This is a genomic window from bacterium, from assembly GCA_026708015.1.
Classification (GTDB): Bacteria; Actinomycetota; Acidimicrobiia; order Acidimicrobiales; family Bin134; genus Poriferisocius.
In genome coordinates this window covers 1-57671 of record JAPOVT010000018.1, presented here as the reverse complement: position 1 = coordinate 57671, position 57671 = coordinate 1, and the positions used below count along the sequence as shown (strand labels likewise).

General features: G+C 64.5%; 53 protein-coding genes, 1 tRNA gene and 3 pseudogenes (1 of these 57 running past the window's edge). 41 read left to right on the top strand and 16 right to left on the bottom strand.

Going from position 1 to position 57671, the window contains the following annotated elements; translation table 11 throughout:
* Nucleotides 1-328: the 3' portion of an endonuclease III gene (nth, locus tag OXG30_03850; GenBank protein MCY4134030.1), read on the top strand. The gene continues 314 nt to the left of window position 1, outside the view; only the last 328 of its 642 coding nucleotides appear in the window; its start codon lies off the left edge, out of view; its stop codon occupies nt 326-328.
* A 40-nt stretch (nt 329-368) separates the two neighbouring features.
* Here the strand turns inward: nth and OXG30_03845 are convergent, their stop codons facing one another.
* The gene (locus tag OXG30_03845) at nt 369-2402 is read right to left on the bottom strand and encodes a hypothetical protein (GenBank protein MCY4134029.1); all 2034 of its coding nucleotides are present in this window, start codon (nt 2400-2402) and stop codon (nt 369-371) included.
* A gap of 136 nt (nt 2403-2538) precedes the next feature.
* Between OXG30_03845 and OXG30_03840 the strand changes: the two genes are divergently transcribed.
* Entirely contained in the window at nt 2539-3567 is a 1029-nt protein-coding gene (locus OXG30_03840; GenBank protein MCY4134028.1) for a zinc-binding dehydrogenase, read from the top strand.
* Nucleotides 3568-3589: 22 nt separating this feature from the next.
* Here the strand turns inward: OXG30_03840 and OXG30_03835 are convergent, their stop codons facing one another.
* Together OXG30_03835 and OXG30_03830 are read right to left on the bottom strand one after the other, a co-directional pair.
* On the bottom strand, nt 3590-4567 hold the full coding sequence (locus OXG30_03835; protein MCY4134027.1) for an LLM class flavin-dependent oxidoreductase: 978 nt from the start codon (nt 4565-4567) through the stop codon (nt 3590-3592).
* 44 nt (nt 4568-4611) lie between these two features.
* Nucleotides 4612-4815, bottom strand: coding sequence for a hypothetical protein (locus OXG30_03830; GenBank protein ID MCY4134026.1), 204 nt, complete (start codon nt 4813-4815; stop codon nt 4612-4614).
* Nucleotides 4816-4909: 94 nt separating this feature from the next.
* On the opposite strand from OXG30_03830, the gene hisD reads away from it, so the two are divergent.
* Genes hisD through hisF form a run of 6 tightly spaced genes read left to right on the top strand, consistent with a single transcriptional unit; the run spans nt 4910 to nt 10029 of the window.
* Nucleotides 4910-6220 (top strand): histidinol dehydrogenase, encoded by a 1311-nt coding sequence (gene hisD, locus OXG30_03825; GenBank protein ID MCY4134025.1) that lies wholly within the window; start codon nt 4910-4912, stop codon nt 6218-6220.
* Nucleotides 6213-7292 (top strand): histidinol-phosphate transaminase, encoded by a 1080-nt coding sequence (hisC, locus tag OXG30_03820; protein MCY4134024.1) that lies wholly within the window; start codon nt 6213-6215, stop codon nt 7290-7292. The genes hisD and hisC overlap by 8 nt, the downstream gene beginning before the upstream one ends.
* The gene (gene hisB / locus OXG30_03815; protein MCY4134023.1) at nt 7289-7888 is read left to right on the top strand and encodes an imidazoleglycerol-phosphate dehydratase HisB; all 600 of its coding nucleotides are present in this window, start codon (nt 7289-7291) and stop codon (nt 7886-7888) included. The genes hisC and hisB overlap by 4 nt, the downstream gene beginning before the upstream one ends.
* Entirely contained in the window at nt 7885-8511 is a 627-nt protein-coding gene (gene hisH, locus OXG30_03810; protein ID MCY4134022.1) for an imidazole glycerol phosphate synthase subunit HisH, read from the top strand. The genes hisB and hisH overlap by 4 nt, the downstream gene beginning before the upstream one ends.
* A 1-nt stretch (nt 8512) precedes the next feature.
* A complete protein-coding gene (gene hisA, locus OXG30_03805) occupies nt 8513-9238 on the top strand; it encodes a 1-(5-phosphoribosyl)-5-[(5-phosphoribosylamino)methylideneamino]imidazole-4-carboxamide isomerase (GenBank protein MCY4134021.1) in 726 nt (241 codons plus the stop codon).
* Nucleotides 9235-10029 (top strand): imidazole glycerol phosphate synthase subunit HisF, encoded by a 795-nt coding sequence (hisF, locus tag OXG30_03800; protein ID MCY4134020.1) that lies wholly within the window; start codon nt 9235-9237, stop codon nt 10027-10029. The genes hisA and hisF overlap by 4 nt, the downstream gene beginning before the upstream one ends.
* An 11-nt stretch (nt 10030-10040) precedes the next feature.
* Here the strand turns inward: hisF and OXG30_03795 are convergent, their stop codons facing one another.
* Nucleotides 10041-10682: an alpha/beta fold hydrolase gene (locus OXG30_03795; GenBank protein ID MCY4134019.1), complete on the bottom strand. Its 642-nt coding sequence runs from the start codon at nt 10680-10682 to the stop codon at nt 10041-10043.
* A gap of 28 nt (nt 10683-10710) precedes the next feature.
* On the opposite strand from OXG30_03795, the gene OXG30_03790 reads away from it, so the two are divergent.
* The 10 genes and pseudogenes from OXG30_03790 to fabZ all read left to right on the top strand — a co-directional run bounded on the left by OXG30_03790 (nt 10711) and on the right by fabZ (nt 18025).
* Nucleotides 10711-11067 carry a co-chaperone GroES gene (locus OXG30_03790; protein MCY4134018.1) on the top strand — a complete coding sequence of 119 codons (357 nt, stop codon included), beginning with the start codon at nt 10711-10713 and terminating at the stop codon, nt 11065-11067.
* Between the two features lie 70 nt (nt 11068-11137).
* Nucleotides 11138-11476 (top strand): annotated as a pseudogene (hisI, locus tag OXG30_03785) (phosphoribosyl-AMP cyclohydrolase).
* 46 nt (nt 11477-11522) lie between these two features.
* Nucleotides 11523-13034: an anthranilate synthase component I gene (gene trpE / locus OXG30_03780; GenBank protein MCY4134017.1), complete on the top strand. Its 1512-nt coding sequence runs from the start codon at nt 11523-11525 to the stop codon at nt 13032-13034.
* Between the two features lie 24 nt (nt 13035-13058).
* Nucleotides 13059-13910, top strand: a complete 852-nt coding sequence (locus tag OXG30_03775) for a hypothetical protein (protein MCY4134016.1) — start codon at nt 13059-13061, stop codon at nt 13908-13910.
* Nucleotides 13911-13952: 42 nt separating this feature from the next.
* The gene (locus tag OXG30_03770; GenBank protein ID MCY4134015.1) at nt 13953-14630 is read left to right on the top strand and encodes a phosphoribosylanthranilate isomerase; all 678 of its coding nucleotides are present in this window, start codon (nt 13953-13955) and stop codon (nt 14628-14630) included.
* Between the two features lie 116 nt (nt 14631-14746).
* Nucleotides 14747-15931 carry a tryptophan synthase subunit beta gene (gene trpB / locus OXG30_03765; GenBank protein MCY4134014.1) on the top strand — a complete coding sequence of 395 codons (1185 nt, stop codon included), beginning with the start codon at nt 14747-14749 and terminating at the stop codon, nt 15929-15931.
* Nucleotides 15928-16704, top strand: coding sequence for a tryptophan synthase subunit alpha (gene trpA, locus OXG30_03760; protein ID MCY4134013.1), 777 nt, complete (start codon nt 15928-15930; stop codon nt 16702-16704). The genes trpB and trpA overlap by 4 nt, the downstream gene beginning before the upstream one ends.
* A 117-nt stretch (nt 16705-16821) precedes the next feature.
* A complete protein-coding gene (locus tag OXG30_03755; protein ID MCY4134012.1) occupies nt 16822-17100 on the top strand; it encodes an HU family DNA-binding protein in 279 nt (92 codons plus the stop codon).
* 18 nt (nt 17101-17118) lie between these two features.
* Complete coding sequence (gene bcp, locus OXG30_03750) at nt 17119-17583, top strand: thioredoxin-dependent thiol peroxidase (protein ID MCY4134011.1); 465 nt, start codon at nt 17119-17121, stop codon at nt 17581-17583.
* 19 nt (nt 17584-17602) lie between these two features.
* Complete coding sequence (gene fabZ / locus OXG30_03745; GenBank protein MCY4134010.1) at nt 17603-18025, top strand: 3-hydroxyacyl-ACP dehydratase FabZ; 423 nt, start codon at nt 17603-17605, stop codon at nt 18023-18025.
* A 34-nt stretch (nt 18026-18059) separates the two neighbouring features.
* Here fabZ and OXG30_03740 read toward each other — a convergent pair whose 3' ends face one another.
* From OXG30_03740 to fabD, 5 genes are all read right to left on the bottom strand, one after another.
* Entirely contained in the window at nt 18060-19244 is a 1185-nt protein-coding gene (locus tag OXG30_03740) for a beta-ketoacyl-[acyl-carrier-protein] synthase family protein (GenBank protein ID MCY4134009.1), read from the bottom strand.
* Between the two features lie 55 nt (nt 19245-19299).
* Nucleotides 19300-19539 carry an acyl carrier protein gene (gene acpP / locus OXG30_03735; GenBank protein ID MCY4134008.1) on the bottom strand — a complete coding sequence of 80 codons (240 nt, stop codon included), beginning with the start codon at nt 19537-19539 and terminating at the stop codon, nt 19300-19302.
* A gap of 65 nt (nt 19540-19604) precedes the next feature.
* Nucleotides 19605-20336, bottom strand: a complete 732-nt coding sequence (gene fabG, locus OXG30_03730) for a 3-oxoacyl-ACP reductase FabG (protein MCY4134007.1) — start codon at nt 20334-20336, stop codon at nt 19605-19607.
* The gene (locus OXG30_03725) at nt 20324-21253 is read right to left on the bottom strand and encodes a ketoacyl-ACP synthase III (GenBank protein MCY4134006.1); all 930 of its coding nucleotides are present in this window, start codon (nt 21251-21253) and stop codon (nt 20324-20326) included. Before OXG30_03725 ends, fabG begins: the two co-directional genes overlap by 13 nt.
* A 14-nt stretch (nt 21254-21267) precedes the next feature.
* On the bottom strand, nt 21268-22443 hold the full coding sequence (gene fabD, locus OXG30_03720; GenBank protein MCY4134005.1) for an ACP S-malonyltransferase: 1176 nt from the start codon (nt 22441-22443) through the stop codon (nt 21268-21270).
* A 159-nt stretch (nt 22444-22602) separates the two neighbouring features.
* Here fabD and OXG30_03715 point away from each other — a divergent pair.
* From OXG30_03715 to OXG30_03705, 3 genes are all read left to right on the top strand, one after another.
* Nucleotides 22603-22686, top strand: a tRNA-Leu gene (locus tag OXG30_03715).
* A gap of 10 nt (nt 22687-22696) precedes the next feature.
* Nucleotides 22697-24457: a hypothetical protein gene (locus tag OXG30_03710; GenBank protein ID MCY4134004.1), complete on the top strand. Its 1761-nt coding sequence runs from the start codon at nt 22697-22699 to the stop codon at nt 24455-24457.
* A 17-nt stretch (nt 24458-24474) separates the two neighbouring features.
* Nucleotides 24475-26016 (top strand): carboxylesterase family protein, encoded by a 1542-nt coding sequence (locus OXG30_03705; GenBank protein ID MCY4134003.1) that lies wholly within the window; start codon nt 24475-24477, stop codon nt 26014-26016.
* Here the strand turns inward: OXG30_03705 and ppk2 are convergent.
* Together ppk2 and OXG30_03695 are read right to left on the bottom strand one after the other, a co-directional pair.
* Complete coding sequence (gene ppk2, locus OXG30_03700) at nt 26013-26858, bottom strand: polyphosphate kinase 2 (protein MCY4134002.1); 846 nt, start codon at nt 26856-26858, stop codon at nt 26013-26015. The genes OXG30_03705 and ppk2 overlap by 4 nt on opposite strands.
* A gap of 266 nt (nt 26859-27124) precedes the next feature.
* Nucleotides 27125-28231, bottom strand: a complete 1107-nt coding sequence (locus tag OXG30_03695; GenBank protein ID MCY4134001.1) for a hypothetical protein — start codon at nt 28229-28231, stop codon at nt 27125-27127.
* Nucleotides 28232-28339: 108 nt separating this feature from the next.
* Between OXG30_03695 and OXG30_03690 the strand changes: the two genes are divergently transcribed.
* The 4 genes from OXG30_03690 (at nt 28340) to rpsA (ending at nt 33609) form a co-directional block, all read left to right on the top strand.
* On the top strand, nt 28340-28630 hold the full coding sequence (locus tag OXG30_03690; GenBank protein ID MCY4134000.1) for a hypothetical protein: 291 nt from the start codon (nt 28340-28342) through the stop codon (nt 28628-28630).
* On the top strand, nt 28623-29273 hold the full coding sequence (locus OXG30_03685) for a response regulator (protein ID MCY4133999.1): 651 nt from the start codon (nt 28623-28625) through the stop codon (nt 29271-29273). The genes OXG30_03690 and OXG30_03685 overlap by 8 nt, the downstream gene beginning before the upstream one ends.
* Complete coding sequence (gene polA, locus OXG30_03680; GenBank protein MCY4133998.1) at nt 29266-31980, top strand: DNA polymerase I; 2715 nt, start codon at nt 29266-29268, stop codon at nt 31978-31980. Before OXG30_03685 ends, polA begins: the two co-directional genes overlap by 8 nt.
* A 252-nt stretch (nt 31981-32232) precedes the next feature.
* Nucleotides 32233-33609, top strand: coding sequence for a 30S ribosomal protein S1 (gene rpsA, locus OXG30_03675; protein ID MCY4133997.1), 1377 nt, complete (start codon nt 32233-32235; stop codon nt 33607-33609).
* Between the two features lie 45 nt (nt 33610-33654).
* Here the strand turns inward: rpsA and uvrB are convergent, their stop codons facing one another.
* Nucleotides 33655-35664 carry an excinuclease ABC subunit UvrB gene (uvrB, locus tag OXG30_03670; protein ID MCY4133996.1) on the bottom strand — a complete coding sequence of 670 codons (2010 nt, stop codon included), beginning with the start codon at nt 35662-35664 and terminating at the stop codon, nt 33655-33657.
* Between the two features lie 79 nt (nt 35665-35743).
* Nucleotides 35744-37723: an FAD-dependent oxidoreductase gene (locus tag OXG30_03665; protein ID MCY4133995.1), complete on the bottom strand. Its 1980-nt coding sequence runs from the start codon at nt 37721-37723 to the stop codon at nt 35744-35746.
* Between the two features lie 80 nt (nt 37724-37803).
* Between OXG30_03665 and uvrA the strand changes: the two genes are divergently transcribed.
* The 9 genes and pseudogenes from uvrA to OXG30_03620 all read left to right on the top strand — a co-directional run bounded on the left by uvrA (nt 37804) and on the right by OXG30_03620 (nt 47143).
* Complete coding sequence (uvrA, locus tag OXG30_03660; protein MCY4133994.1) at nt 37804-40662, top strand: excinuclease ABC subunit UvrA; 2859 nt, start codon at nt 37804-37806, stop codon at nt 40660-40662.
* A gap of 68 nt (nt 40663-40730) precedes the next feature.
* Nucleotides 40731-41864, top strand: a pseudogene (locus OXG30_03655) (DUF839 domain-containing protein).
* A gap of 952 nt (nt 41865-42816) precedes the next feature.
* Entirely contained in the window at nt 42817-43437 is a 621-nt protein-coding gene (locus OXG30_03650) for a type I restriction endonuclease (GenBank protein ID MCY4133993.1), read from the top strand.
* A 369-nt stretch (nt 43438-43806) separates the two neighbouring features.
* Nucleotides 43807-44670 (top strand): serine dehydrogenasease, encoded by an 864-nt coding sequence (locus OXG30_03645; protein MCY4133992.1) that lies wholly within the window; start codon nt 43807-43809, stop codon nt 44668-44670.
* 15 nt (nt 44671-44685) lie between these two features.
* Nucleotides 44686-44877 carry a hypothetical protein gene (locus OXG30_03640; protein ID MCY4133991.1) on the top strand — a complete coding sequence of 64 codons (192 nt, stop codon included), beginning with the start codon at nt 44686-44688 and terminating at the stop codon, nt 44875-44877.
* Between the two features lie 279 nt (nt 44878-45156).
* Nucleotides 45157-45360: a type II toxin-antitoxin system VapB family antitoxin gene (locus OXG30_03635; protein ID MCY4133990.1), complete on the top strand. Its 204-nt coding sequence runs from the start codon at nt 45157-45159 to the stop codon at nt 45358-45360.
* Entirely contained in the window at nt 45357-45749 is a 393-nt protein-coding gene (locus OXG30_03630) for a PIN domain nuclease (GenBank protein ID MCY4133989.1), read from the top strand. The genes OXG30_03635 and OXG30_03630 overlap by 4 nt, the downstream gene beginning before the upstream one ends.
* Nucleotides 45750-45764: 15 nt before the next feature.
* Nucleotides 45765-46778, top strand: a pseudogene (locus OXG30_03625) (class I SAM-dependent DNA methyltransferase).
* Between the two features lie 146 nt (nt 46779-46924).
* Complete coding sequence (locus tag OXG30_03620; GenBank protein MCY4133988.1) at nt 46925-47143, top strand: hypothetical protein; 219 nt, start codon at nt 46925-46927, stop codon at nt 47141-47143.
* Nucleotide 47144: 1 nt separating this feature from the next.
* Here OXG30_03620 and OXG30_03615 read toward each other — a convergent pair whose 3' ends face one another.
* Together OXG30_03615 and OXG30_03610 are read right to left on the bottom strand one after the other, a co-directional pair.
* The gene (locus OXG30_03615) at nt 47145-47411 is read right to left on the bottom strand and encodes a type II toxin-antitoxin system RelE/ParE family toxin (GenBank protein MCY4133987.1); all 267 of its coding nucleotides are present in this window, start codon (nt 47409-47411) and stop codon (nt 47145-47147) included.
* Entirely contained in the window at nt 47408-47659 is a 252-nt protein-coding gene (locus tag OXG30_03610; protein ID MCY4133986.1) for a type II toxin-antitoxin system Phd/YefM family antitoxin, read from the bottom strand. The genes OXG30_03615 and OXG30_03610 overlap by 4 nt, the downstream gene beginning before the upstream one ends.
* A 201-nt stretch (nt 47660-47860) precedes the next feature.
* Here OXG30_03610 and OXG30_03605 point away from each other — a divergent pair, with 201 nt between their 5' ends.
* From OXG30_03605 to OXG30_03585, 5 genes are all read left to right on the top strand, one after another.
* Entirely contained in the window at nt 47861-48235 is a 375-nt protein-coding gene (locus tag OXG30_03605) for a hypothetical protein (protein ID MCY4133985.1), read from the top strand.
* A 111-nt stretch (nt 48236-48346) separates the two neighbouring features.
* Nucleotides 48347-48646 (top strand): type II toxin-antitoxin system prevent-host-death family antitoxin, encoded by a 300-nt coding sequence (locus tag OXG30_03600; GenBank protein MCY4133984.1) that lies wholly within the window; start codon nt 48347-48349, stop codon nt 48644-48646.
* Entirely contained in the window at nt 48637-49059 is a 423-nt protein-coding gene (locus OXG30_03595; protein ID MCY4133983.1) for a type II toxin-antitoxin system VapC family toxin, read from the top strand. The genes OXG30_03600 and OXG30_03595 overlap by 10 nt, the downstream gene beginning before the upstream one ends.
* Nucleotides 49060-49338: 279 nt before the next feature.
* A complete protein-coding gene (locus tag OXG30_03590) occupies nt 49339-50883 on the top strand; it encodes an acyl-CoA synthetase (protein ID MCY4133982.1) in 1545 nt (514 codons plus the stop codon).
* A 58-nt stretch (nt 50884-50941) separates the two neighbouring features.
* Nucleotides 50942-52108: an aromatic ring-hydroxylating dioxygenase subunit alpha gene (locus tag OXG30_03585; GenBank protein MCY4133981.1), complete on the top strand. Its 1167-nt coding sequence runs from the start codon at nt 50942-50944 to the stop codon at nt 52106-52108.
* Here OXG30_03585 and nadA read toward each other — a convergent pair.
* Nucleotides 52105-53199: a quinolinate synthase NadA gene (gene nadA / locus OXG30_03580; protein MCY4133980.1), complete on the bottom strand. Its 1095-nt coding sequence runs from the start codon at nt 53197-53199 to the stop codon at nt 52105-52107. The two genes, OXG30_03585 and nadA, sit on opposite strands and share 4 nt — an antisense overlap.
* Nucleotides 53200-53425: 226 nt before the next feature.
* Between nadA and uvrC the strand changes: the two genes are divergently transcribed.
* On the top strand, nt 53426-55285 hold the full coding sequence (uvrC, locus tag OXG30_03575; GenBank protein ID MCY4133979.1) for an excinuclease ABC subunit UvrC: 1860 nt from the start codon (nt 53426-53428) through the stop codon (nt 55283-55285).
* Between the two features lie 59 nt (nt 55286-55344).
* Nucleotides 55345-56217 carry an RNase adapter RapZ gene (gene rapZ / locus OXG30_03570; GenBank protein ID MCY4133978.1) on the top strand — a complete coding sequence of 291 codons (873 nt, stop codon included), beginning with the start codon at nt 55345-55347 and terminating at the stop codon, nt 56215-56217.
* The last annotated feature ends 1454 nt before the right edge of the window (nt 56218-57671 follow it).

The following is a 57671-nucleotide window of genomic DNA, read 5'->3' as shown; positions in this document are numbered from 1 at the left end:
CGACGGCCAAGTTCCGGGGAAGATGTCCGATTTGGTCAGCCTGCCGGGGGTGGGCCGCAAGACTGCCAACGTGGTGCGCAGCGTGGCCCTGGGACTGCCCGGCCTGCCGGTGGACACCCATGTGGCCCGCATCACCGGGCTGCTGGGGATTACCGAGCACAAAGATCCGGTGAAGATCGAATTGGAGCTGAACCCCATGGTGCCGGCCGCCGAGCGGGGCGAGTTCTCCTTGCGGCTCATCCTCCACGGCCGCCGGGTGTGCATCGCCCGACGCCCCCGATGCCACGAGTGCGTGCTGGCGTCGTTCTGCCCCTCAGCCGGGAGATGATCGGGCACAGCCTTATACTGCAAGCTTGGAGTCTGCTGGCCTAGGGCCTGAAGAACCCGGCCAGGCTGCCCCAACAGATGAGGGCTCGGTCGACGCGCACGCCGCAGGAGTGCCACATGCCTGCACTTATAGCTGTGAAGCGGCCATCGGGGGGAGCAGCTTGACCGTTGCTGTTGTCTCCCCAACATTGGATGGTTTGGTCGGTGCGCAACCCGCAGGTGTGGGATATTCCCGCCGACACGGAGGAGAATCGTGCTACCGGGGCGTCGGTCTGGCCGCGATCGTTGTTTCCCCAGCACACGACGAAGCTGTCAACCTGAAGTCCACAGGTATGGGCGTCACCCCCAGTTACTGCGGAGAACTCGCCGTCGGGGGCGTCGGTTTGGCCGTGGTCGTTGTTCCCCCAGCAGACGATGGAGTCGTTCTCCCGCACTCCGCACGCATGGAAGCTGCCGGCCGCGATGGATTCGAAGCGGCTCGCCCTCGCGTCGGTTTGGCCCTGGTCGTTGTTGCCCCAGCACTCCACGGTTCCCTTGGTGTTCAGCCCACAGCTAAACAGGTAGCCCGCCACAACCTGGGCGAATCGCGCCGCAGGGGCATCGGTCGCCCCGCTGATGCTGTGTCCCCAGCATTCGATGAGCTGGTTGGGCGTCAGTCCGCACGAGTGCCCACCCCCGTTGGAGACCGTGTTGAAGTACCAAGTGGGCGAGCTGGCCACCTCGCTGGCGTTCAAGCCCCAGCACTTGATGCGGTGGTTGTTTCTCAAACCACAGGTATGCCAGTGCCCGGCATCGACGGAAAGGAACCTGTCATCCGACACCTTGATCTGCTCCGAGCTGCTCTTGCCCCAGCACTGAAGGGTCTTGTCGGTGCGGATGGCGCAAGAATTGAGCCTTCCCGCGGCAACTGCCGTGAACTGCCCAGGGGGGGCTTCTGCTTGGCCGTCGCTGTTGGACCCCCAGCAGTCGATGGTCTGATCGGAGCGTAAGCCACACGAATGCTCGCCGCCAGCGGCCACGACAGCGAACGGGCCCGGCGGTGCATCGAGTCGCCCGAATGTGTTCCAGCCCCAGCAGTCGATGGTCTGGTCGCTGCGGAGCGCGCAGGTGTGTGATCCACCGGCATCGATTTGGGTATAGCGTCCGATAGGCGGATTTGCTTCGCCGTTGCCGTTCCAGCCCCAGCAGTCGATGGTCTGGTCGCTGCGGAGCGCGCAGGTGTGAAAGTTGCCGGTGGTGATCGCGGTGTGTTGGCCAATGGGGGCGTTGGCTTGTCCGTTGCTGTTGTCGCCCCAGCAGTCGATGGCTTGGTCGGTGTCGAGCGCGCAGGTGTGTGATCCTCCGGCGGCTATTGCGGTGTGTTGGCCAATGGGGGCGTTGGCTTGTCCGTTGCTGTTGTCGCCCCAGCAGTCGATGGCTTGGTCGGTGTCGAGCGCGCAGGTGTGTGATCCTCCGGCGGCTATTGCGGTGTGTAGGCCCTCGGGGGCGTTGGCTTGTCCGTTGCTGTTGTCGCCCCAGCAGTCGATGGCTTGGTTGATGCGGACTGCGCAGGTGTGGGCTCGACCTGCCGAGATGGCAGTGAAGGTGGGTATCGGGATGGCCGCGGCGGCACGGATTGTCTCGAGGGCCTGGTTGTCGAGGCTGAGGTAGCAGCCGATGGAGTCGTCCCATCTCCATTGCACTTGAGCCAGCACAGTGGTTCCTTCGACGGTTTTCGCTACAGGCACGGATTGCTGGCCGAAGTGGTGGTGTTCGAAGCACCGGGCCGCAGTCTCGTGGCTGGTGGCGGCAGGCGAGGTGAGTTCGGCCGCGTGGGCTCGCAGGATGCTGATGGCCTGGTTGTCGAGGCTGAGGTAGCAGCCGATGGATTCGTTCCACCGCCAGTGCACTTGGGCGAGTTCGGTCGATCCGTCGGCAGTTTTGGCGACCGGAATGGGTTCTAGGCCGAAATCGTGGTGGTCAGAGCACACTTCGGCCGCCGACACGGCCACTGCTGGACCGGTGGAGGCAAGCCCCAGCCCCGCAGTAGCGATCAAGATCGCCGCAACTGCCGTCAATGTCCTTGTTGCGGCCATCACTGATGATCAACCCCCGAGTTGGCGAGCCATGCTAGTGGTCCGTCTGGGAACAGGCTGGCCGAAGATGAAAGACCTGCGGGCCACTAGGGTGTCATCTGGCATTCGCATCTGGACAAGACGGGAGAAAACCGGCATGCAAGCAGCACGATTGGTGGACGGCAACCTGAGTATTCTGGACGTTACAGCGCCGGAGCCGGGCTTTGAGGAGGCGCTGATTCGCATCACCTCCTCGGGGGTATGCCACTCCGACCTCCACCTGGCCCGGGGTGATTGGGTCGGTGTCTCGGGCATCGAGGTGTTGGGCCACGAGGCCATCGGCGTGGTGGAGGCGCTGGGGCCGGGGGCGGAGCGCTACAGCCAGGTGGGCGACCGGGTGATCCTCGGGCTCGGGGGCACCGGCGGCGGATTCTGGTGCGGCGCCTGCGAGTTCTGCCTGCGGGGCGAGCCCCGGCACTGCCCGCAGACCCAGGGGATCATGGGCACCTTCGCCGAGCAGTTCTGCGTGTGGGCCAAGTCGCTGGTGGTGCTGCCCGAGTCGGTGGGCGACGACCAGGCCGCCCTGGCCTGCGGCGGGCTCACCGCCTACGGGGCGGTGAAGAAGCTGTTCCGCAACCAGGTGCCCCCGGGCCGCTGGGTGGCCATCATCGGTGCCGCTGGCGGGCTGGGCCACTATGCAGTGCAAATCGCCAAGGCGCTGGGCTACAAGGTGATCGGCGTCGACATCGGCGCGGCCAGGCTGGAGTTTGTCGAGTCGCTGGGCGCCGACATGGCGGTCAGCGCCGACGACGCCCTTGAACAGGTGACGAGTGAGATCGGCGGGGTGGACGCCAGCATCGTGTTCTCCGCGGCGATGGCCGGCTTCACCCTCGGGTTCCGGCTGCTGCGGCCAAAAGGGCTGTTTGTGGCCGTGGGGCTGCCCCCCACCAGCGAGGGCAATATCGAGTTGAACCCGTTCGAGTTCTTCATGAGGGACGCAACCCTCATCTACTCCGCAGTGGGCACGGTGCAGGACATGCGGGAGCTAGTGGACATGGCCGCCGCCGGACAGGTGACCACCCACGTCGGGCGCACCGGCCCCCTGTCGGAGCTGGACGCCATCTTCGACGAGCTCCAGTCCGGCAAGTACGTCGGCCGGGCCATCATCGACGACCTGGCAGGCTAGCGGGTTCCGGCCCGCGCCGGGGTTATGCGCCCTCGGCGAAGGCGGGCATGACCTTGTCGACCACCAATTCCAGCGTCTCCCAGCCGATGGCGGGGTCGATGCCGCCGCACAGCGGGTGGAGGGTGGCGGCGCCCTTGGTGCGGACCAGCTCGACGCACTCGTCGGGGGTGAGCACCTCGAATTGGCCGGAGGCCTTGAGGCCGGCGATGTCCTCGGCCTCCACGTGCCAGCCCGAGCGCTGGTCGGGGTACTGCCAGCTGGCGTAGGCCGCCGCGTCGTACAGCATGTTGGGGCCGATCTTGGCCCACAGTGCGTCGGGGTCCTCGGTAACCAGCACCAGTCCCGGACCGTCGGGGGCCATGGCGAATGCCCCTTCGAATCCGATCTCGGCGGCCTCGGCGTAGTAGAGGTCTACCAGTTCTTGGTCGCCGATGGGGGGCATGTAGGGCAGCCGCAGCCGGGCGGCCCGCTTGGCCGATGCCGGTACCGATCCGCCCACCATGACGATGGGGTGGGGCTGGGTCACCGGCTTGGGGGTTACCCACACGGTGCGGCCCTCGTACTCGAACGGCTCCCCGGTCCAGGCCTGCTGCATGACTTTGATGGCCTCTTCAGTGTCGCGGCCCCGACGAGTGCGGTCTTTGCCGAACATCTCGAATTCGAATTCCCGGTAGCCCAAACCGGCGATGGTTATGAACCGGCCCGGGGCTATCAAGTCGATGGTGGCGATGTCCTCGGCCAGCCGCAGGGGATCGTGATAGGGCACCAGGAGGGCCGACAGCGTACACATCAGGTTGTCGGTGGCCCCCAGGATGGCTGCCGAAATAGCCAGCGGTGCCGACATGAAGCCGTCCTCGGTGCCGTGGTGTTCGCTGGTGATGGCCCCGGCGAAGCCCCGGGTGTCGGCCCACTTCACCATCTCCAACATCGCCCGGTACTGATCCCCGTGGGTTGCATCGGTGAACGGAGGGGTCCGCAGATCAAAGCGCAGATTGAACATTTCTTCTCCCGGTCAGCTCGATGGGCCTTTGTAGGATTGCAGATTTACAGACTCCGGGTGAGCCGGTCGAGCCGGCGGGTGGCCCCCCGGAGGCTCCGTTCCACCTCGTAGAGCTCAAAGGCCACGTCCTCTCGGTCGGTGTCCTCGTAGCGCCGGGCCACCTCAGCCACTCGCACGGCGAGATCACCCATCACACTGCTCATCGAGCCGAGTTCCGCCCCGTCCGCCGCCGTTGTCCTGTCGTCCACGGCAAGGTTCTATCGCAGACGGGCCACTAGGAGGCCCGTTTCTCTGGACAATCCCTTCGTTGGCGGGTTGCTTGGGCCTGTAGTTTTGAGGGTCGTGCTAGACCGAGTGGACCTGCGGGGCGAGGCCGACATCAGTGGCCGTTTGCCTCGGCCTGAGCCCGTTTCTGAGGGGTCGGTGGCCGCGGTTCGCGAGATCATTGACGCGGTGCGCGCCGACGGGGATGCCGCCCTCGCCCGCTATTCCAAGCAGTTCGACGGTGTTGTCCCTTCAAGTTGGCGGGTTTCTCCAAGCGAGGTGGCCGCGACCAGAGATCGGGTCGCCCCCTCGCTGCGGGCCGGTCTGGAAGCAGCCGCCGATTCCATTGCCGAGTTTCACCGAAAGCAGGCTTCGAAAGAGCAGACCCACACCCGCCAGGGCATAACCATCCGCAGTTGGGACCAGCCAGTGGGCCGGTCCGGTTGTTATGTGCCGGGCGGCCGGGCCGCCTATCCCTCCACCGTGCTGATGACCGCGCTTCCCGCCCGGGCCGCCGGGGTGGACCAGGTAGTGCTGTGCGTTCCCCCCGGCTCCGATGGCCGAGTAGCCGACGTTACCTTGGCCGCGGCGGCCATCGCCGGGGTCGACGAGGTATATGCGGTGGGTGGTGCCCAGGCTGTTGCCGCCATGGCCTTTGGCACTGAGTCGGTTGGCGCAGTGGATGTGATCGTCGGGCCGGGCAATGTGTACGTGGCCATCGCCAAACAGCTGGTGGCCGGTTCTGTCGGCGTACCGGCGGCGTTCGCGGGACCTTCTGAGGTGGTAGTGGTGGCTGACGGCACTGTTCCGGCGGAATACGCCGCCATCGATCTCATTGTGCAGGCCGAGCACGGTCCTGATGGCCTTGCCTGGCTCATCACCTGGGATTCTGACGCTGCCGACGGAGTGGAGCAGGCGGTGGCCGGATTGCTGTCGGATGCCGTTCGCCGGGACGATATTGCGGCCACCTTCAGCCGCAGTGGCCACATTGTTTTGGTCGACGGTCCGCAGGTCGCTGCCGAAGTGGTCAACTTCATCGCCCCCGAGCACTTGCAGGTGATGACCGAGGCACCGGAGGCGGTCATCGACGGAATTCAGAACGCTGGGGCCATCTTTCGGGGTCCGCTGGCACCGGCGTCCATCGGCGACTACGTGGCCGGTCCCTCTCACGTGCTGCCCACCAACGGCACCGCTCGCTTTGCCGGTGCCTTGAGCGTGAGGGACTTCACCAAGCCCATGCACGAGATTTCTGTGGACGCTGAGGGTCTGGCCGCGGTCGGACCCCATGTGGCCGCCATCGCCGATGCCGAGGGATTGGATGCCCACGCCCAATCCATTCGCTTGCGCGGCTTCGGCGACGGAGTTCAGAGAGGAACCAACGATGAGTAGCCCTGACCGCCTGCCAGTGAGAGAGAACCTGGCCCTCATGTCTGGCTACCACTCGCCGCAGCTCGATGTGGCTGTGAGGCTCAACACCAACGAGTCGCCGGTGCCCCCGCCCGAAGGATGGGCTGAGGCTCTGCGGGCGGCACAGGCCGATATCGACTGGCACCGCTATCCCGACCGTGGGGCTCACGAGCTGCGAGCCGCGTTGGCCAAGCACGAACAGGTCGCGCCCGAGCAGGTGTTCGCGGCCAACGGCTCCAATGAGGTTCTCCAGTGCCTGATGCTGACGTTCGGCGGACCGGGACGCGCCGCGCTGACCTTCGAGCCCACCTACGCCCTTCACTCCCACATCTCCCGGCTGGCCGCTACCGAGGTGGTCACCGGCGAACGCAGTGAGGACTTCTCGCTGGACGCCGACTATGCCGCGGCCATGGTGGCCGAGCACCGCCCGGCTGTCACCTTCCTGTGCTCGCCCAACAACCCCACCGGCATGGTGGAGCCGCCGCAGTTGGTCGAGAGGTTGCTGGCCGACGTCTCGGCGCTGCCCGGCTTGCTGCTGATGGATGAGGCCTACGGCCAGTTCGACCCCCACACCTCGGTTGACCTGGTGGATGAGGGCCGGCCGCTGGCGGTGACCCGCACCTATTCCAAAACCTGGTCGATGGCCGCCGCCCGGCTCGGCTACCTGGTCGGACCATCATGGTTGGTAGCCGAACTGGAGAAATCGGCGCTGCCCTACCACCTCGACACCATGAAGCAGATCGCCGGCCGTCTGGCATTGGACTACGAGGATGAGATGAACGAGCGGGTGAGCATGCTGGTGTCCGAGCGGGAGCGGATCGCCGCGGCCCTCGACCAGCTCCCGGTCCGCCATTGGCCCTCGGGAGCCAACTTCATGTTGCTGCGGCCGGACTCCGGCGACGGCGACGCAGTTTGGCAGGGTCTCGTGGATCGGTCGGTGCTCGTGCGAAACTGTTCTTCTTGGCCCCGGCTCGCCGGTTGCCTTCGGGTCACCGTGGGATCGCCGGCCGAGAACGACGCGTTCTTGTCCGCATTGAGTGAGGTGCTGACATGACAGACACATCCCGAACCGCCACCGCATCTCGGAGTACGGCCGAGACCAGCATCGACATCGCCATCGACATCGACGGCAACGGCCAGGGCGCGGCTACTACCGGTTTGCCGTTCTTCGACCACATGTTGAGCCAGCTGGGCCGCCACGGCGGATTCGAGTTGAAGGTGGAAGCCTCCGGTGATCTGGAGATCGACGCCCACCACACCGTGGAAGACGTCGGCATCCTGCTGGGGACGTGCTTCGCTGAGGCCCTGGGCGACAAGGCCGGGGTGCGCCGGTTCGCGTCCATAGCGGTACCGCTGGACGAGGCCGTGGTGGAAGCGGTGGTCGACCTGTCGGGCCGCCCGTTCCTGCACTATGACGTGAGCCCTCCGGGCCAGAAGATCTTGGGCGACCCGCCGTTCGACCCCCAGCTTTGCGAGGAGTTCTGGCGGGCCTTCGCCACTTCAGCGGCGCTGACCCTGCACATCACCATGATTCGGGGCCGCAACACCCACCACATCATCGAGGCCAGCTTCAAGGCGGTGGCCCGGGCACTGCGCGACGCCGTGCGGGTGGAGGGCACCGACATCCCCTCCACTAAAGGGGTTTTGTGACCCGACCGCTGATAGCGGTGTTGGACTACGGCATCGGCAACCTCCGCTCGGCCCAGAAGAGCCTGGAGCGCATGGGGGCCGACGCCCGGCTGACCGCCGATGCCGGGCTGATTGCCGACGCCGCTGGGGTGGTTCTGCCCGGGGTGGGAGCGTTCGGGCCTTGCATGGCCGCGCTCTGCGACACCGGGCTAGACGAGCAGGCCCGGGCCGCGGCAGCCGACGGACGGCCGTTTCTGGGCATCTGCATCGGCTTGCAGCTTCTCTACGAAGGCTCCGAAGAAGCGCCGGGGGTAGCTGGCCTGGGCATATTGCCCGGCACGGTGCACTTGTTGCCCGGCAACGTGAAGCGGCCCCAGATGCAGTGGAACCGCCTGGAGGTGCGCAGTCCCAGCCCGCTGCTCGAAAGCCTCGACGGTGCTTGGGTGTATTTCGTCCACTCCTTCGCCGCGCCGATGGCCGACAACGTGGCCGCCACCTGCGACTACGGCGGCCCGGTGGCTGCGGCAATAGCCGACAAAAACGTGTGGGCCACGCAGTTCCACCCCGAGAAGTCGGCCCGCCCCGGCCTGCGGCTGCTGGAGAATTTCGTGAATCAGGCCCGAACCGCCGCAGTGGGGGCCTGACATGCAGATCTACCCGGCAATCGATCTCCGGGCCGGACGCTGCGTGCGGCTCTACCAGGGATCGTATGACGCCGAAACCGCTTACTCCGACGATCCGGTGGGCCAGGCCCGGCAGTTCGCCGACGCGGGGGCCTCATGGCTGCACGTTGTGGACCTGGATGCGGCCCGCACCGGCGACCCGGTCAACCTGGCGGTGATTGCCGCCATTGCCGATGCGGTGGATGTGCCGGTGCAGACCGGCGGTGGAGTCCGCAGCCTTGATGCGGCCGCCGCGCTGGCCGACGCCGGGGTGGCCCGGGTGGTGATCGGCACTGCCGCGGTGGAGACGCCGGAGTTGGTGGAGCAGGTGGCTGCTCGCCAACCGGTGGCAGTGGGGTTGGACGCCCGGGGCCGCGACGTGGCCACCCACGGATGGGAGCAGGGCGGCGGCGGAGACCTGCTAGAGCTGGCCGCCCGCTTCGAGTCTTCGGGGGCCGAGGCGGTGGTGGTCACCGAGATCAGCCGCGACGGCACCATGAGCGGGCCCGACACCGACGGCCTGAGCGCAGTGCTGGCTGCCACTGGCCTGGCGGTGATCGCCTCCGGCGGGGTGGCAAGGATTGAAGACCTCAGCGAGTTGGCGACCATCGGCGACCACAGCCGACGGCTGGCCGGGGTGATTGTGGGAAGGGCGCTCTACGAGGGGCGCTTCACCGTGGAGCAGGCTTTGGAGACACTGGCCTCATGAGCACACCGGCCGCCGTCCCCAGCAACGCCCGGATCATCCCGTGTTTGGACGTGGACGCTGGCCGGGTGGTCAAGGGAGTCAACTTCGTAGACCTCACCGATGCCGGCGACCCAGTGGAGTTGGCCGCCCTCTACGACCAGCAGGGCGCCGACGAAGTGGTGTTTCTGGACATCACCGCGTCGTCCGACCAGCGGGAGACCACCTTGGAATTGGTACATCGCACCGCGGAGGAGGTGTTCATCCCCTTCACCATCGGCGGGGGCATCCGCACGGTGGACGACGCCCGCCGCCTGCTGCGGGCCGGGGCCGACAAAGTGTCGGTGAACACCGCAGCGGTCAATCGCCCCGAGCTGGTGGCCGAGATCGCCGACGAGTTCGGCAGCCAGTGCGCGGTGGCCTCCATTGACGCCCGTCGCGCCAACGGAGGCGCATTCCCCTTCGAGGTGTTCACCCACGGGGGCCGCACCCCCACCGGAGTAGATGCCATCGAGTACGCCATCAAGGTGACTGAGCTCGGCGCGGGGGAAATCCTGCTCACCTCCATGGACCGCGATGGCACCCGCGATGGCTTCGACATAGAGCTGACCCGGGCAGTGGTGGAGGTGACCAACGTGCCAGTGATCGCCAGCGGGGGAGTGGGCACCCTCGACCACCTGGTAGAGGGAGTGCTAGAGGGCAAAGCCGATGCCGTGCTGGCCGCCTCCATCTTCCACTTCAGATTGCACACCGTGGCCGAGGCCAAGTCCCACATGGTTGCCGCCGGAATCCCCATCCGCCCCGCCGACGCCTGATTCGCTTCCCTTCAGGAAGCGAGCACGGCCAGATAGTCGTCGATCAGCTCGTTGAGCTTGTCGGTACGGCCGATAAGGAAGTGGTCGGCGCCGCCAACGGGGTGGATCTCGGTGTTGGTCCAGTCGACTGTGGCGGCTTGGGCCTGATCGGGAGGATTGAACTGGTCTCGCTCGGGCACGGCCAGCCACTTGGGCCGGGGATCGGCTGCGGCCCTGAAGCGGTCGGCGTTGACCACCCGCAGCGGCGGGGCTACCAGGAACCACCCGGCCAGCTCCGGGGCATCGCAGGTCAAGGCCAAGTCGGCCCCGAACGACCATCCGGCCAGCACCAGCGGGCACCCCTCATTGCCGACCGCGGCCATGGCCTCCACCGCGGCCCGCACATCGAGCTGCTCGCCCTCGCCGAAGTCGTGCTCGCCCTCCGAGCCCCCGACCCCTCGGAAGTTGAACCGCAGCACCGCGCAGCTCGAGCCCACCAGGTGGTTGAACAGGGTGGAAACCACCAGGGAGTGCATGTTTCCTCCGTGCTGGGGATGGGGGTGGGCGATCACCACCCGATTCCGAGGACCGGCCGGCACCGCCCACTGGGCTTCGAGGCTGAGGCCGTCGGCAGTAGCCAGGGTTGTGGGGGTTGGCCCGAAGTCGTCTGTCATATGCCGGTCACGGTAGCGTTGTCACCCCATGGCCAAGGCAACAAAGAGCGTGAGTCAGGTCGCGCCCGAGGACAAGCTTCCCATCAAGATGCTCAACGACCGCATCTTGGTGCAGCTGGATATCCCCGAGGGAGAGCGGCGGTCCACCGGTGGCATCCTCATCCCGGCTACTGCCCAGGTGGGCAAGCGCCTGGCCTGGGCGGAGGCCATTGCGGTGGGCCCCAATGTCCGCACCGTGGAGTCGGGCGACCAGGTGCTGTTCAACCCCGAAGACCGCTATGAGGTGGAAGTTCGGGGCGCCGACTACCTCATCCTGCGGGAACGGGACATCCACGCGGTGGCCGCCCCCCGGCTCGACGAGGGAAGCACCGGCCTCTACCTCTGACCCGGCCGCATCTCTCGTCTGGCTCAGAATTGGCTCTATTGGAGGCGGGGTCTGCTCCTACGATGGGGCGATGCCGGCAATTACGCCAATAGAAGCTGCCCCCGGAGCGCTGGACGAGGTGGCGTTCAACGACGACGGGCTGGTTCCCGCCATTGTCCAGGAGCACGAAGGGGGCCGGGTGCTGATGATGGCGTGGATGAACCGGGAGTCGCTGGAGCGCACCCTGGAAACCGGGCGCACGTGGTTCTGGAGCCGGTCCCGCCAGGAGTACTGGTGCAAGGGGGAGACCTCTGGCGACCGCCAGTACGTCCGGGAGGCGTATTACGACTGCGATGGCGACACGTTGCTGTTCATGGTGGAGCAAGAGGGCCGAGGGGCGTGCCACACCGGAGAGTATTCGTGCTTCTTCACGTCGTTCGACGAGCCGGTACTGCCGTCGGAGTGATCAGTTCGACATGTCCGTGATCAGCCCTGAGCGCCGAGAATTCCATCGGCTGGCCGCCGAATGGACGGTGGTTCCGGTGTGGCGGGAGCTGGTGGCCGACCTCACCACCCCGGTGGCGGCTTTCGTCCGCACTGTTGGTGACGAACCCGGCTTTCTGCTGGAGTCGGTGGAGCACGGGGAGCGGTGGAGCCGCTTCTCCTTCATCGGCCGTCGTCCGCTGGGCACCCTGGTGGCCCGGGGGAACGAGGTCTCCGCCACCGGGGAGTTTCCCGAGGGAACCCCGCTCGACCAGGGGATTCTGGCGGCAATCGAACACATCTTGTCGCAATGGCGGTCCCCGATCATGGATGAGCTGCCTCCGCTGCACGGCGGGATGGTGGGCTATCTGGGCTACGACGTAGTGCGGGAGGTGGAGCATCTCCCCGATGTCCCGGACGATGACCAGGGCTTGCCCGACGCGGTGATGTCGGTGATCGGAGAGCTGGCTGTTTTCGACCATTGGCGCCAGCGGGTCACGCTGATCGAGAACGTGATCATCCCTCCGGGCGCGTCATCGGCTGAGATCGATGCCGCCTACGACGGTGCGATTGCCGCCCTGGAGCAGTTAGCGGCCGACGGGGCCCGGCCGGTGGCCGAGCCGCTGCTGGAACCTCCCTCAGAAGACGAGGAGTTGCCCGAAGTGGTGTCCAGCATGGGCTCGAAGAGCTTTTGCGACGCGGTGGAGGCGGCCAAAGAGCACATCTTGGCCGGGGACATCTTCCAAGTGGTGCTGGCCCAACGATACGACTTCGACCTGGGGGCCCAGCCCTTCGACGTGTACCGCTCGCTGCGCCAGGTTAACCCCAGTCCATATATGTACTTCGTGCGCCTGCCCGAAGTGTCGCTGGTGGGTTGCTCGCCGGAGCCGATGGTGCAGTTGCTCAACGGAAGGGTCATATCCCGGCCCATCGCCGGTACCCGCCGCCGGGGGCGCACCGAGGCCGAGGAGCGCCGCATGGCCGCCGAGCTGTCCGAGCACCCCAAGGAGATCGCCGAGCACATCATGCTGCTCGACTTGGCCCGCAACGACGTGGGCCGGGTGGTGTCATTCGGGACCGAGACGGTGGATGAGATGATGACCCTGGAGCGATACAGCCACGTCATGCACCTGACCTCGCAGGTATCGGGCGAGTTGGCGCCGGGGCGGTCCCCGGTGGACGTGCTGAGGGCCACCCTGCCGGCGGGCACCGTGTCGGGCGCGCCCAAGGTGCGGGCCATGGAGATCATCGACGATCTGGAGCCGGTGAAGCGCGGCCCCTACGCCGGCGTGGTCGGCTATCTGGACTTCTCAGGCAACATCGACACCGCCATTGCCATTCGCACCATGGTCATCCAGGGGGGGCGGGCGTCGGTGCAGGCCGGGGCTGGCATCGTGGCCGACAGCATCCCCGAACAAGAGGATCTGGAGTGCCGCAACAAGGCCCGGGCTCTGTTGTTGGCTGTGCCTGCCGCCCGGCGGATGAACCGGGGGCGGCTGTCATGATTGGTCCCTCATGATCGGAATTGCATGAGCGGCCCAGTAGACCTGTCGACTTCGGTTGGGGCCTGCCCCCTCGAGCGGAGCGTGCTGGCGGTGTCCGGTCCCGACGCCGAGGACTTCTTGCAAGGCCAGCTCAGCCAGGACATTGCCGCGCTGGGCCCCGGCCAGTCAGCCTGGTCGCTCATCTTGCAACCCCAGGGGCGCATAGACGCCTTCGTGCGGGTCACCCGGCAGGCCGCCGACCGCTTCGTCCTCGACACCGACGGCCCGTTGGAGCAGGTCGACGCCCGGCTCCGGCGGTTCATGCTGCGCACCGATGTGACCCTGGAGCCACTCGACTGGCAGTGCGTTGCGGTGCGCGGACCGGGGGCAGAAAATACAGCCGTTTCCGGCGAGATCGTCGCGGCGGTGCCCACCGGCGGCGTCGATCTGCTCGGCCCCCAGCCCTCAATTCCAGAAGATGTGCCCGTCATCGATCCCGAAGCGCTGGAAGCCCATCGGATCAGATGCGGTTTCCCTCGGATGGGGGTCGACATCGATGACCGCACCATTCCCGCTGAAGCCGAGATCGTTGATTTCACGGTGAGCTTCACCAAGGGGTGCTTCACCGGCCAGGAGCTGGTCGCCCGCATGGACTCCCGGGGCAGCAGCGCCCCCCGCTATCTGCGGCTGCTGACCCTGCAAGAGCGGGTCGAGCTGGACGGCGGCGAGCCCATCATCGACGCAGGAGGGGCCGTGGTCGGAACCGTCACCAGCACAGCCAGGGATGCCATTGCCGGTGCCACGGTGGCGTTGGGCTACATCAAGCGATCCGTGGACATGCCTGCCGAGGTGGTGGTGGCCGGCTGCCCGGCTCAGGCGTCGGCCGTTCCCCGATAACGATCACAATAGGCAGGCTTCCAGCCGGTAGTTTTGGAAGCAGTGTTCATCAAGATCTGCGGCATAACCAACGCCGATGACGCTTTGCTGGCCACCGCGCTGGGTGCCGACGGGTTGGGGTTCATCATGGCCCCGTCACCCCGCCAGGTTGCTCCGCCCCGAGTAGAAGAAATCGTCCGGCGGCTTCCTTCCGGCGTGCTCACCGTGGGCGTATTCAAAGACGAGGCCCCCAGCAGGGTGATCGAGATTGTCAATCGCTGCGGTCTCAAAGCCGCCCAGCTGTCCGGTCGAGAGAGCATGGAAGACACCCGTTTGATCCGAGAGAGCGTGCCGGCGGTGATCAAGGCCTTTCCCGGCGGCAGCCCCGCTTTGTCGGTGGCCGACCGGTACGGCGCCGACATAGTGATGGTGGACTCCGATACCCCCGGATCGGGCCGAGTGTTCGACTGGTCTCTGGCCGAGGGCGCTCCCGGTGGCATCCGACTGCTCATGGCCGGTGGTTTGACTCCCGAGAACGTGGCCACGGCTATCGCCAAGGTCCGCCCGTGGGGAGTGGATGTGGCCACCGGCGTGGAGATGTCACCGGGCCGCAAAGACCCGGCCCTACTGCGGGCCTTCATCAACGCCGCTCGGGAAGCAGATCCCGAACGCGGTGAAGCAACCGACAGTGAGTCGGCCGAGGACGCCCCCTACAACTGGCAAGAGGAGGGACTCCGGTGACCATGGCCGAGCTTTCTGTCCGAGGAGCGCCGCGGTGACCATGGCCGAGCTTTCTGTCCGAGGAGCGCCGCGGTGACCATGGCCGAGCTTTCTGTCCGAGGAGCGCCGCAGTGACCATGGCCGAGCCCGTCGGCGGGTTGTTCGGGGACTTCGGAGGGCGGTTCGTTCCCGAGCCCCTGGTGCCGGCCTGCGAGGAGCTGGAGGCCGCCTTCCGCTCCGCCTGGGACGACGAAGGCTTCCGCGGCGAGCTGAACCAACTGCTGGCCGACTATGCCGGGCGGCCGTCGCCGCTAACCGAGTGCCATCGCCTGTCAGAGGAGATGGGGCTTCGCCTGCTGCTCAAGCGCGAGGACCTCAACCACACCGGTTCCCACAAGATCAACAATGTGCTAGGCCAGGCTCTGTTGGCCGTGCGGATGGGCAAGAGCCGCCTGGTGGCCGAGACCGGTGCCGGTCAGCACGGCGTAGCCACCGCCACCGCGGCAGCGCTGCTGGGCCTGGAGTGCGTGGTGTACATGGGCGAAGTCGACATGGAGCGCCAAGCCCTCAACGTCTTTCGGATGCAGCTGCTGGGCGCTGAGGTCCGGTCGGCGGTGTCGGGCAGTCGCACCTTGAAGGACGCCATCAACGAGGCCATGCGCGACTGGGTGGCCACCGTGGAGAGCTCCCACTACTGCCTGGGCTCGGTGATGGGCCCCCACCCCTACCCGTGGATGGTGCGCGAGCTGCACCGGGTGATCGGCGATGAGGCCCGCGAGCAGTGCCACCATATCCTGGGGTCCGACCCCGATGTGGTTACCGCCTGTGTGGGTGGGGGCAGCAACGCCATCGGCATCTTCAGCGGCTTCGTCGACGGAGACGCGGCGCTGGTGGGCGTGGAACCGGCCGGAGGGGCGGCCATCGGCCGGGGCGTGCCCGGCGTGGTCCACGGATCCAAGTCGTTCCTGATGCAAGACGAGCACGGCCAGGTACTGGAGGCCGAGTCGATCTCCGCGGGGCTGGACTATCCCGGCATCGGTCCGGAGCACTCCCATCTGGCCGCCATCGGCCGGGCCCGCTACGAGTCGGTCACCGACGACGAGGTGGTGGCCGCCTTCGAGCTGCTGTCGCGCACCGAGGGGATCATCCCCGCGCTCGAGCCGGCCCATGCCCTGGCCTGGGTCTCGCGGGCCCGTCGGGAACTGGCCGGCCAATCGGTGCTGTTGAACCTGAGCGGGCGGGGCGACAAGGACGTCGACCAGATGATGGGCCGACTGGCGGTGGACACCAGCACCAACGGCGACGACGGGCGGGCTGAGTGAGCACTGAGCCCGGCGGTATGGAAGCCGTCTTGCGGGCCCGGCGCTCTCAAGGCGGCAAGGCATTGGTTCCCTATCTGACCGGGGGGCTGGGCGATTGGCAGACGGCGCTGGCCGCGGCCGCCGACGCCGGGGCCGATGCCATCGAAGTGGGCATCCCGTTTTCCGACCCGGTGATCGACGGACCGGTCATCCAGGAGGCCAACGACCGGGCGCTGGCCGACGGGGTCACGCCCTTGGCGGTGTTGGATGCCCTTGGACGCCTCGACATCGGCGTCCCGTTGGCGGTGATGACCTATTACAACATCGCCTTCCGGTTCGGCCTCGAGCGGTTCGCCTCCGTGCTGGCCGAGCGGGGAGTGGCTGCGGCCATCCTTCCCGATCTCCCCTTGGAGGAGGCGGGGCCCTGGGCCGAGGCCGCCGATGCCGCCGGGGTGGAGACCGTGCTGTTGGCCGCTCCCACCGCCTCCGACGAGCGGCTGGCCCGGATATGCGCCCGAACTCGGGGATTCGTCTACGGCGTGGGGCTCTTGGGGGTGACCGGGGTGCGCGACGAGTTGGCGTCGTCCGCGGTGGTCATGGCCGGAAGGCTCAAGCAGATGACCGATGTGCCCGTGCTGGTCGGGGTGGGAGTGGGCACCCCGGAGCAGGCCGAGGAGGTCTGCCGGGTGGCCGACGGCGCGGTGGTGGGCTCTGCGGTAGTGCGCCGAATGCTCGACGGGGGACCTGCCGCCGTGGGCGATCTGATCGGGCAGTTCCGCCGGGCTCTGGATTGAGGCACACCTTTCCCCAGTTGAACTTTGCATTTCTCGTGGAGGCTGCTTGACTCTTGGGACTTTGTGTAAGAAGCCGACTGAATTACAATCCCGTAATTCCAATTTCAGGAGGATTCCATGAACAAGTCAGAGTTGGTCAGCGCCATCAGCGAACGCACCGGCGAGAGCAAGAGTTCCGTGGAGGCGGTTCTCAATAGCCTCGAGAAGACGGTCACCGAACAGGTGATCCTGGGCAACAAGGTGTCGATCACCGGCTTCGTATCATTCGAGCAGACTTCGCGGGGCGCCCGCACGGGCCGCAACCCCCGCACTGGCGAGACCATCCAGATCGCCGCCACCAAGGGTTGCAAGGTGAGCGCTGGCGCCCGGCTGAAGGGGGCTGTCAAGGGCACCTGATCCACTAGGGTCAGATCCATGGCTGATTGGCTCTTATCTGCCGGCGATCCTGTGCCGGCATTCAACCTGTCAGATCAGAACGGCAACCAGGTCTCTCTGGGCGACTTTGCCGGAAGGAAGCTGGCGATCTTCTTCTTTCCCAAGGCGCTCACCCCTGGTTGAACGAATCAGGCAATCGGCGTGCGTGACATCGCCACAGAACGCGGAATCGCCGCAGTGGGCATCAGCGGGGACAAGCCCGATCGCCAGAAGCGCTTCGACGAGAAGTGCGATCTCGGGTACTCGCTGCTGTCTGATCCCGACCACGAAGTGGCCGAGGCCTTTGGGGTGTGGCGGGAGAAGAAAATGTATGGCAACACGTATTTGGGCATCGTCCGCTCGGCCTTCTTGGTGAATGAAGACGGGTTGATTGAGCACGCCTGGTACAAGATCAGCCCCAAGAACACCGCCACCAACCTGGCTGACGCCCTGCCCGAGGAATAGCGGGACAAGAGCGCTTCCCATGAGACCTCCCGACGAGGTTCTCCCGCACCGCCCGCCGTTCCTGTTCCTCGACGAGGTCACCTCCATGGTGGCTGGGGAGCGGGCCGAGGGCTATTGGCGGCTCACCGGTGACGAGCCGTTCTTCGCGGGCCACTTTCCCGGTCGCCCCACCCTGCCCGGGGTGCTGATGGCCGAGGCCATCGCGCAACTCGGTGCCTACATCGTGCTCCATGACGAGAGATTCACCGGCAAGCTGCCCTTGTTTGGCGGTCTCGACAGGGCTCGCTTCCGCCGCCAGGTTGTTCCTGGTGAGCGCCTGGACTTGGAAGTGGAGATGACCCGGTTGTCGGCTCGGGCCGGCCGGGGCGCAGGGCGGGCATCGGTGGACGGCGAGCTGGCCTGCTCGTGCGAGCTGCTGTTCGTGGTGGTCGACGCCGACTGATCGGCGCCCGCAGCCTGAAGTTCTCTGACCCTGGCTACTCAGCTGGCGGGGGGCCGATCACGATGGACCCGTTGTGGCCGCCGAATCCGAAGGAGTTGGACAGCGATGGCCCCGGGGTCCACGGGGCGGGATCGGGGGCCACGATGCGGATGGGGGCCATGTCGGGATCGGGGGTCACGTACCCGTAGGTGGGCGGGATCAACCTGTGTTCCATGGCCAACAGAACCGCTACCGCCTCGATGGCTCCAGCCGCGCCGAGAGCGTGTCCTGTCACCCCTTTGGTCGAGGTGACCAGCGGTCCCGGCGTGCTGAACACCTTCTGGATGGCCTCGGCTTCGGCGGCATCGTTCAGCGGTGTGGAAGTGCCGTGGGCGTTGATGTGGACGATGTCGGCGGGATCCAGTTCGGCGTCGGACAGGGCCAGCTCCATGCACCGAACCGCCCCCCCTCCTCCTGGCGCTGGTGCGGTAATGTGATAGGCGTCGGCGTTGCTGGCGCTGCCCAAGATCTCGCCGAGCACCGTCGCCCTCCGGTTCCGGGCTGAATCCAGATCTTCAAGCACCAACACGCCTGCGCCCTCGGCTTGGATGAACCCGTCCCGCTCCAAGTCGAACGGCCGGCTGATGTGGCAGCTGGAGACAGCGGTCATGTTTTTGAAGGTGGCTTCTCCGGTGATGGAGTTGGAAGCCTCGCTGCCGCCGGTAATGACCGCGTCGCAGCGGCCCGAGCGGATCAGCATGGCCGCATTGGCGATCGACTGGGTGCCCGCCGCGCAGGCGGTGACCGTGTTCTCACACGGCCCGGAGAAGCCGTAGCGCATGGAGATGGCCGCTGATGCCGCGTTGGCCATCAGCATGGGCACCAAGAAGGGCGACACCCGGCGCTCGCCGCGCTCGATGCGCACCTGGATCTGGTCCTCCAGGGTTCGCAGGCCGCCCACGCCGGTGCCCACCCACACGCCGATCCGGTCGGGGTCGGCGGTGAGCTCGCCCGCCTGCTCCAGCGCCTCAGCAGCGGCGGCCAGAGCCATCTGGGCGAAGCGGTCGGTGCGGCGGGCCTCCTTGGGGGACTCGAAGTGGGGGAGGGGGTCGAAGTGGTCCATCACCCGCCGTCCCTCGGCGGGGGGTTCCAGCAGCCCCTGCCAGAAGTCGTCGCGGCCCAGTCCGGGCCAGCCCAAGACCCCGATTCCGGTGACCGCCACGCGGCGCGCAGCGGTCATGGTCTAGCGCTCCGGGGGCAGACCTCGGTTTTCGTCTCGTCGGGCGGCTGCGAGGTCATCCCAGCTTGACGGTAACCAGGTCGAAGGCCTGGCCCACGGTCTCGATGTCCTCCAGTTCTTCCTCGTCGATGGTGATGTCGAACTCCTCTTCGAGCGCCATCACCAACTCGACCAAGTCGAGGCTGTCCGAGTCCAAGTCGTCGGCAAAGGTGGCCTCGGGTGTGACCTGACCGGCCTCCACCGACAGCACCTCCACAGTGCAGTTCTGGAAGCGAGTGAAGTTTTCGTCGCTCACGCTGGTTATCTCCTATTCGTGGACGGATTGTCCTTGGGTGGGTTTGCGAATGCGTTTACGGCCACTCATCCTCCCATGCCCAGACCCCCGTCTACCGGAATAACCGCTCCGGTGACGTAGCCGGCGGCGTCGGAGGCCAAGAATGAAATGGTTGCAGCAACTTCGGTGGGTTCGCCCAATCGTCCGAGGGGAACCATGTCGATGATGGCCGAGCGGCGGTCCTCGTCCAGCTCGTTCAGCATGTCGGTGCCCACCGGGCCGGGCGCCACCACATTGACGGTGATGTTGCGGCTGGCCAATTCCTTGGCCAAAGACCGGCCCAGACCGACCAGTCCGGCCTTGGAGGCGGCGTAGTTGGCCTGACCCGCCTGTCCCATGATCCCCACCACCGAGGACACGAACACGATGCGCCCCCAGCGGTTGCGCATCATCGACCGGGCCGCCCGTTTGGCCACCCGGTAGCCGGCGGTCAGGTTGGCGTCGATCACGTCGGTGAAATCGGCCTCGCTCATGCGCATCACCAGCTTGTCCCGAGTGATGCCCGCGTTCGACACCAGCACCTCGACGGGCCCCAGTTGCTCTTCGATCTCGGCGAATGCAGCGTCGACCTGTCCCTCGGCGGTCACATCGCAGTGTACGCCCAGAAGGTCAACCTGCCCGTTGGACGGGGCGGGCTCGCTGCGGTAGGTGACCGCCACGCGGTGGCCGTCTTTGGCGAGCTCGGTGGCTGTGGCCAGCCCAATGCCCCGGTTCCCTCCGGTAACCAGGACGACCCTGGATGTGCTCACTGGCCCCAGCGTAGCAGCGCGGCGGCCACGCTCATGCCCGCTCCGAAGCCCACGAGCAGCACGACGTCGCCGTCGGTTATGGCGCCCCTGGATACCGCATCGTCCATGGCCAGCGGGATCGAGGCGGACGAGGTGTTGCCGGTTGACTGGAGCACGGTGGCCGCCTTCTCCAGGGGGATGTCTAGGCGTTTCATGGCGCTTTCGATGATGCGGGCATTGGCCTGGTGGGGGACCACCGCGGCCACATTGGACGTCTCTAGGCTGGCGTCGGCCAGCACTCTCTGGCTGGCTGAGACCATGACCCGCACGGCCTGGCGGAATACCTCTTTGCCGTCCATTTTGATGTAGTCGCCGAAGTCGCAGATCAACAGATCGGCGAAGCGGCCCTCAGAGCCCATGAAGGTGCTGAGCACCCCCCGGTCTTCGCGGATAGCCGGCTCCATGACCACCGCGCCGGCGCCGTCGCCGAACAAGATCGCGGTGGAGCGGTCGTCCCAGTCGGTGAACCGGCTGAGCGTGTCCACCCCTACCACCAGCACCCGCTCCATTCCAGCCGCGATCTGGGCCTGGCCCAGCGAGATGCCGTAGGTGAAGCCCGAACAGGCGGCATTCAGGTCGAATGCTCCGCAGGATGCCCCCAGCTCGTTTTGGATGCGGTTGGATACCGCCGGAAACACCTGGTCGGGGGTGCAGGTGGAGCAGATGATCAAGTCGAGGTCGGTGGCGTCTATCTCGGCCTGCTTCAGCGCGATCTTGGCCGCTTGGCCGCCGAGTTCCAGGCAGCTGCCCCCCACCCGGCGCTCGTGGATTCCGGTGCGCTCCACGATCCACTCGTCGCTGGTGTCGAGGACGGCGGCCAGGTCGTGGTTGGTGACCACCTTGTGGCCGGTGGCGCTGCCCAGGCCGGTGATGGCCGCTCTCGTCATCCGCCCCGCGCCCCTCAACTCGTCCGCAGCCATGCAATGGGCTGGCTGGCGGTGACCCGCTCGCCTTCCACGGCCAAGAAACCCATGATCATCCCGGCCCAGGGGGTGCGCACCTCGGTGTCGCCCACATGGCCCAGAAGCTGTCCAGCGGGAACGCCGGTGCCCAGCAGGTTGTCCTCTGTGGGCTGGAAGACGCCGGCCGCGGGGCTCACCACCAGGCGCTCGGTGGTGAACAGGGCTTCGCCCTCTAGCGGGCCGCCCGCGGCCACCGGCGGCCCGGCCAATTCCTCGAGCACCGCATCGATGTCGGCGGGGGCATTCACCTTGAGCGACTTGCAGTCTTTGGCGGTGCGCTTCACCGTTCCGGTGAGCACCGCGCCCGGTCCCAACTCCACGAAAGTGTTGAATCCGTCGTCGCACATGTTGTGGACCGACTGGCGCCAGCGCACCGGGCTGGTCAGCTGGGTGCTCAACAGGTCGGCCCAAGCCTGAGCGCCAGTTTGGGCGGCGGCGTCGACGTTGGCATACACCGGGTGGTCGGGCACCCGGAACTCTGTCTTGCCGATCGCCTTCTGGAGGCGGTCTTTGGCCGACGCCATGAACGGGGTGTGGAAGGCGCCGCCAACGGGCAGGGCCATGACCCGCTTGGCGCCCAGCTCTTTGGCGACGTCGCCGGCTGCTTCCACCATGGTGGGGGCCCCGGCGATCACCACCTGGCCGGGGGCGTTGTAGTTGGCCACCCACACTTCGCCGTCGGTCTGCTCACAGGCCTGCTCCACCAGGTCGTCGTCGAGGCCCATCACCGCGGCCATGGTGCCGTCTTGTTCTTCGGCGGCCACCTGCATGGCCTCGCCCCGCTCGCTCACCAGCCGCACGCCGTCGTAGAAGTCCACCACCCCGGCGGCAACCAGGGCGGAGTACTCCCCCAGGCTGTGGCCAGCGTGGCCGGCGGTCTCGATGCCCACCCGGGATACGGCGTCCAAGGAGATCATCGACACCACGAATGTGGCGAGCTGGGAGTTGCGGGTGTGGCGCAGCTCGTCGTCATCAGCGTCGAGCAGGAGCTGGCCTACATCGCGCCCTGCTGCCTCGGAGGCCTCGGCCACCAGTTCCCACGAGGGGTGGTCGACCCAGGCCGAACCCATGCCGGCCTTTTGGGATCCCTGGCCGGGATAGGTGAAGCAGATCATCAGATGTCAGACCTCTCAGACGACGGTGGGGTTTCAATACTCTACGGGAGAGTGGCCCCGGCAGGGTATCCGGCAAGGCTGTTGAGACCACGGCAATCTAGACTGCATTTTCTTCAGCCAACACGCTGAGCAGCCCAGTGCCACCCGCACTGGCCACCCGCCCGGGTGGTGGAATTGGTAGACGCGCCGGACTCAAAATCCGGTTCCCGCAAGGGAGTGAGGGTTCGAGTCCCTCCCCGGGCACTGTGCCAACATGGGCGCCGTGGAACACGGTGCCCCAGCCGGAGGGCGTCACATCCGGTTCGAGCCTGATGACAAGCCGCCGGCTGCGCTGACCGCGGGGATGGGCGTCCAGTTCGCGGTGCTGACCATCGCGGGCATTGTGCTCACGCCGGCGATTGTCATTCGGGCCGCGGGCGAATCCGACTCGTACTTGACCTGGGCGGTGTTCGCGGCGGCGATCGTCAGCGGCATCAGCACAATCCTTCAGGCGGTCCGGCTCGGCCGCATCGGCGCCGGGTACGTGCTGCTCATGGGGACGTCGGGAGCGTTCATCGCGGTGTGCGTGGCGGCGCTGGTCGAGGGGGGTCCCGGCTTGCTGGCGGTACTGGTGGTGGCGTCGTCGCTGTTCCAGTTCCTGCTGGCCGCCCGGCTCTCTCTGTTCAGGCGTCTGGTCACGCCAGTAGTGGCCGGCACCGTGCTGATGCTCATTGCGGTGACCGTGATGCCGCTCATCTTCAACATGGTGAGTGCGTCGCCGGAAGGCAAGTCCGACTGGAGCGCCCCGACGACAGCCCTCGTCGCCATCGTCTTGATAATCGTCATAGCGCTGAAGTCTTCCGGAAGCCTGCGCCTGTGGGCACCGGTCATCGGCGTGATTGCCGGTTCGATTGTGGCCGCGGGCTTCGGACTCTATGACTTCGACCAGGTATCCGACGCCTCCTGGGTCGGAGTGCCCGACGGCGGATGGCCCGGCTTCGACCTCTCGTTCGGTTCGGCGTTTTGGAGTCTCCTGCCTGCCTTTGTGATCGTCACGATCATCGGCGCGGTAGAGACCATCGGCGATTCCGTGGCTATACAGCGGGTGTCGTGGCGCAAACCGCGAGCGGTGGACTACCGGGTGGTGCAGGGAGCAGTGGCCGCCGACGGCACCGGCAACCTGCTGTCGGGGGTGGCCGGCACGGTGCCGAACACCACCTATTCGACGAGCGTATCGATCACCGAGTTGACCGGCGTCGCCGCACGACGCGTAGGTGTCGCCATTGGCGTCATTTTCGTCATGTTGGCGTTCTTGCCCAAGTTCTTGGCGTTGGTGCTCGCCATCCCGGATGCCGTGGTTGCGGCGTACGTCACCGTGCTGATGGCGCTGTTGTTTGTGGTCGGCATGAGAATCGTCTCCGAAGAGGCTGCGGACTACCGAAAGGGCCTGATAGCTGGGGTTGCCTTCTGGCTCGGTGTCGGATTCCAGAACAACCTGATCTTCCCGGAATACCTGGAGGGCTTCGCCGGAGGCCTGTTGGAGAACGGGATGACTTCGGGCGGCCTCGTGGCCATCGTGCTGACGCTGTTCACCGAGGCAACTCAATCTCGCCGCCATCGTCTGCGCACCAGCCTGGCGCTGGCGGATCTCCCCCGCATCCAAGAGTTCCTCAACGCCTTTGCCGCCCGCCACAACTGGGCGGCGTCGATGTCGCACCGGCTCGATGCGGTGGCGGAAGAGACGCTGGCGACGATGCTCGAGGCCGAACAGACCGGAGACGCCCCAACCGACCGAGCGCTGCGCGTTACCGCCAGCAAGCAGGACGGGCGGGCGGTGCTCGAATTCGTGGCCGCGGCCCGGGGGGAGAACATCGAGGATCGGCTGGCTGTGCTCGATGAGCCGACCGCCGACCGGCCCATTGAACGCGACGTCTCATTGCGGCTGCTTCAGCACTACGCCACCTCAGTGCTCCATCAGCAGTATCACGAACTCGAGATCGTCACTGTCCACATCAACCCCTCCAGCGATACATGAGAGATTCAGAGGCCGTGGTGGAGACGACGCATGGAACGGTTCGGGGGGTAGTTGTTGACACGCCTTATGGGGCGGTGCGGCAGTTTTTGGGGATTCCGTTTGGGAAGCCGCCGGTGGGGGAGCTGCGCTTCTGTGCTCCGGAGGCCGCTGAGCCGTGGGAGGGGGTGCTGGATGCGAGTGCGTTCGGGCCCGATCCGATTCAGAGCGTGGATGGCCCGTACACCGGGGTGATTCCGGGGACGAGCACCGACTCGGTGTCGGAGGACTGCCTCACGCTCAATGTGTGGGTCCCGGCGGGGGACGAGGCTGGACTGCCGGTGATGGTGTGGATCTACGGCGGGGCCTTCTTGACCGGGGGAGGCTCGTTCCCGCTTTACAACGGGGCGCGGTTGGCGGCTGAGCAGCAGGTGGTTGTGGCGTCGGTGAACTATCGGGTGGGGGCGCTCGGCTTCATGGATCTTCGGAAAATGCCGGGTGGTGGGAACACCACGGTCAACTGCGGTCTACACGACGTGCGGCTCGGGTTGGATTGGATTGCTGCCAACGCGGCTGCCTTCGGTGGCGATCCGTCGACGCTGACCGCATTCGGCGAGTCGGCCGGGGCCGGGTCGATCCTGCACCTGCTCGGCGCTCCGGGCATCTCGTCGGTAATGCGACGGGCCATCATGCAGAGCCCCGGTGCCGACATGACCCAGTCGCCCAAAGTTGCCGCCAAGGTCGCCCGCTGCTTCCTGGGCAACGTGGGCGTGAGCGATGTGGCGGGGCTCCGTCAGTTGGAGCCAGGGGAGATAGTTGCCGGCCAAGTCCAGACCGCCATGGAGATGTTCACCGAAGCAGGAGCGATGCCGTTTCACCCTGTTGTGGATGGAGTGCTTGTTCCTGCTCCACCAAAAAAGAGGCTCCGAAAGAGGGTCGCGACCGATATCGATGTGCTCGTCGGCGCGACAGCCCACGAACTGCGCTTGTTCCAGCAGGAGCTGCCCGCCGGAAACTCTGACCTAATCCTGTTTCACCTGGTGAGAAGCCACATGGCCAAGAGAACCGGGGCCGAACCGTCGATCAACGAGGTGGAGGCGGTGATACGGGAGTATCGCCAGGCGGCCGAGGGCACTGCCTGGACTACTGACAGCGACATTCTCACTGCCATCAATACCGATGTCTCCATGCGAGAACCCATCCAGCGGCTGGCCGACTATCGGGCCGGCGCCGGGGCCCGCACCTATATGTACGACTTCCGGTGGTGCTCCCAGGCCGATCCGGACAAGGGGGCGTTCCACGCCATCGATCTGCCCTTCGCGCTCGACAGCTTCCACGTGGACGGCTGGAGCGAGTTCATAGGCGCCGATGAAGCCGCTGAGGCGCTGGGCCGAGGCATGCGATCAGCCTGGGCCGCCTTCGCCCGCAGCGGCGACCCGTCAACTAGCGAGCTCGGCCCTTGGCCCCGCTACGAACTCGATGAGCGCATGACAATGATCCTCGACGGCGACTCAACCCCGGCCGCCGACCCGCTAAAGATTGAGCGGTCAATGTGGGGGCCAGTTGGCGGAGGGGATTCTTAGTAGACCTCGGGGACGAAGGTCTGGTCCGACAGAGGCGGGCGCACGTAGCCGGCGCGGTCTTGGCGCTCGGGCAGCTCGACTTCCTCCCAGGGCACTTCCTCGTAGGGGATCATCGACAGCAAGTGTGAGATGCAGTTGAGCCGGGCCGCCTTCTTGGAGTCGGCGTTCACCACGTACCACGGAGCCTGCTTGATGTCGGTGTGGGCGAAGAGCGTGTCTTTGGCCTTGGAGAACTCAACCCACCGGGTTCGGGCCTGAATGTCCATCGGCGACAGCTTCCAGCGCCGCAGCGGGTCGGAGATCCGGTTCTGGAACCGGCGTTCTTGCTCCTCGTCGCTCACCGAGAACCAGTACTTGATCAGGATGATTCCCGATCGCACCAGCATGCGCTCGAACTCCGGGCACGAGCGCAGGAACTCGCGGTACTCCTCTTCGGTGCAGAATCCCATCACTGGCTCCACCAGCCCCCGGTTGTACCAACTGCGGTCGAACAGGATCATTTCCCCGGCGGCGGGCAACTCGGCCACATAGCGCTGGAACCACCACTGCGTTTTCTCCCGGTCGCTCGGCGTGCCCAGCGCCACCACCCGCACCACCCGGGGGTTGGTCCGCTCGGCGATGCGCTTGATCACTCCGCCCTTGCCAGCCGCGTCGCGTCCTTCGAAGAGCACCACCACCTTGAGGCCCTTGTGGCGAATCCAGCGCTGCAACCGCACCAACTCCTCTTGGAGTCGAGCTAGCTCATGCTCATAGACCTTGTTCGTGATTTTCTTGCGGGGCTCAGTTGCCGGTGTGTCGGCTCCAGAGATTCCCAGAGCGTCGTGACCCGGTTCGTGGCTCATGGATGAAGCGTAATTCCAAGGTTTTCTACCGACAACAGGCCGATTCGCTTGTGTTCGATTCCCTACTGGGGTCCGACCAGTAATCGAAGGTTCGGGGTCATATGATCCCGGTTACGGGTGGGTCCACAGGGGGGCGCAGACAAATCTCCTGAGGACCACAAAGTGAATTACTACGTGATTGCCGCCGCTGTAATCGTGGGGTCGGCGTCCGCCCGTCCATCGGGGTCATCGACCTGGTTAGGGCAAAGTGAATTGGCGATGCAGCCCTAGCGCAGGCTGGGCAGGTCGGCCACGTCCATGACTCTCAGTGTCGGCGGGATGTCCTCCACCACTTGGTTGTAGCGCATGCCCATGGTGCCGTGGCGGCGGTGGTTGGTGTCGATCCAGTTGGCGAAGCCGGGATCCTCGTCGGCCACGATGATGCGGGCCGTACCGTCGGGCTCATACACCGCGCTGTGCTTGTTGACCGTCACCTGGAGCCAGTTGTAGTCCAACGACTCCTCCCAGATGTTGTTGAGCTGGAAGTTCCAGTAATACACGTCGATGGGCGGCACGTCGATCACCAGGGCCTGGCCGGGCTCGAGCGTCCAATAGCCGTGGCGGAACATCTGGGTGGGGTCGCCCCACCCGCCGGGGCCATCCCGCGGCGGAAGGAACTCCAGCGTGTTGGGCCGCTCTTGGAACATGTCCAGCCACTCGACAAAACGCCGGGCAATGCCGTGTACCCCCAAGGCGGCCCGGGCCAAGCCGTGGGTCAAGCGCTGGGGGCTCAGCGGGGGAGGAGTCCCATCGGGCCCGTTGAGGCACTCGATTTGGAGCTCGGAAGGCCGTTCGGTGTGGCGGTCGAGGTAGAAGTTGCGGATGACGATCTGATTGGTCTCCGGTCCAGTGGGGAGCCACCGCTGTCCAGGCTCGACATGTTCGGGTTCGCTGGCACTGGCGATCACATCGACCTGCTCGCCGGGCTGGGGGTCGTTGAAAGCCAGGTTGCCCTGCCGATCGGGGGGAGCACCTCCCATCCCGAAGCTGCCGGAGAGTGCGTTCAAGCTCAGATAGTTGACCGTGCCCCGCGGCCCGCGGATGCGATAGTCGAGAGCACCGCTGATGGCGACACCCTGGTAGAGGGCGTCGGGGTTGTCACAGCCGATCTTCACGTTGTGGGGGATGGGCAGGACTTGGGTGTGCCCAGGCCCATGGTTTTCGAGGCGCCCGAGTTCTCCTCTGGTGAGACGGCTCAGATAGCGGAATCCCTCCAGCCGGTCGAGGTCCTCGGTGCTGTTGTCGAGGATGATCTGGCCGGCCTCCTTCAGGTTGTCGCAGAAGTCGGCCCAGACCTTGCCGTTGACTGCGTTCTCCAGAATCTCGTCGCTCATCGGTGTCCTCCTCGCCTCGGGTTGGCCCGACAAGAGGCTAGTGGGGCGGTTCGCTGTGTCGAGCAGCCGAAGCAGTGTCTGACGGGGCGGGGGTAATAGCATCGGATCGTGGTCCAGAACAGGGCAGAGCGGCGGTTGGCCGAGTTGGCCGACCGGTTGAAGCGGCTGAGGGCCGACCTAGAGGTGGTCGAGGAGCAGTGCCTTCATTTTGAGGATCTGGCCGACGATGCCCGCCTGCGGGCGCTGGTTTCAGAGACCCCGGCCGCCGAGCGCCAGCACCGCGACGCCGCACGCCAGGCGGAGACCATGGTCCGGCACCGCGCCCGCCTGTTCGACGAGATACACAACCTGGAGCAACAACAAGACGAACTGCTCGACAAGTTCTACTCCGATGTCTGATCCGTCGGCCCTACCCGGCACCGCTTCGACCGATGAACCGGTGCGGATCGTGTTAGCCGAGGACGAGGCCATCATCCGCCTGGATTTGCGCGAGACCTTGGAAGAAGAGGGCTACGAGGTGGTGGGTGAGACCAGCCGGGGCGACCAAGTGCTGGACCTCGTGCGGGAGAAGCGTCCCCATGTGGCCATCTTGGACGTGAAGATGCCGGGCACCGACGGAATCACCGTCGCCAGTCAGATCCGCGACGAGCGGCTGTGCGCGGTGTTGCTGCTTACCGCGTTCAGCCAGCGGGATCTGATCGCCCGGGCGGCCGACGCCGGCGCGCTGGCCTATCTGGTGAAGCCCTTTGAGCGGGCTGAGCTGGTGCCCGCGGTGGAGGTTGCCCTGGTGCGGTTCAAGGAGCTGAAGGAGCTCAACCACCAAGTCGAGCGGGCCGAGGCCCGGCTGGAGGCCCGCAAGGCCATTGACCGGGCCAAAGGCCGATTGATGGACGTCGCCTCCATGTCGGAGGCCGATGCCTACAGCCACATCCAGCACCAGGCCATGGGCGAGCGCCGGTCGATGGCCGAGGTGGCCGCCGAGATCGTTGAGATGAGCGCCGATCAGCTGAAGGCGCTGGGCGGAGGCCCGAAAGATGGCTGAGTCGGGCACGGTCATGCTGGTTGACGGCAACTCGCTGGCCTACCGGGCCTTCTTCGCCCTGCCCGAGGACATGACCACCGCCAGCGGCCAGGTGACCAACGCGGTGTACGGATTCACCATGATGCTCTTGACGCTGCTGCGCGACCACCGCCCCGACCGGGTGGCGGTGGCCTTCGACCGTCCCGAGTCCACCTTCCGCCACGAGCGGATCTCCAGTTACAAGGCCAATCGCCGCGAGACCCCTGACACCCTCCGACAGCAGATGGGACTGGTCCGCCAGCTGGTTGACACACTCAAAATCACCTCAGTGGAACACGCCGGGGTGGAGGCCGACGACGTGATAGCCACCTTGGCCACTCAGGCCCGCGACCGGGGCCTGGACGTGATCGTGGTGACCGGCGACCGGGACGCCTACCAGCTGGTGGAGGATCCCCACGTCCGAGTGCTCTACAACAAGCGGGGCGTGTCCGACTACGCCCTGTACGACGAGGCCGGCATCGAGGAGCGCACCGGAGTGAAGCCGGCCGACTACGTGGCCTACGCCGCACTGCGGGGGGACACTTCCGACAACCTGCCCGGCGTGAACGGGGTGGGGGAGAAGACCGCGGCCAAGTTGATCAACGCCTACGGCGGCATCGACGAGCTGTATCAGCACCTGGGGGACCAGACTCCCAAGCTTCAAGAGAACCTGGGCGAGGCCCAAGACCGGGTGACCATGAACCTGGAGCTGATGGAGCTGCTGCGCGACGTCCCCTTGGAGGTGGGCGTGGAAGATCTGGATATCGGCCAGCCCGATCCCTCTGAAGTCAAGGATCTGTTCGATTTCTTGGAATTCCGCAGATTCGGCGAGTTCGTGGCCGACGTGCTGGGCGTGGAGCTGGGCGGTGCCGAAGACGGGGCCGGCGCACTGGAGGCGACCGTGGACGCCCTGTCCACCGCAGATGCCGCGGCCAATACGCTGAACGGCCTAGCGGCCGCTTCGGAACCGGTGGCGCTGGCGCCGGCCTGGGGCGAACCGCTCGATCCCCGCCAGCCCCACCGCTGCGAGCTGCTGGGGATTGCCCTGTCCGCTGATCTCGAAGCGGGGAAGGCGGTATGGCTGCCGGCCGATCTGTTGGAGACGTCGGGACACGGAGCTCTGGCCGGGTTGTTCGGCGAGGGAAATCCCTTCATTGCCCACGATGCCAAGCCACTTGTCTTGTGGCTGCTGTCGAGAGGCATAGATGCCACTGGGCTGGTCTTGGACACTCGGATAGCGGCTTATCTGCTGGACCCCGCCAGCGGACGCTACGAACTGAGCGACTTGATGCGCACCCACACGTCGATGGAGCTCCCGGTGGCCGATCAGTCTGACGAAGGACGGCTGTTCGGCGACAAGTCCGGCGAATCAGTGGATACCTCGGTGCAGGCTGGGCTCCAGGCTCTGGCCGTGGCCCATTTGGCCGCCCCCCTGCTGGCGGCGTTGGACGCCCAAGGGCTGAAGGGCTTGAACGACGACATGGAAGTACCCCTGGTGCGGGTGCTGGCCCGCATGGAGCATGTGGGCATCGGGGTGGATGTGGAGGGACTGACTCGTCTGCGAGACCGGCTGGCCTCAGAAGCCGAGCGGCTTCGGGTGTCGGTGATCGATACGGCCGGCGAGGGGAGCTTCAATGTGAACTCCTCCAAACAGGTGGGCGAGCTGCTGTTCGAGAGGCTTGGGCTGCCCCCCCAGAAGAAGACCCGGACCGGGGCCTACTCCACCGACGCCGCCACACTGGAGAAGCTGCGGGGCGAGCATCCGATAGTGGACGAATTACTGGATTACCGGGAGGTGGAGAAGCTGCGCTCCACCTATGGCGAGGGACTGGTGGCCGCAGTGGGGATCGAGCCCGACAACCGCATCCGGGCCACCTTCAACCAGACGGTGGCCCGCACCGGCCGGCTCAGCTCCGATGCCCCCAACCTGCACAACATCCCGGTGCGCACCGAGACCGGCCGGGTATTCCGAGAGGTGTTCGTGGCCGCCGACGAGTGCATCCTTCTGGTGGCCGACTACAACCAGATCGAGTTGCGCTGCATTGCCCATCTGGCCGAGGATCCTGGCCTGATCGAAGCCTTCGAGTCCGGCCAGGACGTACACACCTCCGTTGCCGCCCAGGTATTCGGAATCGACCCAGCCGCGGTGGGCATCGAGGAAAGATCCACCGCCAAGATGGTGTCCTACGGTCTGGCCTATGGGATGGAGGCCTACGGCTTGGGCCAGCGGCTCAACATCCCCACCCGGGAGGCCGGTGTGATTCTCGACGCATACTTCATGGCGTTCCCCGCCCTGAGGGAGTACATGGACCGAACAGTGGCCGAGGCCCGGACTCGGGGCTACACCGAGACCCTGTTCGGTCGACGGCGCAGGATCCCTGAGATCAACTCGCGCAATGCCCGGCTCCGCCAGGCCGCTGAGCGCCAGGCCATGAACTCCGGGATCCAGGGCCTGGCCGCCGACATCTTCAAGGTTGCCCTGGTCAGGCTCGACCACGCTTTGGACGAACGGGGGTTCGACAGTCGGATCATCCTCCAGGTCCACGACGAGGTGATCTTGGAAGTCCCCGAGGACGAGCACGGCGACGTGGCCGACCTCACGGTTGACACCATGGCCCGGGCCTTCCCGCTGCGGGTCCCCCTCGAGGTGCATCTGTCGTCTGGGCGCACCTGGGCCGACGCCAAGTAGGTAACCCCAACTAGCCAGGCCCAAGTAGCCAGGGCCGGGGGTGGCTGTTAGCATTGACGGGCCGGTTCAGGCTGCTGAGCCGCGCCCATTGTCCCATCTACTTCCTCCTGTGAGGCTCAATCCAACGTGTCCGAACCCGATACCGCACCATCCGCCCCGCCAGCCGCCACCGCTGTGCTCGATGCCCCCGAAGGAGTGGGGACATTTGACAAAGAGGGCAACTACATCCCCCGCCAGATCACCGATCAGGACATAGACGATCAGCACCTCGAGGACGCCTACGCATCGACCATGGTGCAGGTGGAAGACGGACAGATTGTCTCCGGCAAAGTGGTCAAGATCGACCGCGACGAAGTGCTGCTGGACATTGGGTTCAAGGCCGAGGGGATCATCCCGTCCCGAGAGCTGGACATAAGCAATGTGATCGATCCTGGCGAGGTTGTCGCGCTGGGAGAGGTGATCGAGGCCCTGGTGCTCCAGAAGGAGGACAAGGACGGCCACTTGATCCTGTCCAAGAAGCGGGCCCAGTACGAGCGGGCCTGGGGCGACATCGAGGAGACCAAGGAGAAGGACGGCACCGTCTCGGGCAAGGTGATCGAGGTGGTCAAGGGCGGGCTCATCTTGAACATCGGCCTGCGGGGCTTTTTGCCCGCCTCGCTGGTGGAGCTGCGCCGGGTGCGGGATCTCCAGCCCTACATCGGCCAGACCCTGGAAGCCAAGATCATCGAGCTGGACAAGAACCGCAACAACGTGGTGCTGTCCCGCCGGGCCTGGCTGGAGGAGACCGAGAAGGAGCAGCGCGAGGCATTCTTGGACAATCTCAAGCCAGGCGAGCGCCGCAGCGGTGTGGTGTCTTCGGTGGTCAACTTCGGGGCATTCGTCGACCTGGGCGGCATGGACGGTCTGGTCCACGTGTCCGAGTTGTCCTGGAAGCACGTCGACCATCCCAGCGCCGTGGTGCAGGTGGGCGACGAGATCGAGGTCCAGGTGCTGGAAGTGGACCTCGACCGGGAGCGCATCAGCCTGTCGCTGAAGGCCACCCAGCAAGACCCCTGGCAGGAGTTCGCCTCCAGCCACCAGGTGGGCGAGCTGGTGTACGGGCGGGTCACCAAGCTGGTGCCGTTCGGAGCCTTCGTCCAGGTGGGCGAGAGCATCGAGGGCCTGGTCCACATTTCGGAGATTTCCTCCCATCACATCGATCTGCCCGAGCAGGTGGTCACCCCCGGCGAGGAGCTGTGGGTGAAGATCATCGACCTCGACATCAACCGGCGCCGCATAAGCCTGTCCATCAAGCAGGCGGCCGAGGGCGGCGTGGTGGCGGCCGAGTTCCAAGAGCACTTCGGCGAGCACGCCTACGACGCCGAGGGCAACTACATCGGTGCGGCAACCGAGGATGTGGCCGCCGACGAAGATCTGGCGTGGGCCGAGTACTACTCCGATTCCGGCGAGGCCCTCGAATCCGCTCCCGCCGAGCATGAGGGCGAAGGCGGCTCAGAGGCTCCCGAAGCTCCCGCCGAGCATGAGGGCAACGACGGCTCAGAGGCTCTCGAAGCTCCCGCCGAGCATGAGGGCGAAGGCGGCTCAGAGGCTCCCGAAGCGGTCATCGAGGAGCCGGTCGAGCATACCTAAGCGAAGGCTGCCCCAAGAGGAAGCCTTTCTGGAAGAGAGCTGACCTCAGGCCATTGCCCGAAGGTCGCGCTGCAAGTCCTTGATCTCGTCGCGCAGACGGGCGGCGTATTCGAACTTCAGGTCGGTGGCGGCCTCGTTCATCTCCTCGGTCAGGGTGTGGATGAGGCGCTCGATTCCGCCGGAGTCCAAGTCGATCACATCGGGGCGCCGCCGCGATTGATCCATGGTGCGGGAGCGCTGGCTGCCTCCGGGAATGGGCGCCCCGTCCTCAGCGGGGCGCAGCTCGGCCAGGATGTCGCTGACTGCCTTGCGGATGGTTTGGGGGTTGATGCCGTGCTGCTCGTTGAACGCCTGCTGCAATCCCCGCCGCCGATGGGTCTCGGAGATGGCCCGTCTCATGGAATCGGTCACCATATCGGCGTACATGATCACCTGGCCGTCTACGTTGCGGGCTGCCCGGCCGATGGTTTGGATTAGCGAGGTCTCACTGCGCAGGAATCCCTCTTTGTCGGCATCCAGAATGGCCACCAGCGACACTTCGGGCAGGTCGAGCCCCTCCCGCAGCAGGTTGATACCCACCAACACGTCGAATTCGCCTAGCCGCAGGTCCCGCAGAATTTCGATCCTCTCGATGGTGTCCACCTCGCTGTGCAAGTAGCGGACCTGCACGCCCAGTTCCAGCAGATACTCGGTGAGATCCTCGGCCATCTTCTTGGTCAGCGTGGTTACCAGCACCCGCTGGCCTCGCTCGGTGCGGTCTTCGATGAGCTTCATCAGGTCGTCGATCTGGCCCTTGGTGGGGCGCACCTGCACTTCGGGGTCCACTAGACCAGTTGGCCGCACGATCTGCTCCACCACCTGGGCGGACACGCCGATCTCATAGTCGCTAGGAGTGGCCGACAGAAATACCACTTGGCCCACCCGCTCCATAACTTCCTCGAAACGCAGCGGGCGGTTGTCCACCGCTGACGGCAGCCGGAAGCCGTGGTCCACCAGGGTGTTCTTGCGGCTCCGGTCGCCCTCGTACTGGCCGTGAAGTTGGGGCACTGCCACGTGGGACTCATCGATCACGGTGATGAAGTCGTCGGGGAAGTAGTCCAATAACGTGTAGGGCCGCTCCCCGGGTGACCGCCCATCGATGTGGCGGGAATAGTTCTCGATGCCGTTGCAGAACCCGATCTCCTGCATCATCTCCAGGTCGTAGGTGGTACGCATCCGCAGCCGCTGGGCCTCCAGCAGCTTGCCCTCCTTCTCGAAATAGGCCAGCCGCTCCTGGAGCTCGATCTCGATCCCCTCCATGGCCTGGCGCATCCGCTCCTCGCCGGCTACATAGTGGGTGGCCGGGAAGACGACGACCTCGCTCAACGAGTGGAGCCGCTCCCCGGTCACCGGGTCGACGGTGGTTATCTGCTCCACCTCGTCGCCGAATAGCTGAATGCGAACCACAAACTCCTCATACGCAGGGTGAACCTCGATGACGTCGCCCCGCACCCGGAAACGGCCCCTCACCAGATTGGTGTCGTTGCGCTCGTACTGCATGTCCACCAGCCGGCGCAGCAGGTCCCGCTGGTCGTAGCTCTCGCCCACCTTGGAAATGCACAGCAGGTTCTTGTACTCGTCGGGGCCTCCCAGTCCGTAGATGCACGACACCGAGGCCACCACGATCACGTCTCGGCGGGTCAGCAGGGCCTCGGTGGTGGAGTGGCGCAGCCGGTCGATCTCGTCGTTGACTGACGAGTCTTTCTCGATGTAGGTGTCGGAGGCCGGCATGTAGGCCTCGGGTTGGTAGTAGTCGTAGTACGACACGAAGTACTCCACCCGGTTGCTGGGGAAGAACTCCCGCATCTCATTGGCCAACTGGGCGGCCAGCGACTTGTTGGGGGCCAGCACCAGGGTGGGGCGCTGCACCTGCTCGATGGTCCAGGCCACCGTTGCGCTCTTGCCCGACCCGGTGATTCCCAGGAGCGTCTGGAATCGGTCCCCGCGATTCAACCCCTCCGAAAGCTGGCCGATGGCTTTGGGCTGATCACCCGCCGGCTCGAACGACGACACCATCCGAAACGCAGCGTTCCCCAAGTTGCTCACCTATGCGATGCTACCGACCAATCCGGTTCTTGCCGTCGATGACGGTGCCTTAGATCTCCCGTCCGACCCGGGCCCCGGCGTGGATGGCGGCCATGATGCTGTTGGTTCCGTTCACGTCGCCCACCAGGTGCATGTTGAACGGTGGGGTGTCTGTCTGATCCGACATTTCGGCTTGCAAGTGGTCGGCCAGCTCGCGGTTGCAGTCGTGGTAGCTGACGATCACCACAGTGTCGGCCTCGAAGCGTCGCTCGGTGTAGGTGCCCAGGTCGCGGGTCACAACTGCTTCTGGGGTGATCTCCCTCAGCGCCACTGCGGGGGTGAACGAGAACGCCCCCGCGAACAGCCGCTCCCGGCTGGCCTCGACGGTGGCGGCTGGGTACAGGATCGTCGCCCCAAGCTGCTCGTGGCGGCTGAGGAATGTCACCTCTGCTCCTGCGGCCATAAGGGCGTCGCACACCGAGATGGCCTCGAACGTGCCGGTGTCGTCGTAGACGATTGCCCTTTGGCCGATAGCGGCCCGACCCCCGAATCCCAGCACCTCCCAACTGGTGCAAACGTGGGGCAGGTCGGCGCCGGGAACCGGCGTCGACGGCGCGGAGATCTGGAAGCCGCGCCGGGGGGTGGTGCCGGTGGCGATGATGAGCTCGTCGGGCCGCTCATCGGCCACCACGTCGGGATCGACGGGGGAGCGGAGCTTCACGGCCACCCCCAGGCGGTCGAGCTCGTCGGCCAAGAACGCGGTGATCGCCCCCAGGTCGGAACGGGGCGGCGCTGAAGCGGCTATGCAGACCTGGCCGCCCAACTCGCCGGTCATCTCGTAGAGAACCACTTCGTGACCCATCAGCGCCGCGGTGCGGGCCGTCTCCAGGCCTGCCGGTCCGCCCCCGGCCACCAGCACCCGCTTGGGCTGGGTCGCTCGGTCGGCTGGCTCGAACGGCACCGAAGACTCCTGCCCCGCGGCGGCATTCACTACACAGCGCATCTTTCCCGCCACCATGAACCGGGCCACGCATCCCACCGACGTGCCGATGCACGGGCGGATCTCGTTCTCCCGGCCGTCGCGGGCCTTGGCCACCAGTTCGGGGTCGGCGATCATTCCCCGGACGATTGACACCAGATCGGCTACGCCGCTCTTGATCAGATGCTCGGCATGGTCGAGGGTGGTGATGCGGCCGGTGACGATGGTGGGCACGTCCACCGCCGCAGTCACCACTTCGCTGGCGGGCACCTCGTAACCCAGCCTCTCGTCCAGCGTGGACAACAGCCGGTGGAATCGCCAGTACGACGACAGTGACACATCCAGGAAGTCGATATCGGGCTCCACCAGTTTGGCGATGGCGGCGGCTTCATCCGGTTCAACTCCGCCCTCGATCTGGTCGTCGGCTGAGATTCGTAGGCCCACGGGGAAGCCGGGGCTGGTCTCGGCCCGGATGGCGACCAGGATCTCCCTCAGGAACCGGACGCGGTTCTCCAGGCTCCCGCCGTAGTTGTCGTCGCGCAGGTTGGTGGCGGGGGAGAGGAACTGGCCGATCAGGTAGCCGTGGGCGCCATGGAGTTCCACCCCGTCGAGTCCGCCCTCTTCGCACCTGTGGGCCGCCGCGGCGAATGCCTCCACCAGTTCGTCGATCATCGCGGTGGTCAACTCCTGGGGGACCACGCCCACCATCGGGCTGGGGATGGCGCTGGGGGCCAGGGGTTGCTGGTAGTTCTGTAGCGACCGCTGTTCGATGGCTGCGCCCCCGTGCCAAAGCTGCTGGAACACCTTGCCCCCAGCGGCATGAATGCGGGCGGCCATCTCCTCATAGAACGGCAGCACTCGATCGGCGAACACCGGGATGTCGGTTGGAGAGGACGGGTGGACGCCGGCGATCTGGAGAACGGTCAGGGCCGCGCCTCCCTTGGCCCGGGCCTCGTGGTAGGCGATCAGATCCTCGCCCACGGAGCCGGTGCTGTGGGCGGCCCGGACGATGCGGTTGGGCAGCGTGCAACCGCCGATGTCGAGCGGCTGGAACACATGGGGGTAGGGCATGGGGCTATTCAGGTCTCTTTTCTGCGACTCTTTCCATCTCTCCTGTCTCAATTGTCAGCGCGGGCCGATAAGTTCACTGCGTGGCCGACGAGATCGTCATCCATGGGGCGCGTGAGCACAACCTGCGCGACGTCTATCTGACGATACCCCGCGACAAGCTCATCGTATTCACCGGCATCTCCGGGTCGGGAAAGTCGTCGCTGGCCTTCGACACCATCTACGCCGAGGGCCAGCGCCGATATGTGGAGTCGCTGTCGGCCTACGCCCGCCAATTCCTGGGCCAGATGGACAAGCCCGACGTGGACTTCATCGACGGCTTGTCCCCGGCCATCTCCATCGATCAGAAGAGCGCCTCCCGCAATCCCCGATCCACAGTGGGGACGATCACCGAGGTGTACGACTACCTGCGGCTGCTGTTTGCCCGCATCGGCATCCCCCACGACCCCGAGACTGGCGAGCGGCTGGTGCGCCAGACCCCCCAGCAGATCGTCGACCGGGTGATGGAGATGGACGAGAACACTAGGTTCCAGGTGCTGGCCCCTGTGGTGCGAGGGCGCAAGGGCACCTATGACACCCTGTTGGCCGAGCTGTCCTCCGACGGATTCGCCCGGGCCATCGTCGACGGTGATCTGATCGAGCTGGACAACGGCATCGACGACCTGGACCTGGCCCGATACGAGATGCACAGCATCTCGGTGGTGGTCGACCGGCTGATTATGCGCGAGGGCATCGAGCGGCGGCTCACCGAGTCGATGGAGACGGCCCTGGGGCTGGCCGAGGGCGTGGCCGAGCTTATGGTCATGCCACAAGACCCCGACTCCGACGAGGAGCCCCAGACCATCACGTTCTCCCAGCACCTGTCCCGGCCCTCCGACGGCAAGTCGTTCGAGGAACTGGCCCCCCGCAACTTCTCCTTCAACTCGCCGTACGGAGCGTGCCAGTCGTGCGACGGGCTGGGTTCGGTATTCGAGGTCGACCCCCAGCTGGTGATACCCGACCCCGACCTGGCTCTGGTGGATGGGGCCATCGCCCCGTGGGCCAAGGGCCACAACCAGTACTTCAAGCGCCTGGTGGAATCGGTGGCCGAAGATCGGGACATCCCCATGGACGAGCCGTGGGGGAGCCTCGACCGCAAGCACCACGATCTGCTGCTGTACGGCAAGGGCATCTCCGGCCAGCGCACCGAGGTCCGCTTCCGCAACCGCTATGGGAGAGTCCGCCGCTACAACGCCCGCTACGAGGGGGTCATCCCCTATCTCCAGCGCCGCCATAGCGAGTCGGACTCCGACGCGGTGCGGGCTCAGATCGAGGGGTACATGCGGGAGGTGCCCTGTTCGACGTGCCAAGGCGCCCGGCTCAACCCGCTGTCGCTGGCGGTGACCGTGGACAACCGCACCATCGACGAGGTGTGCTCACTGTCGATCCGGGACTCAGCGGCCGTCCTAGCCTCGCTGGAGCTGTCGGAGCGAGATCAGGCCATCGCCGGACAGGTGCTCAAGGAGATCAATGCCCGGCTCAAGTTCCTGCTCGATGTGGGGCTGGAGTATCTGACTCTGGGCCGCTCGGCCGGCACCCTGAGTGGGGGAGAGGCTCAGCGCATCCGGCTGGCGTCGCAGATCGGCAGCGGCCTCGTCGGGGTGCTCTATGTGCTGGACGAGCCCTCCATCGGCCTGCACCAGCGGGACAACCGCCGGCTCATCGACACCCTGGAGCGGATGCGAGATCTGGGCAACACCGTGCTGGTGGTGGAGCATGACGAGGAGACGGTGCGGGTGGCCGACCACGTGGTGGACATCGGCCCCGGCGCCGGCGAGCACGGCGGCACGGTGGTCCACTCCGGCACGGTGGCCGGCCTGATGAAGAACAAGGGGTCGCTCACCGGCCAGTACCTGTCGGGAAAGAAGTCGATCCCGATTCCCGAGCAGCGGCGGAATCCAGGCGACGACTGGCTCACCATCCGGGGCGCTCGGGAGCACAATCTGGCTGACATAGACATCGATATCCCCCTGGGCTGTTTCGTGACCGTGACCGGGGTGTCGGGGTCGGGCAAGTCCACCCTGGTCAACGACATCTTGTACCGGTCGCTGATGCAGCGCATCTACAAGTCGAAGATCCCGCCTGGACTTCACAAGGGCATCGACGGCACCGAGGCCCTCGACAAGGTGATCAACATCGACCAGCAGCCCATCGGCCGCACCCCCCGGTCGAACCCGGCCACCTACACCAGCGTGTTCGACCACATCCGCAAGCTGTTCGCCCAGACCCCCGAGTCCCGGGTGCGGGGCTACATGCCGGGCCGGTTCTCCTTCAACGTGAAGGGCGGCCGCTGCGAGGCCTGCTCGGGCGACGGCACCATCAAAATCGAGATGCATTTTTTGCCCGACGTGTACGTGCCCTGCGAGGTGTGCAAGGGGGCCCGCTACAACCGCGACACCCTCGACATCGAGTTCAAGGGCAAGACCATCTCCGAAGTGCTGGACATGTCGTGCGCCGACGCTCTGGAGTTCTTCGGCAACCAACCGGCCATCACCCGTCACATGCAGACCCTGGTGGACGTGGGGCTCGGCTACATCCGCCTGGGCCAGCCCGCGCCCACGCTGTCGGGCGGCGAGGCCCAGCGGGTGAAGCTGGCCTCGGAGTTGGCCAAGCGCCCCACCGGCCACACCATCTACATCCTCGACGAGCCCACCACCGGATTGCACTTCGATGACGTCCGCAAGCTGCTGGCCGTGCTCAGCCGCCTGGTGGATCAGGGCAACACCGTACTGGTGATCGAGCACAACCTCGACGTGGTCAAGACCGCCGACTGGATCGTGGACCTCGGCCCCGAGGGCGGGGACAACGGCGGCACCGTGGTCGCCGAGGGCCCTCCCGAGCTGGTGGCCCGCTCCGACCACAGCTACACCGGCAAGTTCCTCCGGCCCGTGCTGGGTATATGAAGGCGCTGCGGCTTCGGGTACCGACAAGCACACAGGCAGATTCCTGGCTGACTCATTAGGCTCCGCCCATGGATAGACGAGACTTCTTGCGGGCCGCCGTTGTTGCTACTGGCGGCGCCGTCACTGTTCCACTGGTCGGCAGCGCAGTCGGTGCCCAGCCCGGCCCCGGCCCTTACGGCAGCCTCGACGGCATTGAGCCTGATGAGAACGGCATCCTTCTGCCCCCGGGCTTTACTTCTCGGATTGTGGCGATGGCCGGCGAGCCAGTGGGCAAATCCGACTATCGGTGGCTTGTCTATCCCGACGGAGCGGCTGTGTTCGACGACGGCGAGGGTGGCTGGTACCACACGGTCAACAGTGAGGTGTTCCTTTCGGGTTTTGCCGGTGTCTCCGCCATTCACTACGGCCCCGACGGAGAAATCCTCGACGCCTACCGGCTGCTGGGAGAAAGCAACGCCAATTGCGGCGGCGGTCCTACCCCATGGGGCACCTTCTTGTCAGGCGAGGAGGACTTCAGCGGCTACGGCGTGATCTGGGAATGCGACCCGACGGGGGCCACACCGTCGATGTCCCGCCCGGCCATGGGGATCTTCACCCACGAGGCGGCCGCGGTCGACCACGACCGCCAGCAGGTGTACATGACCGAGGACCAGTACGACGGGCTGTTCTACCGGTTCACGCCGTCCAACTACCCCGATTTGAGCGAGGGATTGCTCGAAGCTGCCCGCGTCGAGGAGGACGGTTCCGTTACCTGGATCGAAATACCCGACCCGTCGGCGAGCGAGACACTTACCCGCCATCAGCTGACCGATGAGGCGACAGCGTTCTTGGGCGGGGAAGGCATTTGGTACCACGACGACGTGGTGTTCTGGTCGACCAAGTTCGACAACATCATCCATGCCATCAATACCGCAGAGCAGACCTACAGCCGGATCTATGAGGCTGATCCGGACATGGTGGCCGACGGCACCGCAATTCTGTCGGGAGTGGACAACCTCACCGTGGACGGCGGCAGCGGCGACGTGTACGTGGCCGAAGACGGCGGCAACATGGAGATCGTCATCATCACCCCCGAGGGCGAGGTCGCTCCGTTTCTGCGCGTCGTAGACCAGGATGGGTCGGAGATCACCGGACCGGTGTTCAATCCCCGGCGCGACCGCCTGTATTTCTCCAGCCAGCGCGGTCCGGCCCCCAACAATGCCGAGGATGTGATGCCGGAATCGGTGATCAAGGGGAACCACACCGGCATCACCTATGAGGTGACTGGACCCTTCCGCGGTATCGTGCCCGAGCCCGAGCCAACCCCGACGGCGACACCAACGGTGGTCACCACCCCCACGGCCGCCCCGACGCCGGCCCCAACTCCGGCGCCCACAGCCGCCGCGACGCCTGCGCCAACCCCGGCACCCACGCCTGCACCAACCAGGGCTGCAACCCCCGCGCCCACTCCCGCACCCACCGAAACCATCGCCGCCGCAGCCGCTTCTGGCGGCAATGGCGGCGGAGGAAGCAACACCGGAATCTTCGTCGGCGTGGGAGTGGCGGCAGCAGCCGTAGTTGCCGGCGCCCTAGTGGCGATCAGACGAAGGCGAACTGCCTAGTTCGAGTCTTTCGTGATTGTGGCCACATGATCAATCCCCGCCGTCAGCATGCCGGTACCTGGCTCTCAGCTACTGGAGGCGGGAGAGACATGGAGGCGGAGCCCCAGACGTTCTAGGACCATGAGCACGGATCCAAGATCAGGGTTGCTGTTGATGGGAGCTCCATGAGCCGCGAGTCCCAACTCTTCGGCCATCGACGGCTTGCCCAAAACGCGAGCGATATCGCTAAGCGCGGCAGCCGTTAGCTCAGGATCATTCTCAGCAAGGACGGCATCCAGGTAGGCAATGATGTCTTCTTCAGAGTTCAGGTGATCTACTGCATCCCAAGTTTGCGTCCTGATAGTGCCCACGCAATTTCCCCAATCGGCTATAGGCGTTGTGCCATTTTAGTCGCTCGCAAATTCCCTGCTCACAGTCATATCTGCCATGTCGGGGACAATATCCACCACCTGTGACAGCTTGTCCCGAACCATCTACACTTGCCCGTCAGCATGACTACGGATTGGCACGACAGTCAGTGCCCAGACCTTCGAGTTGATAGCGCTCGCGGCGGATGACCTCTTCTTCTGACTACCTCACCCCCGAGGCTCGTGCTCGGATGGCGATCGACGAGCAGTTGGTGGAGTGCGGCTGGGTAGTGCAGGACTACCAGCACGCGGCGGTGGCAGCCGCCAGGGGTGTGGCGGTGCGAGAGGTTCCCACCGAAGCTGGCCCAGCCGACTATGTGCTGTATGTCGACTCTCAAGCGGTGGGGGTGATTGAGGCCAAGAAGGAAGGCACCACCCTTACCGGAGTGGAGCCCCAGACTCGCAAGTACCAGGCCGCCTACCCCGGCCAACTACCTGCATTCTTGGTGGATGAAGCGCTGCCCTTTGGCTACGAATCCACCGGCACTGAGACACGTTTCACCAGCGGGCTCGATCCAAAATCCACCTCTCGGCGGGTGTTCGCCTTCCACCGCCCTGAGGCGCTGGCTCGCTGGCGGGACAGATGCAAGGAGTTCAACGGCTGCGCGACCCTCCGCAACGGGTTCGGTGAGTTGCCCGACCTGGGCGACGAGCCACCCGGGCTGTGGCTGGCGCAAGCAGAGGCCATCCGCAACCTGGAGGCGTCGTTCAAGGACAACCGCCCCAGGGCATTGATCCAGATGTCTACCGGCGCGGGCAAGACGTGAGCCCGGCCCCTTTCCGACGACCCACCCAGACATCGCTATACGGCGACCGAGCCGCCAAACCCGGAGAGATGGATCTGCTCGTGCTCCCCAGAGTCTTGACAGACCAAGCAATGGCACGCGCTAGCTAGTGAGGGGTTGCCGACGAGGCCTGTCTGAGACCGCAGTCCCCCTGCCAAGGGCCTCGGCAACACCAACAATGGCACTTGGGGCTTTGTATGTCGGGAGTGGTCTGAGGATCCGCTGCCGTGCGCTGTGGGGCCAGAAAGGACCATGTCCATGACTGGCTGGCACATGATGGCGATGACGGCCATGAGGTGCTTCGATTTCGCCAACCCCTCCTATACTGGGGGTTGAGGAGGAATATCCGCCGTGACAGATTCTCTGGCACCCCCAAATGTCGGGGACAGCGCACGCGAATGGGCCAATGCCCGCCTTGCGGACATCGAGGCAATGATGGATGCAGACGGCTTGACGATCATCTCGCCCATGCAGGATGGCGTAGAGCACAGCATCAAGATCGCCATTGAGGGCAGGGAAAGCCGCAGAGCAAACCTCTTTGTTGTCCTAGACACTACTGGCGGTGCTGTTGAGGTCGTTGAAAGGATCGTCCGCGTGCTCAGGAAGCACTATGAGGGTGTCAAATTCATCATTCCCAACAGAGCAATGTCAGCGGGAACCGTGTTGGCGATGTCTGGTGACGAAATATGGATGGACTACCACTCTTGCCTTGGACCTATCGACCCGCAACTTTTTGTAGAGGGCCACTGGGTTCCTGCTCTCTCCTATCTTGAACAGTATGAGAGGCTCATTGAGAAAAGCCAACAAGGTGGCTTGTCTTCCGCAGAACTTGTATTGCTTGGGAAGCTCGACCTAGCGGCGCTGCATCGGTATGAGCTTGCACGAAACTTGTCAGTCGAATTGCTTCAACGCTGGCTTGCTACCCATAAGTTCAAAGACTGGACTGTGACAGAGGGTGGTAGCACTCCAGTTACCCAAGCGATGAAGGAAGATCGCGCCAGTGAAATAGCAAGCGCTCTCAGCGATCACACTCGTTGGCGTACACACGCACGGGGAATCGATATAGAGGTACTGAGAGAACTCAAGTTGCGGATTGAAGATCTTGATGATGACCCAAATCTCAAGAAAGCGGTCTGGGACTACTTCTGGTTCATGTGCAGCTATATGACAAGCAATGGGAGTCACTCCTTTGTCCACTCCCTCAATTTCTTTTAAGGAGCGATTTAGAAAATGGAACAAGACCAGTTGAACGAGATCATTGAACAGAATCCACACATTGATCTGTCCACCCTTGAGCGCAGCCGTCAGATTGACGAAGTGTTTGCCGAAATGGGTATCAAACTGGGCGGCTATCGCCTTGCACCGCCGCTAGGCGGGTCGCCACTCGATCTTCGCAGTATTTTCGACCAGAGAGTGTGGTGACCAGGGGCGGGCCGATCTGACGGGGCTGCCTGACTGGAAAGCAACGTGTGCGAAGGTCACGAGATCTCTTGGCGTGACCCCTTGAGGTTGGTCCAGTGGACCAAAAAACAGGGTCCGTCAAACCGACAGAGTTCAGGCATCTGAGTAGGCCCGCAGGCCCGGCATGAGCTCCTAGGCCACGCGCCTTGGGAGCTTGCCCCTCCAACCCCCACCCCTGGTTTAGCGCAGGCGCGAATTATCTGGGGCGTGTGCAGATGCTGGTTGGTGTATTATTGGTGTATGGCACGTACCAACATCGACATTGATGACGAGGTCTGCGAGTTGGTGATGCGACAATACGGGCTGCGGACCAAACGCGAGGCGGTGAATCTCGCGCTGCGCATGGCGGCCATAGAGCCGATGAGCCTTGAGGAAGCTCGGGCGATGAGAGGGTCGGGCTGGGAGGGCAACCTCGACGAAATGCGGACGACGCGGTATCCGTGATTTTTGCCGACACGTCGGCATGGGTGGAGTTTGTCCGCGACACCGGAAGTCCTGCTTGCAATTTGCTTGACAAGGCTTTGGACGGCGACATTGCCATCTGCGACGCGGTTCGCTTGGAAGTGCTCGCGGGAGCGCGCAGCGATAGGCATTTTCGGGACCTGCATCGCCTGTTGGCCCGTGCCGCAGTTGTCCCGACCATCCCGGATGACTATGACACAGCCGCATTGATCTACCGCTCGTGCCGCCGCGGTGGCGAGACTCCCCGGTCGCTCATCGACTGCCTTATCGCCGCCGTTGCCATTCGCGCCGGCATTGCACTCTTGCACGCCGACCGCGACTTCGACGTCATTGCCCGCCACTGCCGGTTGGAAACGGTTGCTGGGCTCTGACACGGTGAGGGGCTGATGACTTCCGACCCCAAGGCCATGGTGCAGAAGCTGTGGGACTTCTGCGATGTGCTCCGGGACGACGGCCTGTCGTACGGCGACTACCTGGAGCAGCTCACTTACCTGCTGTTTCTGAAGATGGCGGATGAACAGGAGGAATTGCTGGGGGAGCGGGTGGTGCCCATCGGCCTCGATTGGCAAACGCTGTTGAACCGATCGGGAGAGCAGCTTGAAGCCCAATACAACAAGACCCTTACTGAGCTGGGTTCATACGACGACATGCTCGGTGTGGTGTTCCGCAAGGCCCGGAATCGGATTCAGAACCCGGCCAAGTTGGAACAGCTCATCAAGGAATTCATCGATCAGCACGAGTGGATGAGCTACGACGCCGACCTCAAGGGCGACGCGTACGAGGGGCTGATTGAAAAGACAGCCCAAGAAGGCGCGAAAGGAGCGGGGCAGTATTTCACTCCTAGAGCCCTAATCTCTGCCATCGTCGACGTGATGCTTCCGGTGTCCGGCGACCGCATTTGCGACCCGGCCTGCGGCACTGGTGGGTTCTTCCTTGGGGCCTACCAGTCCATCGTCGAACGCTTCCCGCACCTGACTCCAGACCAGGCCGCCCACCTGCGATCCGGCGCATTCACCGGCTGGGAGATTGCCGACCTGCCCGCTCGGCTCTGTGCCATGAACCTGCTGCTCCACGGCATCGAGAGCCCGGAGTCCGACTCGCCCATCAACGTGGACGACGCTCTGCGCGACGATCCCGGCGAGCGCTTCGACATGGTGCTCACCAATCCGCCCTTCGGCCGGTCGTCATCTGACAGCTACGAGCGAGAGGACTTCTGGGCTACGACCAAGAACAAGCAGCTTAACTTCGTCCAGCACGTCGTTAGCCTGCTCAAGATCGGCGGCACGGCCGCGGTAGTAGTCCCCGACAACGTGCTGTTCGAGGCCGGTGCCGGCGAAACGATTCGCCGCCGACTCCTGCACGACTGCGATGTCCACACCCTGCTCCGACTCCCCACCGGCGGCCTCCTCCGCCGGCGCAGCCGGCACATTCTGATCAGTCACAGACATGATCCTTTCCGGCCCGCAGCACCAAACCGCTGACCCTCAGACCACGCGTTATATGGTTCCAGCAGGTCGAAGTTGTTGGGCTAGGGAGGACGGCCGAGATGCAGGGGTTCACGTTCACGCTGACCGTGCAGGGCCGCGATCTTCAGACAGGCGAGGCTGTTGACGCACTGTACGACGCGGGCTGTGATGATGCGTTGGTCAGGTCGTCCGAGGGGGTCCAGTTCTTGGACTTTGATCGCGAGGCTGGCTCCCTTGGGGAGGCAGTGCAGTCGGCGGTGGCAGATGTGGAGTCTGTTGAGGGTTTGGCGGTGACCTGACTCAGCGGGGTCGATAGACGTCGCAGCGGTGGCCGACACGGATGACCAGAATCATCAGACGGGTATCAATGACCTTGTACACGATTTGGTAGTTGCCGACACGGACTCGGTACACGGACTGCTCGCCTGTGAGCGCGACGCAGCTAGGGGGACGGGGCTCGTCGGCCAGCAGTTCTATTGCGGCTCGAATCCGCTGCTCTTCTTTGCGGGGTAGAGCAGCTATTGACTTAATGGCCCGGCGGGAGATCTCGACGGTATGTCGGCTCACTCGAGTCCTAGTGCAGCCTTGACCTCTTCCCAAGGCACGAAGTCATCTTCTGCTAGCACCTCAGCGAGTTCACGGCGATCATCGACGTCCTCTGCGATGTCGACAAGTCTGTCGAATGCATCTGGGTCCATGATCACAGCTACTCGTCGGCCCCGGCGGGTAACAGAAATGGGTTCGCCCGATCGCTGAGCCTCCTCGATCACCCCGGCCAATCGGTTTCGAGCCTCGCTCACTGGCAATTCCTTCATGTACGAATCGTACATAATGGTGGGACGCGTCGCCCACCATTTTCCATTCAGGCGAAAGACACGGGAAGGACGTGGGGCCCACTGGTGGATCGGTGCGCCTTCTGATATTGATTAGCATAGAACTATATGATAATACATGGAAAGACACTATTGCACCCGGTGATCAGGGTGCCCAGGCAATTCAGATAACGAGGAAGACTCATGATGGGTCCATTCCTGACGGGGGTGACGATCGGTTGTTTTGGGCTGATGATGCTCAACCTGGGGTTGTGCTTCCCCATTCTGAGAAACAAGTGGTACCGGCGGAAGCTGAAGAAAGTGCGGGCCGTTGGCCCTGACGGGACGGTGGTCACCAAGGACGACATTCGCCGTGAGCTCATGCGGGATCCGGTAGCGGCCGACCTGTTCACCAGCGACGACACGCCGGAAGACGTGGCCCGTTATCTGTTCTTGGAGGCCGAGCGGAGAGCGATGCTGCGCAAGTGCAATCGGCTCGACGATGACGAGAACGACTTCTTCGCCCCGCCCCGCCGCTCCGGCCCAGACCCCGGCTTCCGGGGCTGCAACGAGCTGTGATCTGCGCAGGATCAGCTTGCAGCGCATCTGGGTGGGGACGTCGTCGGCTCTTTCGCCTGCCAGCTAGATGTGGCCCTATTTTTGGGGCCACAAGATGTTATCGTGTTGGACATGGCAGCCAACCCGGCCAATCCAAGCTTCCAGAAGGTCACGACGCGACAGTTTCGAGACAACTTTTTCACTCTTATGCGTGATGTGCGTGAAACGGGTTGCGAAGTGGTCGTAACCAACAGGGGACAGCCATACGCCCGGGTTGTGCGGGAGATCGAGCACTCCGGCGGCATCATCGGGTGCGACAAGGACATTCTGCGGATCATCGGAGAAATACCGGACTCCATTACTCCGGCAGAGGAGTTCCACTCGGTGGTTGATCCCAAACGAGTGCTCGATGGGGAGACAGATTGGCACTGACCCTGCTCGACACCGATGTGTTGATCCGACTTCGAACTGATGACCCTCTCTTGGGGGTTGCAGCAAGGGAAGTGCTGGCTGAGCTGTTCGACTCGCAATTGCTAGCAGTATCGCCGGCCTCGTTCAACGAGGTCTCTCGTCTGGTGGAGAGGGGAGTGATCGAGTTGACCGTGCCTGTGCTGGACTGGTGTCGGCGCTGTTTGGACGGCGGTATCAGACTGATGCCGCTATCCGTGGAAATCGTGGCAGCAGCTCCTTGGTTGAAGAGGCGGGGATTCCAAGGCGACCCCTTCGACCAACTCATCGTGGCCACTGCTGTCAACCAGGGTTGCGGCCTGGCTACAACCGATAGGTCCATCATCTCTTGGGCTGATCAATCCGGAGAACTGACAGTTCTGAACGCCCGGGCGTAAGAGTGCTCGATGCTAATCTCGCTCAGTGGACATCTGTTGTTGTGACCACGGACTTGAGGTCGTTGGAGGAGGGCCAGGGAGATGAGTAGAAGAAGCGAAGAACGGCGAGTTATATGCGATGAAGAAGTTGAGGTTGCCCTATACCCCGGCCAGCCACCTCGCCGTCATCGGCTACGAATAACTGTGGACCCCAAGCCCGAGCCGCGCCACATCACTGGGACCCTGCCGGATTGGTACTTGACCTAGTTTCGGGGGCGAAAAGGGCTACTTTTTCAGCGCATGTATCCGGGGGAACACGCCCGCAACACGCCGGACAAGGCGGCGCAGATCATGGCCAGCACCGGGGAGGTCACCACCTACCGGGAGCTGGATGAGGCGGTCAACCGGTTGGCTCGGGTGCTGCACGACCGAGGGCTGCGGGAGGGCGACCACATCTCAACACTGGCCGAGAACCATCCCCGCTACTACGAGGCATATTGGGCGGCGATGACCTCGGGGCTCTACTTCACTGCCATCAACCGGTACCTGTCGCCCGAGGAAGCGGCCTACCTGGTGAATGACAGCGGCTCAACTGTGCTGATCACCACCAAGGCGATGGCCACGACTGCCACCAAGATGCTCGACCTCATCCCCGGCTGTCCGCACCGGCTGATGATCGACGGCGCGGTCGACGGCTTCGAGTCGTACGAGGACGCCGTTGCCGTCATGCCGAACGAGCCTCTGCCCCGCCTGCCCAAAGGGGGGGTGATGCTGTACTCCTCGGGTACCACCGGTAAGCCCAAGGGGATCCTGAGGCCTCTGCCCGGCGTCGAAGTGCACGATGACAGCCTCTCGGGCATAAGCATGCTTGAGCGCCACCTCCTCGGAATGAGCGAGGACTCCGTCTATCTGTCCCCGGCGCCCCTCTATCACTCTGCCCCCTTGATGTGGAGCGCCGGCCTGCACGAGTTGGGGGGCACGTTGGTGATCATGGACCGATTCGACCCTGAAAACTTCTTGGCTTACGTGGAGCAGTATTCGGTGACCGACTCGCAGCTCGTGCCCACCATGTTTATCCGCATGCTCAAGCTGCCCGAGGAGGTCCGCTGCCGATATGACCTGTCGTCATTGAAGATGGCGGTCCACGCTGCCGCGCCCTGTCCGGTGGCGGTCAAGGAGCAGATGATCGAGTGGTGGGGGCCGATCATCCAGGAGTACTACGCCGCCACTGAGGGCAGCGGGCTGTGCTTTATCGGCCCCGAGGACTGGCTGGCGCACAAGGGGTCGGTGGGCAAGGCCATGGTGGGAACCCTCCATATCTGCGATGACGACGGCCAAGAGCTTCCAATTGGGGAGCCGGGCCTCGTTTATTTCGATCAAGAGACCCCTCCTTTCGAGTATCACGGCGATACGGAGAAGACCAAGGACTCCCGCCACCCTGAGAACAAGAGCTGGACCACGGTGGGCGACATCGGATACGTGGACGAGGAGGGCTACCTCTACCTCACCGATCGGGCCACGTTCATGATCATCAGCGGCGGGGTCAACATCTACCCCCAGGAGATCGAGGCCTGTTTCGCCTTGCACCCAAAGGTGGCCGATGTGGCCGTGTTCGGGCTGCCCGACGAGGAGATGGGGGAGTACGTCCACGCCGTGGTGCAACTCGAAGACGGCGTTGAGGGAACCGACGGCCTGGCCGAGGAGCTGCGGACCTATGCCCGTAAGCGTCTGGCTGGCTACAAGGTGCCAAGGGTGGTCGACTTCCGGGCCGACTTTCCCCGCCTGCCCACCGGCAAGCTCTACAAGAAGCCCTTGCGGGAGGAGTACCTGGCCCGAAGGCCATGAAGGCCGGCCGCAGCCGGCTGGTTCCTAATCAGATTTGCCCACTAGTTAGAGTTGACCGATGCCCTACACCGACGATGCGATCCGGGACTTGACCCGACGGGTCTTCGATCTGTGGCAGGACAACACCACCGATCTGGCCCCCGAAGTGATGCGCCAGTCGGTCGACGCCTACCTTGACCAGCCCCGATTCGAGTACGAGGTCGAGCGGATCTTCAAGCACCTGCCGCTAGCGCTGGCAATTGGCTCCGAGCTTCCCGCCCCGGACACTTACAAGGCCATGGACGTAATGGGCGTCCCGGTGCTGCTCACCCGGGGCGCCGACGGTGCGGCCCGGGCCTTTCTCAACGTCTGCCGCCACCGGGGTTCGCCGCTGTGCGAGCCAGGTTCAGGTTCGGCTCAGCGGCTGACCTGTCCTTACCACGCCTGGTCCTACGACACCGCAGGTGACCTGGTGGGCATGTTCGGCGCCCACACCTTCGGCGACGTCGACCGCGACCACCTCGCGCTCACGCCGCTGGCCTGTGCCGAGAAGGCCGGCTTCGTGTTCGCCTGCCTCACCCCCGGCGTCAGCTTCGACATCGATACCTTTCTGGGCGACTTCGCTCCCTACGTCGCCGCCCTCGATCTCGACCAGTGGCACATCTTCGAGCAGCGCACCCTCGACGGGCCGGGCTGGAAGGTGGCATGGGACGGATATCTGGAGGGGTACCACCAGGAGCGGCTCCATCCCAAGACCGTGGGGCTGAACACAATCGGCAACCTCATGGCCCACGACACCTGGGGGCCGCACCAGCGCATCGTGTTCGGCCGAAAGTCGCTGCCCAAGCTGGTCGACCAGCCCGAAGAGGAGTGGGACCTCGACAAGCACATCCGCTTGATCCATTCCATATTTCCCAACGTCTCGATCTCGGGGATCCTGGGCGACTACTGCCTGGTGAGCCAGCTGTTCCCCGGTCCGACCGTCGACACCAGCCTCACCATCCAGACCGTGCTGTGCCGCCATGAGCCGACCACTGAAGAAGAGCAGAAAGTGGCCGAGCAGTTCAGCGCCTTGGTGCTTCAGGCGGTGCGCGACGAGGACTACTGGGTGGGCTTCCAGATCCAGAACGCCCTCAAGAGCGGAGCCACTTCAGAAGTGCTGTTCGGGCGCAACGAGCCAAGTTTGCAGCACTACCACCACGCGGTGGAGCGATATGCCGAGCTCAGCGTGGACCGAGAAACCTAGGTAATGCTCAGCATCCGGTCGAGGGCGACGCGGGCGTCGGCCGCAATGTCGGGCTCGACGGTGATGCGATTGCGGACTTTGCCCTCCGCCAAGCCCTCCAGCGTCCAGGCCAAGTGGGCGGCGTCGATGCGGAACATGGTGGAGCATGGGCAGATCAGAGGATCCAGCGACACCACTGTCTTGTCGGGGGTCTCGTCATTCAGCCGGTTCACCAGGTGGATTTCGGTGCCCACACCGATGACCGAGCCAGTCGGGGCGGCGGCCACCGCTTTGATGATGTAGTCGGTGGAGCCCACCTGGTCGGCCAGAGCGCATACCTCTCGGCTGCACTCGGGGTGGACCACCACGATCCCCTCAGGGTGCTCGGCCCGGAACGCGGCCACATGGTCGGGCTGGAACCGCTGGTGTACCGAGCAGTGCCCCTTCCACAGGAGCAGCACCGACTCCTTGCACTCGGCCTCGGTCAGCCCTCCCAAATCGAAACGGGGGTTCCAAACCGCCATGTGGCTCTCGTCGAAGCCCATGTCGAATCCGGTGTTGCGTCCCAGGTGCTGGTCGGGGAAGAAGAGCACCTGATCGCCCCGCTCCAGCGCCCACGTCAAAACCGCACGGGCGTTGGACGACGTACACACTGCACCGCCGTGGCGGGCCACGAATGCCTTCAGGTTGGCGGCGGAGTTCATATAGGTGATGGGCACCACCCGGTCGATGTCGGTCACCCGGGCCAGTTCGTCCCAGGCATCTTCCACTTGGTCGATGTCGGCCATGTCGGCCATGGAGCAGCCGGCGTTCAGGTCGGGGAGCACCACCTGCTGGTGGTTGCCGGTCAAGATGTCGGCCGATTCGGCCATGAAATGCACACCGCAAAAAACGATGTATTCGGCCTCGGGGCGCTGCTGAGCCAGCACCGACAGGCGGAAAGAGTCTCCTCGGACATCGGCCCACGCCATGACCTCGTCGCGTTGGTAGTGGTGTCCGAGAATGAACAGCCGGTCGCCCAGGGCGTTTTTCGCGTCGCCGATCCAGCCCGCCAATTGCTGGGGCGATGCCGTTGTGTACCGCTCAGGGAGCGGACGCTGAACGCGCAACATGTTTTGGGAACCTCCAGGAGGTACGGGAACTCCGATTAGCAGCCGGTGGGGACAGCCGGGTCGCCTCGCCACGGGGATGTCGGCCTCAGAGTTCGATATGTCGCCGGATACCCGGCCAGCGTGAATTGAAATCATATCCGCCTTAATCGGGCAATGAAAAGAGGTGGATCGAGTGTCTTGAAGGAAGGCAATCCGATGACCGCCCGGCTCGTAGGATGGACAGGGCATGTTGAACCGCCCGCCCTCCGGCACCATCCCTGATGCCGCAGGTTCGTACCAGTTCAAAGACCGCCATGGACGGCTCATTTACGTGGGCAAGGCCAAGAGCCTGCGGTCCCGGTTGGGCAGCTATTTCCAGAATCCGGCCTACCTGCCGCCCCGAACCGCCCAGATGGTGGCCGAGGCCGAATCGGTGGAGTGGATCCAGGTGGATACCGAGGTGGAGGCGCTGATGCTGGAGTACAGCCTTATCCAGCAGCACCAGCCCCGGTTCAACGTCCGCTACCGGGACGACAAGAGCTACCCGTTCCTGTGCGTGACCATGGTGGACGAGTGGCCCCGGGCCATGGTCATCCGGGGCCGCAAGAAGAAGGGCAACCGATATTTCGGGCCCTACGGGCACGCCTACGCCATCCGGGAGACCCTCGACCAACTGCTGCGCACCTTTCCCATCCGCACGTGCAGCGACAACAAGTTCAACCACCACGCCCGCCTCGGTCGGCCGTGTCTGCTGTATCACATTGAGAAGTGCGCCGGACCGTGCGTGGGCGAGGTGGAGCGGGAGCGCTACGACGAGATGGTGGATGACCTGCTGGCCTTCCTCGGCGGTGACACCGACGAGGTGGTCAAGCGGCTGGAGGACGATATGGCCCAGGCCTCTGCTGCCCTGGAGTTCGAGCAGGCCGCTCGCTGCCGGGATCGCTTGGCCAGCGTGCGCAAGGCCATCGAGGGACAGCAGATGGTGGGGGCCCGTTCGGAGGACTACGACGTGGTCGGCTTGGTGGACGACGAGCTGGAAGCCGCCTGCCAGGTGTTTTACGTCCGCAAGGGTCGGGTGATGGGTCGCCGGGGCTTCATCGTGGACAAAGCGGGCGACCTGAGCCGTGACGAGCTAGTGAGCCGGGTGCTGGAGCGGTTGTATTTCGAGGAGAACCCGCTGGGCAGTCCCAAGCAAGTGCTGGTTCCCGACCTGCCCGACAACCAGGGCCTGTACGAAGACTGGCTGCGGCACCAGCGGGGATCCAAGGTGGCCATCTCAGTGCCCCAGCGGGGGGCCAAACGCAAGCTCCAAGAGACAGTGGCCCGCAACGCGGCCGATGCCTTCGCCCGACACCGGCTCAAGCGCAGCACCGACCACAACAGCCGGGCCCGGGCCCTCAACGACCTCCAGAACTGCCTGGGTCTGCCCGAAGCCCCCCTGCGGATCGAGTGCTACGACATGAGCCACCTCCAAGGGTCCGACTATGTGGGCTCGATGGTGGTGATGGAGGACGGCCTGCCCCGCAAGTCGGAATACCGCCGGTTCAAGGTGCGCACCGTGGGCGGCAACGACGACTACGCCGCCATGGAAGAAGTGCTCACCCGGCGGCTGACCAATTACCTGGACGAGCGGGACCGTCCGGTGGAGGAGAAGGGGAAGTTCGCCTACCCGCCCCAGCTGCTGGTGGTGGACGGGGGCAAGGGCCAACTGGGCGTGGCCGAGCGGGTGCTAGCCCAGCTGGGCCTCGACGGAGAGATTTTCCCCGCCGGGCTGGCCAAGGAGTTCGAGCAGGTTTTTGTGCCGGGCCGGGCCGCCCCGGTGGAGATCCCGAGACCGTCGGAGAGCCTGTACCTGCTCCAGCGCATCCGAGACGAGAGCCACAGGTTCGCCAACGACTACCACCGCGAGCTACGGGGCAAGCGGATGACCCGATCCTCGCTGGACGGCATCACCGGCCTCGGCCCCACTCGGCGAGCCCGGCTGGTGAAAGAGATGGGCGGAGTGCGAGCGGTGGAGCGGGCAACCCTGGACGACCTGCTGGCCCTAAGCTGGCTCCCCGGTGCGGTGGCCCACTCGATCTACGAGAAGCTCCACGGGCCGCAATAGCCGCTGGGCGAGCCCAGAAGCTCCACGCCCCATCTCATCCCGGCCGTTAGTCTAAAGTCGTGGCCGAGTTCGTGGTGATCACCGGGATGTCGGGAGCAGGTCGGTCCCAGGCTGCCAACCACTTCGAGGACTTGGGCTGGTATGTGGTGGACAATCTGCCCCCGGCTCTACTGCCCAAGGTGCGGGAGTTCGCCGACGCTCCCGACAGCGGCATCTCCCGAGTGGGCCTGGTGCTGGGCCTGAACTTGTATCACCAGGAGGTGGCCCCGGCGCTGGCCGCACTCAAAGCGTGTGCTGAAGGCTCGGTGAGGATTCTCTTTCTCGACGCTTCTACCCCGGAACTGGTGAAGCGGTTCGAGAGCACAAAGCGCCGCCACCCGTTCGCCGGCGATTCGCCGATGGGTGTATCCGATGCCATCGAAGCCGAGCGGGAGGCACTGGGCTACCTCCGCAGCGAGGCCGACGTTGTGGTGGATACCTCCGAATACAGCATCTACCAGCTCAACCGCTTCATCGACGAGGTGTTCGAGTTGGACGCGGGGCCGGAGTCGGTGACCACCCGTATCATGTCGTTCGGCTTCAAGAACGGCATCCCACTTGATGCCGATCTGGTGTTGGACTGCCGCTTCTTGCCCAATCCCTACTGGGTGGAAGAGCTCCGCCCGCTCACCGGCCAGCACGATGCTGTGAAGGATTTTCTTCTCAACGGCCAGCCCATGGCTGAGACCTTTCTCCAGAAGACCGAGGATCTGCTCAAGCTCCTGATACCTGCCTATGTTAGAGAGGGCAAGTCGTACCTCACCATCGCCTTCGGCTGCACCGGGGGTCGCCACCGCTCGGTGTTCGTGGCCAAGGACATCAACCAACGCCTCACCGAAGACCCCGAACTCGGCGTCCGCCCCCTCATCACTCACCGGGATCTTGATTGCTGACAACTTGGAGAGGGATTTGGCAGAGCGCTGAGATTTGGAGTTGGGGGGGGGGGGGGGGGTAGACAGACTAGCTAATGATGAGGGCATATTTCGGTATTCTGTTGGTGATATGCGTGCTTTTGCCTGTGGCGAGCGCCAGTGCGCAACCTCAACCACAGCAACAAGTCGTCGAGCGTGACCGGCTCATCGCCGACCAAGAGAACTTGCTGAACACCTATCGGTGTTTGTTCGGGGTGGACGTAGATGTTGTGCCGGGTGGATGCGCCAACCCGGATACCATCGCTGCCGGCGCGGCTCCGGCGAACCCCGTCGCCAGCGACCTCGTGGCAAGGGACGGGCTGATTCAGAGCCAAGAGGCCCTGCTCAACGTCTACCGATGCCAATACAGTATCGACGCCCATCTGGTTCCCGGCGGTTGTTCCAAAAACTTACCCTCCCCGTCGCCCACACCGTCTTCAACGCCCACTGCGGCCCCAACACCGTCGGTCCAGACTGTGAGTGTGGTCCTGTGTGGTTCCGAAGGCGATTTCGACGATCAAGTTGCGCTGATTCCCAGTGTTGACACATCCCAGGATCTTTTGGAAGCTATGGTAGCTCAGCTCAACAAGGTTGTAAGTCCTTTCTGGTCGTGGCACTCCTCGGGTTTCTCTCGGCTTAACTTCATTGAGGCCGGTGTGGTGGAACGTGGGGATATTGAGCGCACCACAACTTTAACGTTATCTGAGTTAAGGGCCAAGTGCATTAGTTTCGACAGGCCACCTCAAACGACTATTCTCACCTATTTACCTAGTTATTCGGGGGGTGGGGGAATAGCCAGAGGAAAAACTATCTTCATGACTATGGACCTCGAAGGAGGCTGTATAGGTTGTGGTCGTATACCGTTTACAAATCATAAGACTACCATTCACGAGTTCGGTACCGAACTGCATGAGTTGGCACACTCTGTCTATAGTCTACGCCACACAAGAATTGGAATTCCTTTAGGCCAGTGTCTCTTGTTGTGTGGGATACCTATTGACTTTGCGAACGCCTCTCGCGGAGCGTACACGCTCCTAGGGTTCCCCTATTTGACTATCGATGGAGTTACTCCCGTGGTCGAGCACAATATGCCAAATGGCGATACTATCTCAAGGCCAGGTTGGGAGTTTCCGTTGATAGAAAGCGAACAGATAGTCGAGGTGGCTGATCTGAACATAGAAGGTCGGAAGCCGGCAGAAGGTCTCGGCTCTGTGATAGATAGAGTTTACGCCTCTATATCCTTGGCATGCTATGAACGCGAGAGAGCCGGTTTGCCGGTCGGTGGGGACAATCCGCCATGTGTGCGACTACCACCCGATACTGTGGATTTCGAAAACGTTGACTCCCCGCCCTTCCATAGGCGGCCGTATGAGACAGGGGAGGGTCTGTCAGTTTTTTTGTGTAACCGGTCGTGATGGTTTTCATTTGATGTGGTC

What these genes read in the sequence shown, in the direction of transcription:
- OXG30_03605 (MCY4133985.1), top strand. Translation starts at nt 47,861, where the DNA reads ATGATGGGTCCATTCCTGACGGGGGTGACGATCGGTTGTTTTGGGCTG.
- OXG30_03740 (MCY4134009.1), bottom strand. Translation starts at nt 19,244, where the DNA reads ATGACCGCTGCGCGCCGCGTGGCGGTCACCGGAATCGGGGTCTTGGGC.
- OXG30_03650 (MCY4133993.1), top strand. Translation starts at nt 42,817, where the DNA reads ATGACCTCTTCTTCTGACTACCTCACCCCCGAGGCTCGTGCTCGGATG.
- OXG30_03725 (MCY4134006.1), bottom strand. Translation starts at nt 21,253, where the DNA reads ATGACGAGAGCGGCCATCACCGGCCTGGGCAGCGCCACCGGCCACAAG.
- OXG30_03685 (MCY4133999.1), top strand. Translation starts at nt 28,623, where the DNA reads ATGTCTGATCCGTCGGCCCTACCCGGCACCGCTTCGACCGATGAACCG.
- polA (MCY4133998.1), top strand. Translation starts at nt 29,266, where the DNA reads ATGGCTGAGTCGGGCACGGTCATGCTGGTTGACGGCAACTCGCTGGCC.
- OXG30_03585 (MCY4133981.1), top strand. Translation starts at nt 50,942, where the DNA reads ATGCCCTACACCGACGATGCGATCCGGGACTTGACCCGACGGGTCTTC.
- OXG30_03665 (MCY4133995.1), bottom strand. Translation starts at nt 37,723, where the DNA reads ATGCCCTACCCCCATGTGTTCCAGCCGCTCGACATCGGCGGTTGCACG.
- trpE (MCY4134017.1), top strand. Translation starts at nt 11,523, where the DNA reads ATGTCCGTGATCAGCCCTGAGCGCCGAGAATTCCATCGGCTGGCCGCC.
- uvrB (MCY4133996.1), bottom strand. Translation starts at nt 35,664, where the DNA reads ATGGTGTCGTCGTTCGAGCCGGCGGGTGATCAGCCCAAAGCCATCGGC.
- fabD (MCY4134005.1), bottom strand. Translation starts at nt 22,443, where the DNA reads ATGATCTGCTTCACCTATCCCGGCCAGGGATCCCAAAAGGCCGGCATG.
- OXG30_03640 (MCY4133991.1), top strand. Translation starts at nt 44,686, where the DNA reads ATGGAACAAGACCAGTTGAACGAGATCATTGAACAGAATCCACACATT.
- ppk2 (MCY4134002.1), bottom strand. Translation starts at nt 26,858, where the DNA reads ATGAGCCACGAACCGGGTCACGACGCTCTGGGAATCTCTGGAGCCGAC.
- OXG30_03695 (MCY4134001.1), bottom strand. Translation starts at nt 28,231, where the DNA reads ATGAGCGACGAGATTCTGGAGAACGCAGTCAACGGCAAGGTCTGGGCC.
- fabZ (MCY4134010.1), top strand. Translation starts at nt 17,603, where the DNA reads ATGAGACCTCCCGACGAGGTTCTCCCGCACCGCCCGCCGTTCCTGTTC.
- hisB (MCY4134023.1), top strand. Translation starts at nt 7,289, where the DNA reads ATGACAGACACATCCCGAACCGCCACCGCATCTCGGAGTACGGCCGAG.
- OXG30_03840 (MCY4134028.1), top strand. Translation starts at nt 2,539, where the DNA reads ATGCAAGCAGCACGATTGGTGGACGGCAACCTGAGTATTCTGGACGTT.
- OXG30_03845 (MCY4134029.1), bottom strand. Translation starts at nt 2,402, where the DNA reads ATGGCCGCAACAAGGACATTGACGGCAGTTGCGGCGATCTTGATCGCT.
- hisF (MCY4134020.1), top strand. Translation starts at nt 9,235, where the DNA reads ATGAGCACACCGGCCGCCGTCCCCAGCAACGCCCGGATCATCCCGTGT.
- OXG30_03790 (MCY4134018.1), top strand. Translation starts at nt 10,711, where the DNA reads ATGGCCAAGGCAACAAAGAGCGTGAGTCAGGTCGCGCCCGAGGACAAG.
- OXG30_03710 (MCY4134004.1), top strand. Translation starts at nt 22,697, where the DNA reads ATGGGCGCCGTGGAACACGGTGCCCCAGCCGGAGGGCGTCACATCCGG.
- hisC (MCY4134024.1), top strand. Translation starts at nt 6,213, where the DNA reads ATGAGTAGCCCTGACCGCCTGCCAGTGAGAGAGAACCTGGCCCTCATG.
- OXG30_03755 (MCY4134012.1), top strand. Translation starts at nt 16,822, where the DNA reads ATGAACAAGTCAGAGTTGGTCAGCGCCATCAGCGAACGCACCGGCGAG.
- OXG30_03775 (MCY4134016.1), top strand. Translation starts at nt 13,059, where the DNA reads ATGAGCGGCCCAGTAGACCTGTCGACTTCGGTTGGGGCCTGCCCCCTC.
- OXG30_03600 (MCY4133984.1), top strand. Translation starts at nt 48,347, where the DNA reads ATGGCAGCCAACCCGGCCAATCCAAGCTTCCAGAAGGTCACGACGCGA.
- trpB (MCY4134014.1), top strand. Translation starts at nt 14,747, where the DNA reads ATGGCCGAGCCCGTCGGCGGGTTGTTCGGGGACTTCGGAGGGCGGTTC.
- OXG30_03835 (MCY4134027.1), bottom strand. Translation starts at nt 4,567, where the DNA reads ATGTTCAATCTGCGCTTTGATCTGCGGACCCCTCCGTTCACCGATGCA.
- OXG30_03795 (MCY4134019.1), bottom strand. Translation starts at nt 10,682, where the DNA reads ATGACAGACGACTTCGGGCCAACCCCCACAACCCTGGCTACTGCCGAC.
- OXG30_03635 (MCY4133990.1), top strand. Translation starts at nt 45,157, where the DNA reads ATGGCACGTACCAACATCGACATTGATGACGAGGTCTGCGAGTTGGTG.
- hisA (MCY4134021.1), top strand. Translation starts at nt 8,513, where the DNA reads ATGCAGATCTACCCGGCAATCGATCTCCGGGCCGGACGCTGCGTGCGG.
- OXG30_03620 (MCY4133988.1), top strand. Translation starts at nt 46,925, where the DNA reads ATGCAGGGGTTCACGTTCACGCTGACCGTGCAGGGCCGCGATCTTCAG.
- nadA (MCY4133980.1), bottom strand. Translation starts at nt 53,199, where the DNA reads ATGTTGCGCGTTCAGCGTCCGCTCCCTGAGCGGTACACAACGGCATCG.
- OXG30_03590 (MCY4133982.1), top strand. Translation starts at nt 49,339, where the DNA reads ATGTATCCGGGGGAACACGCCCGCAACACGCCGGACAAGGCGGCGCAG.
- uvrC (MCY4133979.1), top strand. Translation starts at nt 53,426, where the DNA reads ATGTTGAACCGCCCGCCCTCCGGCACCATCCCTGATGCCGCAGGTTCG.
- OXG30_03610 (MCY4133986.1), bottom strand. Translation starts at nt 47,659, where the DNA reads ATGAAGGAATTGCCAGTGAGCGAGGCTCGAAACCGATTGGCCGGGGTG.